Source organism: Streptomyces sp. NPDC012888 (assembly GCF_042900645.1).
Classification (GTDB): Bacteria; Actinomycetota; Actinomycetes; order Streptomycetales; family Streptomycetaceae; genus Streptomyces.
On sequence record NZ_JBIBBM010000018.1, the window covers coordinates 1 to 55,966 of the forward strand.

At 75.0% G+C, this 55,966-nt stretch carries 50 protein-coding genes and 1 pseudogene (1 of these 51 cut by a window edge); 30 read left to right on the plus strand and 21 right to left on the minus strand.

The features are described from left to right. Positions 1–315: 315 nt before the first annotated feature. Positions 316–1,056 (minus strand): SDR family NAD(P)-dependent oxidoreductase, encoded by a 741-nt coding sequence (locus tag ACFY61_RS26890; RefSeq protein WP_389475966.1) that lies wholly within the window; start codon positions 1,054–1,056, stop codon positions 316–318. A gap of 204 nt (positions 1,057–1,260) precedes the next feature. On the opposite strand from ACFY61_RS26890, the gene ACFY61_RS26895 reads away from it, so the two are divergent. Further along, positions 1,261–2,328, plus strand: coding sequence for an RNA ligase (ATP) (locus ACFY61_RS26895; RefSeq protein WP_389475968.1), 1,068 nt, complete (start codon positions 1,261–1,263; stop codon positions 2,326–2,328). Positions 2,329–2,388: 60 nt separating this feature from the next. On the opposite strand, the gene ACFY61_RS26900 is transcribed toward ACFY61_RS26895, so the two are convergent. The 5 genes from ACFY61_RS26900 to ACFY61_RS26920 form a co-directional block, all read right to left on the minus strand. Further along, positions 2,389–3,666 carry a radical SAM protein gene (locus tag ACFY61_RS26900; RefSeq protein ID WP_389476313.1) on the minus strand — a complete coding sequence of 426 codons (1,278 nt, stop codon included), beginning with the start codon at positions 3,664–3,666 and terminating at the stop codon, positions 2,389–2,391. Between the two features lie 122 nt (positions 3,667–3,788). Then, complete coding sequence (locus ACFY61_RS26905) at positions 3,789–4,601, minus strand: hypothetical protein (RefSeq protein WP_389475970.1); 813 nt, start codon at positions 4,599–4,601, stop codon at positions 3,789–3,791. Between the two features lie 88 nt (positions 4,602–4,689). Further along, positions 4,690–5,256 (minus strand): GNAT family N-acetyltransferase, encoded by a 567-nt coding sequence (locus ACFY61_RS26910; RefSeq protein WP_389475972.1) that lies wholly within the window; start codon positions 5,254–5,256, stop codon positions 4,690–4,692. Between the two features lie 669 nt (positions 5,257–5,925). After that, the gene (locus ACFY61_RS26915) at positions 5,926–8,775 is read right to left on the minus strand and encodes a poly(A) polymerase (protein WP_389475973.1); all 2,850 of its coding nucleotides are present in this window, start codon (positions 8,773–8,775) and stop codon (positions 5,926–5,928) included. Continuing rightward, complete coding sequence (locus tag ACFY61_RS26920; RefSeq protein ID WP_389475975.1) at positions 8,775–10,577, minus strand: RNA ligase family protein; 1,803 nt, start codon at positions 10,575–10,577, stop codon at positions 8,775–8,777. Before ACFY61_RS26920 ends, ACFY61_RS26915 begins: the two co-directional genes overlap by 1 nt. Positions 10,578–10,689: 112 nt before the next feature. On the opposite strand from ACFY61_RS26920, the gene ACFY61_RS26925 reads away from it, so the two are divergent. From ACFY61_RS26925 to galK, 3 genes are all read left to right on the plus strand, one after another. Further along, positions 10,690–10,893: a DUF2191 domain-containing protein gene (locus tag ACFY61_RS26925; protein WP_389475977.1), complete on the plus strand. Its 204-nt coding sequence runs from the start codon at positions 10,690–10,692 to the stop codon at positions 10,891–10,893. 70 nt (positions 10,894–10,963) lie between these two features. Continuing rightward, positions 10,964–11,995, plus strand: coding sequence for a galactose-1-phosphate uridylyltransferase (gene galT, locus ACFY61_RS26930; RefSeq protein WP_389475979.1), 1,032 nt, complete (start codon positions 10,964–10,966; stop codon positions 11,993–11,995). After that, positions 11,992–13,164, plus strand: coding sequence for a galactokinase (gene galK, locus ACFY61_RS26935; protein WP_389475981.1), 1,173 nt, complete (start codon positions 11,992–11,994; stop codon positions 13,162–13,164). The genes galT and galK overlap by 4 nt, the downstream gene beginning before the upstream one ends. A gap of 65 nt (positions 13,165–13,229) precedes the next feature. Here the strand turns inward: galK and ACFY61_RS26940 are convergent, their stop codons facing one another. Beyond that, positions 13,230–13,628 carry a VOC family protein gene (locus ACFY61_RS26940; protein WP_389475983.1) on the minus strand — a complete coding sequence of 133 codons (399 nt, stop codon included), beginning with the start codon at positions 13,626–13,628 and terminating at the stop codon, positions 13,230–13,232. Further along, positions 13,625–14,140: a cupin domain-containing protein gene (locus ACFY61_RS26945; RefSeq protein WP_389475985.1), complete on the minus strand. Its 516-nt coding sequence runs from the start codon at positions 14,138–14,140 to the stop codon at positions 13,625–13,627. Before ACFY61_RS26945 ends, ACFY61_RS26940 begins: the two co-directional genes overlap by 4 nt. Before the next feature lie 135 nt (positions 14,141–14,275). Between ACFY61_RS26945 and ACFY61_RS26950 the strand changes: the two genes are divergently transcribed. The 3 genes from ACFY61_RS26950 (at position 14,276) to ACFY61_RS26960 (ending at position 16,455) form a co-directional block, all read left to right on the plus strand. Then, on the plus strand, positions 14,276–15,106 hold the full coding sequence (locus ACFY61_RS26950; RefSeq protein WP_389475987.1) for a class I SAM-dependent methyltransferase: 831 nt from the start codon (positions 14,276–14,278) through the stop codon (positions 15,104–15,106). Between the two features lie 115 nt (positions 15,107–15,221). Continuing rightward, positions 15,222–15,923 (plus strand): ADP-ribosyltransferase, encoded by a 702-nt coding sequence (locus ACFY61_RS26955; protein WP_389475989.1) that lies wholly within the window; start codon positions 15,222–15,224, stop codon positions 15,921–15,923. A gap of 295 nt (positions 15,924–16,218) precedes the next feature. Next, entirely contained in the window at positions 16,219–16,455 is a 237-nt protein-coding gene (locus ACFY61_RS26960; protein WP_389475991.1) for an acyl-CoA carboxylase subunit epsilon, read from the plus strand. Between the two features lie 19 nt (positions 16,456–16,474). Here ACFY61_RS26960 and ACFY61_RS26965 read toward each other — a convergent pair whose 3' ends face one another. Further along, positions 16,475–18,139, minus strand: coding sequence for an FAD-dependent oxidoreductase (locus ACFY61_RS26965; RefSeq protein ID WP_389475993.1), 1,665 nt, complete (start codon positions 18,137–18,139; stop codon positions 16,475–16,477). Positions 18,140–18,445: 306 nt separating this feature from the next. Here ACFY61_RS26965 and ACFY61_RS26970 point away from each other — a divergent pair, with 306 nt between their 5' ends. The 7 genes from ACFY61_RS26970 (at position 18,446) to ACFY61_RS27000 (ending at position 23,716) form a co-directional block, all read left to right on the plus strand. Beyond that, positions 18,446–19,582, plus strand: coding sequence for a SchA/CurD-like domain-containing protein (locus ACFY61_RS26970; protein WP_389475995.1), 1,137 nt, complete (start codon positions 18,446–18,448; stop codon positions 19,580–19,582). A gap of 83 nt (positions 19,583–19,665) precedes the next feature. Next, positions 19,666–20,112, plus strand: coding sequence for a cupin domain-containing protein (locus tag ACFY61_RS26975; RefSeq protein WP_389475997.1), 447 nt, complete (start codon positions 19,666–19,668; stop codon positions 20,110–20,112). Next, on the plus strand, positions 20,109–21,419 hold the full coding sequence (locus ACFY61_RS26980) for a beta-ketoacyl-[acyl-carrier-protein] synthase family protein (RefSeq protein WP_389475999.1): 1,311 nt from the start codon (positions 20,109–20,111) through the stop codon (positions 21,417–21,419). Before ACFY61_RS26975 ends, ACFY61_RS26980 begins: the two co-directional genes overlap by 4 nt. Next, positions 21,416–22,660: a ketosynthase chain-length factor gene (locus ACFY61_RS26985; protein WP_389476001.1), complete on the plus strand. Its 1,245-nt coding sequence runs from the start codon at positions 21,416–21,418 to the stop codon at positions 22,658–22,660. Before ACFY61_RS26980 ends, ACFY61_RS26985 begins: the two co-directional genes overlap by 4 nt. Before the next feature lie 10 nt (positions 22,661–22,670). After that, the gene (locus tag ACFY61_RS26990; protein ID WP_389476003.1) at positions 22,671–22,928 is read left to right on the plus strand and encodes an acyl carrier protein; all 258 of its coding nucleotides are present in this window, start codon (positions 22,671–22,673) and stop codon (positions 22,926–22,928) included. Between the two features lies 1 nt (position 22,929). Beyond that, positions 22,930–23,376, plus strand: coding sequence for an SRPBCC family protein (locus ACFY61_RS26995; protein ID WP_389476005.1), 447 nt, complete (start codon positions 22,930–22,932; stop codon positions 23,374–23,376). A gap of 13 nt (positions 23,377–23,389) precedes the next feature. Further along, positions 23,390–23,716 (plus strand): TcmI family type II polyketide cyclase, encoded by a 327-nt coding sequence (locus ACFY61_RS27000; protein WP_389476007.1) that lies wholly within the window; start codon positions 23,390–23,392, stop codon positions 23,714–23,716. On the opposite strand, the gene ACFY61_RS27005 is transcribed toward ACFY61_RS27000, so the two are convergent. Further along, positions 23,705–24,607, minus strand: a complete 903-nt coding sequence (locus tag ACFY61_RS27005; protein WP_389476315.1) for a LysR family transcriptional regulator ArgP — start codon at positions 24,605–24,607, stop codon at positions 23,705–23,707. The genes ACFY61_RS27000 and ACFY61_RS27005 overlap by 12 nt on opposite strands. 78 nt (positions 24,608–24,685) lie before the next feature. Here ACFY61_RS27005 and ACFY61_RS27010 point away from each other — a divergent pair, with 78 nt between their 5' ends. Both ACFY61_RS27010 and ACFY61_RS27015 read left to right on the plus strand, forming a co-directional pair. Beyond that, the gene (locus tag ACFY61_RS27010) at positions 24,686–25,309 is read left to right on the plus strand and encodes a LysE/ArgO family amino acid transporter (RefSeq protein ID WP_389476009.1); all 624 of its coding nucleotides are present in this window, start codon (positions 24,686–24,688) and stop codon (positions 25,307–25,309) included. A 33-nt stretch (positions 25,310–25,342) separates the two neighbouring features. Further along, a complete protein-coding gene (locus ACFY61_RS27015; protein WP_389476317.1) occupies positions 25,343–26,266 on the plus strand; it encodes an NADP-dependent oxidoreductase in 924 nt (307 codons plus the stop codon). A 413-nt stretch (positions 26,267–26,679) separates the two neighbouring features. Here ACFY61_RS27015 and ACFY61_RS27020 read toward each other — a convergent pair whose 3' ends face one another. Then, positions 26,680–29,451, minus strand: coding sequence for a SpoIIE family protein phosphatase (locus ACFY61_RS27020; protein WP_389476011.1), 2,772 nt, complete (start codon positions 29,449–29,451; stop codon positions 26,680–26,682). Continuing rightward, complete coding sequence (locus tag ACFY61_RS27025) at positions 29,370–31,403, minus strand: SpoIIE family protein phosphatase (RefSeq protein WP_389476012.1); 2,034 nt, start codon at positions 31,401–31,403, stop codon at positions 29,370–29,372. Before ACFY61_RS27025 ends, ACFY61_RS27020 begins: the two co-directional genes overlap by 82 nt. A gap of 143 nt (positions 31,404–31,546) precedes the next feature. Between ACFY61_RS27025 and ACFY61_RS27030 the strand changes: the two genes are divergently transcribed. Further along, on the plus strand, positions 31,547–33,589 hold the full coding sequence (locus tag ACFY61_RS27030) for a SpoIIE family protein phosphatase (protein ID WP_389476014.1): 2,043 nt from the start codon (positions 31,547–31,549) through the stop codon (positions 33,587–33,589). 138 nt (positions 33,590–33,727) lie between these two features. Continuing rightward, a complete protein-coding gene (locus ACFY61_RS27035) occupies positions 33,728–34,390 on the plus strand; it encodes a DUF4360 domain-containing protein (protein WP_389476016.1) in 663 nt (220 codons plus the stop codon). A gap of 99 nt (positions 34,391–34,489) precedes the next feature. On the opposite strand, the gene ACFY61_RS27040 is transcribed toward ACFY61_RS27035, so the two are convergent. Continuing rightward, on the minus strand, positions 34,490–34,900 hold the full coding sequence (locus ACFY61_RS27040) for a rodlin (protein ID WP_389476018.1): 411 nt from the start codon (positions 34,898–34,900) through the stop codon (positions 34,490–34,492). A gap of 304 nt (positions 34,901–35,204) precedes the next feature. Here ACFY61_RS27040 and ACFY61_RS27045 point away from each other — a divergent pair, with 304 nt between their 5' ends. Then, on the plus strand, positions 35,205–38,408 hold the full coding sequence (locus ACFY61_RS27045; protein WP_389476020.1) for a TIM-barrel domain-containing protein: 3,204 nt from the start codon (positions 35,205–35,207) through the stop codon (positions 38,406–38,408). A gap of 86 nt (positions 38,409–38,494) precedes the next feature. On the opposite strand, the gene ACFY61_RS27050 is transcribed toward ACFY61_RS27045, so the two are convergent. Both ACFY61_RS27050 and ACFY61_RS27055 read right to left on the minus strand, forming a co-directional pair. Continuing rightward, on the minus strand, positions 38,495–39,478 hold the full coding sequence (locus tag ACFY61_RS27050; protein ID WP_389476022.1) for a nucleoside hydrolase: 984 nt from the start codon (positions 39,476–39,478) through the stop codon (positions 38,495–38,497). Positions 39,479–39,635: 157 nt separating this feature from the next. Beyond that, positions 39,636–41,030: an NADP-dependent succinic semialdehyde dehydrogenase gene (locus ACFY61_RS27055; RefSeq protein WP_389476024.1), complete on the minus strand. Its 1,395-nt coding sequence runs from the start codon at positions 41,028–41,030 to the stop codon at positions 39,636–39,638. Between the two features lie 130 nt (positions 41,031–41,160). Between ACFY61_RS27055 and ACFY61_RS27060 the strand changes: the two genes are divergently transcribed. From ACFY61_RS27060 to ACFY61_RS27080, 5 genes are all read left to right on the plus strand, one after another. Beyond that, entirely contained in the window at positions 41,161–42,897 is a 1,737-nt protein-coding gene (locus ACFY61_RS27060; protein ID WP_389476026.1) for a serine/threonine-protein kinase, read from the plus strand. Positions 42,898–42,982: 85 nt separating this feature from the next. Beyond that, entirely contained in the window at positions 42,983–43,156 is a 174-nt protein-coding gene (locus ACFY61_RS27065) for a CsbD family protein (RefSeq protein WP_389476028.1), read from the plus strand. 13 nt (positions 43,157–43,169) lie between these two features. Then, on the plus strand, positions 43,170–43,853 hold the full coding sequence (locus ACFY61_RS27070) for an HAD family hydrolase (RefSeq protein ID WP_389476030.1): 684 nt from the start codon (positions 43,170–43,172) through the stop codon (positions 43,851–43,853). 9 nt (positions 43,854–43,862) lie between these two features. Beyond that, on the plus strand, positions 43,863–44,438 hold the full coding sequence (locus tag ACFY61_RS27075; RefSeq protein WP_389476032.1) for a putative glycolipid-binding domain-containing protein: 576 nt from the start codon (positions 43,863–43,865) through the stop codon (positions 44,436–44,438). Positions 44,439–44,484: 46 nt separating this feature from the next. Then, a complete protein-coding gene (locus ACFY61_RS27080; RefSeq protein ID WP_389476034.1) occupies positions 44,485–44,889 on the plus strand; it encodes a MarR family transcriptional regulator in 405 nt (134 codons plus the stop codon). Here the strand turns inward: ACFY61_RS27080 and ACFY61_RS27085 are convergent. After that, positions 44,886–45,740 carry a polysaccharide deacetylase family protein gene (locus ACFY61_RS27085; RefSeq protein ID WP_389476036.1) on the minus strand — a complete coding sequence of 285 codons (855 nt, stop codon included), beginning with the start codon at positions 45,738–45,740 and terminating at the stop codon, positions 44,886–44,888. The genes ACFY61_RS27080 and ACFY61_RS27085 overlap by 4 nt on opposite strands. Before the next feature lie 100 nt (positions 45,741–45,840). Between ACFY61_RS27085 and ACFY61_RS27090 the strand changes: the two are divergent. Beyond that, positions 45,841–47,594: pseudogene (locus ACFY61_RS27090) on the plus strand (FAD-dependent monooxygenase). Between the two features lie 86 nt (positions 47,595–47,680). On the opposite strand, the gene ACFY61_RS27095 reads toward ACFY61_RS27090, so the two are convergent. Further along, positions 47,681–48,862, minus strand: coding sequence for a S8 family peptidase (locus ACFY61_RS27095; protein ID WP_389476038.1), 1,182 nt, complete (start codon positions 48,860–48,862; stop codon positions 47,681–47,683). Between the two features lie 223 nt (positions 48,863–49,085). Between ACFY61_RS27095 and ACFY61_RS27100 the strand changes: the two genes are divergently transcribed. Beyond that, positions 49,086–51,146, plus strand: a complete 2,061-nt coding sequence (locus ACFY61_RS27100) for a prolyl oligopeptidase family protein (protein WP_389476040.1) — start codon at positions 49,086–49,088, stop codon at positions 51,144–51,146. Here ACFY61_RS27100 and ACFY61_RS27105 read toward each other — a convergent pair. After that, complete coding sequence (locus ACFY61_RS27105; RefSeq protein WP_389476042.1) at positions 51,140–51,658, minus strand: nucleoside deaminase; 519 nt, start codon at positions 51,656–51,658, stop codon at positions 51,140–51,142. The genes ACFY61_RS27100 and ACFY61_RS27105 overlap by 7 nt on opposite strands. Before the next feature lie 239 nt (positions 51,659–51,897). Beyond that, on the minus strand, positions 51,898–52,125 hold the full coding sequence (locus ACFY61_RS27110) for a hypothetical protein (RefSeq protein ID WP_389476044.1): 228 nt from the start codon (positions 52,123–52,125) through the stop codon (positions 51,898–51,900). A 235-nt stretch (positions 52,126–52,360) separates the two neighbouring features. Here ACFY61_RS27110 and ACFY61_RS27115 point away from each other — a divergent pair, with 235 nt between their 5' ends. The 3 genes from ACFY61_RS27115 to ACFY61_RS27125 all read left to right on the plus strand — a co-directional run bounded on the left by ACFY61_RS27115 (position 52,361) and on the right by ACFY61_RS27125 (position 53,856). Beyond that, positions 52,361–52,834, plus strand: coding sequence for a diadenosine tetraphosphate hydrolase (locus ACFY61_RS27115; protein ID WP_389476046.1), 474 nt, complete (start codon positions 52,361–52,363; stop codon positions 52,832–52,834). A 67-nt stretch (positions 52,835–52,901) separates the two neighbouring features. Next, entirely contained in the window at positions 52,902–53,300 is a 399-nt protein-coding gene (locus ACFY61_RS27120) for a DUF1992 domain-containing protein (protein ID WP_389476048.1), read from the plus strand. Between the two features lie 43 nt (positions 53,301–53,343). Continuing rightward, positions 53,344–53,856, plus strand: coding sequence for a DUF664 domain-containing protein (locus tag ACFY61_RS27125; protein WP_389476050.1), 513 nt, complete (start codon positions 53,344–53,346; stop codon positions 53,854–53,856). A 41-nt stretch (positions 53,857–53,897) separates the two neighbouring features. On the opposite strand, the gene ACFY61_RS27130 is transcribed toward ACFY61_RS27125, so the two are convergent. Continuing rightward, a complete protein-coding gene (locus ACFY61_RS27130; protein ID WP_389476052.1) occupies positions 53,898–54,458 on the minus strand; it encodes a hypothetical protein in 561 nt (186 codons plus the stop codon). An 82-nt stretch (positions 54,459–54,540) separates the two neighbouring features. Next, positions 54,541–55,038, minus strand: coding sequence for a hypothetical protein (locus ACFY61_RS27135; protein ID WP_389476054.1), 498 nt, complete (start codon positions 55,036–55,038; stop codon positions 54,541–54,543). A gap of 146 nt (positions 55,039–55,184) precedes the next feature. Between ACFY61_RS27135 and ACFY61_RS27140 the strand changes: the two genes are divergently transcribed. Further along, a protein-coding gene (locus tag ACFY61_RS27140; RefSeq protein ID WP_389476056.1) for a hypothetical protein crosses the window boundary here: on the plus strand, positions 55,185–55,966 show its 5' portion. Its footprint extends 211 nt past the window's final position; the window shows 782 of its 993 coding nt (coding positions 1–782); it begins with the start codon at positions 55,185–55,187; its stop codon lies off the right edge, out of view.

Below are 55,966 nucleotides of genomic sequence, written 5' to 3' on the forward strand. Positions count from 1 at the left end.
CGACGAAGGAGCGCCCTTGACAGGGCGGACGGCCCCGGAAGGACGATGGGACGGACGGGCAACCACCCCGACGCCTCACCAGCGCCGCCCGAGTGGGCCCACCCACCCCTACCCCCGCCCCGCATTCACGCCCAGGTCCGGTGGGCCCACCCGCCCCCCCCCCCGTCCGGCGTCCAACGCCCCCGCCCCCGTCCGGCGTCCAACGCCCCCGCCCCCGTCCGGCGTCCAACGCCCCCACCCCCGCCCCGCGTCCAACGCCCCCGCCCCGGCGGGCCCACCCGCCCCGCCCAAGCTGGCCGACCCACCCCCCTCGTCCTACCGCCCCCCGGACACCCGCAGCACCGTGCCCGTCGTGTACGAGGCGTCGGGGGAGAGGAGCCAGGCCACGGCGGCGGCGATTTCGGTGGGGAGGCCGGGGCGGCGGAGGGGGATCGTGGCGGCTGCCTTCGCCGGGCGGTCGGCGTCGCCCATCGCGGCGTGCATGTCCGTCTCGATGACGCCGGGGGCCACCGCGTTGACCCGGATGCCTGACGGGCCGAGTTCCTTGGCGAGGCCCACGGTCAGGGCGTCGGTCGCCGCCTTGGTCGCCGCGTAGTGCACGTACTCGTCCGGGCTGCCCAGGGTGGCCGCCGCCGAGGACAGGTTGACGATCGCGCCGCCGCCCGCGGAGGTCATCTCGCGGGCCGCCCGACGGCAGCACAGCAGGTAGCCGAGCAGGTTGACCTCCACCACCCGCCGCAGGTCCTCGGTCTTCGCGTCGGCCAGGATCCCCAGCGGGCCCGTCACACCGGCGTTGTTCACCAGGCCGGTCACCGGCCCGAGTTCGGTCGCCGCCACGTCGAACAGCCGCTCCACGTCGGCCTCCACCGAGGTGTCGGCCCGGACCGTGACGCAGCGCGCACCGGCCGCCCGTACCGCCGCCGCGGTGGACTCGGCCGCCGCGCCGTCCCGGACGTACCCGACGACGAGGTCGTGACCGTCGGCGGCCAGCCGTGCGCAGGTGGCCGCGCCGATACCGCGGCTGCCGCCGGTGACGATGGTGACGGGACGTGACATCGGTGCGCTCCCCAGGTCGGTGGACAAGCCCAGGGGAGTGTAGATGGCATCTGCACCTAACGGCTACAGGGGGACGGCCACCACCGTCGAGGCCGTCGCCGGGCCGCGCCAGTCCGCGCCAGTCCGCTCGGTTCGCGCAACGCGGCACATAGCAGAGGGGAAAACCGCTCGCCCACCGAAAATGAACCGGCAAAGGTGAGGTCCATGTCGACCTTGAAAGTCACCGCGGAAGTCCTGACCGTCCACGAGCACCCCAACGCCGACGCCCTCGAGCTGGCCCAGGTCGGCCTCTACCGGGCCGTCGTCGCCAAGGGCCGCCACCGCACCGGCGACGTGGCCCTCTACATCCCCGAACAGGCCGTCCTGCCCGCGGCGTTGATAGAGGAGCTCGGCCTGACCGGCCGCCTCGCCGGCGGCGAGGCCAACCGCGTCAAGGCGGTCCGGCTGCGCGGTCAGCTCTCCCAGGGCCTGGTGTGCGTCCCGCGCGCCGTCGACGGCGTCGACCTGGAGCGCGCGGCGGCCGAGGGCACGGACTTCGCGGCTCTGCTCGGCATCACCAAGTGGGTGCCGCCGGTCCCGACCAGCATGAGCGGAGACGTCGAGTCCGCCCCCGACCTCCTGCCCTGGGTCGACGTCGAGAACCTCCAGCGCCACCCCGACGTCTTCGAGCCCGGCGAGCCGGTGGTGCTCACCGAGAAGCTGCACGGCACCGCCTGCCTGCTCACCTACCTGGCGGAGGACGGACGGGTACTGGTCTCCTCCAAGGGCTTCGGCGCGAAGGGGCTGGCCCTCAAGGAGGACGAGCGCAACCTGTACTGGCGGGCCGTCCGCGCCCACGGTGTGCCCGAGGCCGCCGCCCGGCTCGCCGAGCGGCTCGGCGCGACCCGCGTCGGCGTCTTCGGCGAGGTCTACGGGGCGGGCGTCCAGGACCTGGCGTACGGGTCCGACGCCCGCACCACCGGGCCGGGTTACGCCGTGTTCGACGTCAGCGCCGAGATCGACGGCCGGGTCCGCTGGCTGGACCCCGTGGAGCTCCTGGACGGCGTCCTCCCGCTCGTGCCGCGCCTGTACGAGGGCCCGTACGACGAGGCCGTCGTCCTGGAGCTGGCCTCCGGGCGCGAGACCGTCTCCGGCCGGGCCCTGCACATCCGCGAGGGCGTGGTGGTCCGGGCCGCCGCCGAGCGGTACAGCCCGGTGACCGGCGGCCGGGCCATCGCGAAGGCGGTCAGCCTGGCCTACCTCACCCGCAAGGGCGGCACCGAGTACGAGTGAGCGCCGCGCGGCCGCCGCGCCGCGCCCGCCGCGCCCGCCCGGTCAGGGCAGGCCACGGGCTCACTCGTCGTTGGCGGGCAGGCTGTCCATGAAGGAGCTCACCGAGAACACGGCCCGGCCAGCGCCGGCCGGGCCGTACCCGGGCGGCGAGCTGAGGCCGAACTCCTCCATCGTCGCCCGGTACTCCTGGAGCAGCCGGATGTGGTACTCCAGCGGGGCGCCGTGCGGGTTGGCCTTGCCGAGCGGGGTGGTGGGCTCCGGGCACCAGGTGGTGAACCGCGGCGTGATGCCGTGCGACATGAAGTACCGCAGGCCCTCCACCGTCGAGTCGATCGCCTCGTCCACGGTCGTGAAACCGAACGGCTCGGCCATCTCCACGCCCGCCACGAAGTTGGGGATCACGTTGCGCGCGCCGAACACCTCGGCGGACTCCAGGATCCGGCGGTGCCACTCGTCCCGGCCGATGTACTGCTCCTTGCCGGGGCAGTACAGCTCGAACAGGCGGCGGTCCCACACCTCGTAGTTGGGGTGGTAGATGCGCACGCCGTAGTCGTAGAACCGCTGTACGTCCTCGCGGGGCAGCGCCTGGGCGACCACCTTGCCGGTCCACCGGCCCGGGAACCGCTCCTCGATGGCCTTGGCGTACTGCCCGTAGAAGTCGGCCTCGTCCTTGCCGCCGACCTGCGACGTGATCGCGCCGCCGGTGAGGGTGTACGCCTTCGACGCCTTCGCCGTGTCGTACTTGTCGATGATCTCCAGGGCCTCCAGGATCTCGTCGAGCTGCTTGACCCCGGTGTACGGCCGGCCGGCCGCCTTGTGCTGGCGCCAGTTGTGGTTGATGTCGCAGTACTGGCACTCCTGCTTGGCGCCGAAGTACTGGCACACCCGGAACACGGTGAGGTAGATCAGGTAGCCCCACTGGATGGTGGGCGCCACCTCCATCACGGACTTCCCGTTGGACAGCTTGTGCCGGTAGTACTCGGGCATCGGCGGCAGTCCGACGTCGGCGATCCGCACCCCGTCCAGCCACAGGCCCAGCAGACCGTCCGCGTCGGCGGCGACCCGGTAGGGCGAGGCGGGGTTCACACGGACCGAGACCACGGTCCGGCGCAGCTCGTACGGGCCGCCGGTGAGGACGATCTCCTCCGGCGGGCGGCGCAGGGCGGCCGCACCGAGCTCGGGCAGGGTCCGGTGGTCGAAGGAGAAGATGAAGTACGACTTGGGCTTGACCTCGCCCGACTCGTTGTCGCTGAGCGCGGACTCGTCGAACGCGATGCCCCCGCGCAGCAGGTCCTCCTTGATCACCGCCTCGCGGGGAACCTGCGGGAACCGGGCCATCAGGGATTCGATGGTGTCGGTCCGGCGCGGGCTGTCGGCGTCGGTGGTCTGCTCAGGTGCGAAGTGTCCGGTCACCCGTCCACAAATACCAGCACGCCCCGCGGGACCTGCCCGGAGGGTCCTCATTCGTCCCAGGGCAGCCGGACGGCCTCGATCTCCGCGTCGCCGACGAGGGCCCGCACCAGGGTCGGCGGCCCGGCCACCTTGGTGCCCCACAGGTCCCAGTCGGTGTACGTGACCCAGGACCGGTCGGCCGGCCAGAGGTTCGAGGCGGTGGCCTCCATGCCCGGGACGTCGTACAGGGCGGGCGCGTCGCCGAGCCGGCCGGTGATCACGTGGTGGTCGTGGATGTCGCCCCACTCCTGGGTCACGAACGGGCAGAAGTAGGCGAAGCAGCGGGTGTCCGGCCCCTGCGGGCTGTGCTCCAGCAGGATCTTGACCAGTCGGTTCCAGGTCTCCCGGTCGAGGGAGCCCTCCGTCGGCGGCCGGATGCCGACGGGCCAGCTGCCGTCGCCGAGCCTGCCGTCGGGGGCACTGCGGAACGAGGGCAGCGCGCCCTCGGCCACCACCGGGTCCCCGGTGCGTTCGGCGAGCTCGGCCCAGCGCAGGCGCCGCCAGCCCGGGCCGGGGTGCTCGGCCCGGCCGAGGGTGCCGCCGGTCGCCACGCCGACCTCGTGCACGCGGAAGTCGACGCCGCGCACCCCGCGCGGCACCTCGACGTCACCGGCGGCGATGTCGGCGCGCAGCAGTTCGTCGTGCGAGACGACGCCGGGGCCGAGCTCGCTCTCGTACATGGCGTTCAGCACCCATGCCGCGTCGGGGCGGCGGGGGACGGGGAAACCGAGGACCCCGTCGTCCTGGCACAGCTCGGCGAGCCAGTCGGCCTCGGCGGAGGCGGCGCGCTGCCAGGGGTGGCCGGTACCGGTGTCGAACATGTGCCCATCCTCGCACCGGGCCCACCGCCATCCCTGCCGTCCCTGCCGTCCCCGGCGCCCCCGGGGCCCCAGACACCCCTAGACCCCATCAGCCGGCCCAGTCGGCCTGGTGGCCGCGCGACAGCCGCCAGATCACGTCGATACCGGTCTCCGCCGGCGCCGGGGGCTCCTCCGGGTCGACCCGCGGCCCGCGGTACACCTCGGTGAAGCCGAGGCGCCGGGCGACGGCACCGCTGGCCGGGTTGGCCTCGTCGTGGTGGATCTCGACGCGGTCGACGCCGGGCATCCGCCGGCCCGCGCCGACGAGGGCGGCGGCGGCCGCGGTGGCGAGACCGCGCCCCGTCCAGGCGGGGTGCAGCCAGTAGCCGATCTCCGCCCCGCCCGGACCGATGCGGCGCATCAGAGCGCAACTGCCGACGGCGGCGCCGTCCGAGGTGATGGCGTAGTGGTAGCCCTCGCCGGAGGCCCACTCCTCCTCGCAGCGGGCGAGGTACCGCTCGGCCTGGGCGCGGTCGTGCGTCGCGGCGAACGGCATCCAGGGCAGCAGGTGATCACGGGAGTCGGTGATCAGCCGGTCGAGGACGTCGATGTCCTGCGGGCGCCAGCGGCGCAGTACGGCAGGCTTCGAGCGGAGTGTTTCGGCGGGGTGCTCCATGATCGGATCCTCGCCCAGCCGGACCCCGCCCGGCAACGCCATTAGCCCCCCAACGGCCCCGCGCCTCAATCGCCGGCGAGGCTGGAGGTGCCGGGCGGAGCCCGCCGGCCGGGCGGGGCTTGTGAAGCCCGAGCGGCGTTTGAGCGGGTCCGGCCGGGGCTCGGCCCGGGCTTCGGGGCTTCGCCCCGCGCCCCGCGCCTCAATCGCCGGCGAGGCTGGAGGTGCCGGGCGGGGCCTGCGGGCCGGGCGGGGCTTGTGAAGCCCGAGCGGCGTTTGAGCGGGTCCGGCCGGGGGCTCGGCCCGGGCTTCGGGGCTTCGCCCCGCGCCCCGCGCCTCAATCGCCGGCGAGGCTGGAGGTGCCGGGCGGGGCCTGCCGGCCGGGCGGGGCTTGTGAAGCCCGAGCGGCGTTTGAGCGGGTCCGGCCGGGGGCTCGGCCCGGGCTTCGGGGCTCCGCCCCGCGCCCCGCGCCTCAAGCGCCGGCGGGGCTGGGAGTTGCCGGGCGGGGCCCGCCGGCCGGGCGGGGCTTGTGAAGCCCGAGCGGCGTTTGAGCGGGCCCGGCGGGGGCTCCGCCCGGGCTCCGGGGCTCCGCCCCGGCTCTTCGGCGGCCGGTACCGGCGGGGCGGGGGAAGGCCCCCGCGGGGGACGAGGGGCCGGGGGCCGACCGGGGGCTTACGTGAGGGTGGGGACGGTGCCCGGGTCCGGGAGGGTGGTCTCGACCCCGCGCAGGTCGGCCGCCCACGACTCCACCAGCGCCAGCAGTGCCGCCCGGGGCGGCGGCGTGCGGCCCAGGCCGACCGCGAAGTGCGCGGACGTACGGCCGGTACGGAACGGCCGGGGCCAGGCGTGCGCGTCGGGGGAGCCGGACACCTCCAGCGCCCCGAGCAGCGCCCGCATCCGACCCCGCATCCGGCCCAGCGCCTCCTCGAACTCCGCCTCCCCGGCACCCCGGACGGTCACCACCACCCAGGCCGCGTGCCGTCGGTGCAGCGGCGGTGCCGTGACCGGCCCGTCGGGGGCGCCGGCCTCGAGCGCCTCCCAGGCCTGGTAGAGCTCCTGGACCAGCAGGTCCCGGAACCCGGCCGTGACCTGCCCGGTGCAGCTGCGGACCGGCGCGGCCGGGGTCAGCACGACGACCGGGTCCGCGCCGGGCCCCGTCTCCGCCGCGCCCGTCAGGGACACCGGCTCGCGCCAGTCCCAGGCCGCCCAGGTCGCGAAGAACTCCCGCCACAGCCGCTCCGGTTCCTCCGGAGCGGCGGAGGCCAGCACCACCCGGGCCGCGAGTACCGCCCAGGCCACCCCCGGCAGACCGCCGTGCGGAGCCGAGTCCAGGCCGCGGGCCCGGGCCCACGCCTTGACCCGCCGCGCCAGCCCTTCGAACGCCGGCGCGCGCCCGCCCAGCGCCGCCCGGACCGCCGCCGCGTCGCCGACCGCGCCGAGCGCGACCGCCGCCGCCTCGCCGAGCTCGGCCCGCCGGGCCACCGCGTCGGCCGGGGCGAGCGGGCCGGATCCCACCAGCACCAGGTCCACCGCCAGCCCGTCCACCGCGAACCGAAGCCCCGGCACCCTGGCCCCCCGGACCTCCCGGAGCCGCGCCGCCTCCGGCAGCGCCGCGGCGACACGCTCCCGGACCGCCGCCGGCTCCGCCCCGCCGGGCAGCACGGCGACCAGGTCCAGGTCGGCGCCCGGCAGCGCACAGCCCATCCGGCGCGATCCGACCACCTCCACCACGCCCTCGGCGAGCGCCGCGGCCACCCGGTCCGCCACCGCCTCCGCGAAGCCCGGCCCGCCCGGCTCCGGCCGGGGTGCGGCCGCCGGTTCCGGCCGCCAGCGGACCTCCCCGGAGCCCAGCGCCACCGTGGCCCGCACCTCCATCGGTTCCGTGCCGCGCCGCGACAGCAGCACCAGCTCGCCCGCGGTGGTGCCCGGCAGCCCGGCCAGGGCCGCGGCGCACTCCGCCGTCAGCCGCTGCGGGTCGGCCGTGCGGCCCAGGCTCAGGTGCGGCGTGAACCCCGGGGCCCGGCCGCGGCAGCGCGGGAAGCGTGCGCGCAGCGCCCCGTACAGCCGCTGCCAGGGTTCCTCCCCGGCCCCGGTCGGGTCCAGCCAGACGGTGGCGTCCTCGCGGTGCCCGAAGTCGTGGACCCCCGCGAACCGGACGGGGAACGGCCGCAGCCCCGCGGCGACCTCGGCCACCAGCGCGGCCGCCCGTTCGAAGTCCGTCTCCGGCACGAACCCGAAGAGCAGGTTGACGTGCGGCGGCCAGCGGTCCACCTGCGGGTCGTGGGCGCGCCGCAGCCGCTGGACGGCCGGCCACAGTTCCGCGGGCGGCAGCCAGGCCAGCGCCGTCCGCGGCGTCGGCGGCAGGTCCAGCACGGCCGCCGCGTCGCCGGCCGGCCCGAACGCCACGTCCGTGCTCACGCCGTAGTGGTCCGACACGAACAGCCCGTCCGCCTCCGGTACGTCGCCCAGCAGGCCGGCACCCGTCACCCGCCCGGAACCGCGCAGCAGCACCCGGTCCAGCCGGGCCGCCCGCCCGGTCAGCGAGGCCACGGCGGCCAGCGGGTTGGCCCCGGGGTCGAAGGTCGGCGTGCGGTCGGCAGGGCCGCGCGCCTCCGACCACGCGTCCCGCAGTCCCAGGGCCGCGGCCGGCCCTTCCGCGCCGTCCCGGCCGTCGTTGAAGTCGCCGAGCAGGAACAGTTCGCCGTCGAGCCCGGCCAACGCCTCGGCGAGAAGGGCCAGTTCCTCCTCGCGCCGGTCGGCGCCGCGCTCGGAGTGGTCACTCGTCAGATGGGTGGCGGCCACCGTCACCGGTCCGGCGCCCGTGTCCACCACCACGGCGGTGACGGCCTTGTGCGGTCCGAGCGCGTGCACGCCCGCCTCCCGCACCGGCAGCCGGCTGAGCAGCAGTAGCCCGCTGTCGTCCACGTCCCGCCCGCCGGGGTCGGTGCCCAGGGTGTACCCGGCCCGCACCCAGTCCGCGGCCAGCAGCAGCTCCAGCAGCGCCGGCTCCACCTCCTGCAGGGCGATCACGTCCGCGTCGGCGGCGGCCAGCGCGTCCAGCAGCCGCGGTCGCCGCCGCGCGGTGTCGATCAGTTCGCCGTCGTACCGGTCCCACAGCGTGTTCCAGGTCAGCAGCCGCAGCGCCGCCGGGGTGCCCCCGCCGGGAGCGGGCGGGGTGGGCGCGACGGGCGCGGCGGGTCCGGCCGCGCTCCACCGGGCGCCGTCCCAGAGGTACGGCGTGCGGGCGGTGAAGAACGGGGCGCGCAGCCGCCGTGGCTCCCGTACCCGTCCGGCCCCGGACCGGCCGACCCGGTCCAGGCCCGCCGCCCGGTCCCAGACCAGCTCCCCGTCCGCCTCGACGAACAGGACGCGGTGCCAGGGGATGTCGCCCCCGGGCACGAACGAGGTCAGCGGGATCCGCTTCGGCGGAGCCCCGCGCTGCGCCAGGCCCAGCACGAACCGCGCCGGATCGAACCGCGGATCCCAGCGCACCTGGTGGTAGACGTCCTCACTGGTACGCATCAGTCCCTCACGCCCCACATCCCGTGTTCGTCCAGGCCACCGGCCCGGTCCCCGACGGCGCCGTCCGGCCCGGCGTACCACGTCCGGTGCGCCCGGCCCGGGTACGGCGGCGCGTACCGGCGCAGCTGCCGCTCCAGTACCGGGGCCGGCACCGGATGGGCCCGGCCGGCGTTCCGCCGTACGAGTTCATCCTCGCCCACCACCGTCACGACCTGCGTGACCAGCGCGTTCCGGCGCCGGGCCGCGGCCAGTACGGGCTCGCGCTGCCGTTCGGTCAGGGAGGTGGCGTCCCAGACGACGGTGCCGCCGGCGGCCAGGGCGGCGTCCAGCCGGTGCAGGCCCTGCCTGAGGACCTCGGCGTTGGCGGACTGGTCGGCGCGGTCGCCCCGCTCGCTCCGCAGCGCGTCCAGCGAGACGCACACCGCGTCCCGCAGGCCCCCGGCGAAGCGGCTCTTGCCGCTGCCCGAGGGCCCCACCAGCTGCACCAGGCGCGGGAAGGCCCCGTCCCGCCACCGCCAGGTCGCCGCCACGGCCTCCTCGGCGGTGCCGATCCGGCCCTCCGCGTACGCCTCCCGGGCCTGGGCCCAGCAGCGGTCGGCGGCGTCCCCGGCCACCCCGTCGGCCGCCAGTGCCGCGCGCAGCCCGGCACGGAGCGGGCCGAGCGGGTCCTCGCCGAGCAGCCCGGAGTCCTCGGCGACCAGCGCGGACCAGTCGGTCCGCTCCCGGGCCGCGCCGGAGCGGCCGGCCGGGACGGAAGCGGCCACGGCGTGCAGCACCCCGAGGTCGGCGGCCGCCGCCATCCGCAGCAGCCCGGCCCGGCGCTCGGCATCGGGGAACGGGGCGTGCAGCCGCGGGTACAGCCCGACCAGGTCGGCGATCCGGCGGGCCGCTCCCAGCCCCAGCGGACCGGCCAGGCGGGGCGCGAGCGTGCCCCGGTGCCGGTCGTGCAGCAGGGCGGCCAGGACCCCGGCCAGCCGGGCGTCGCCGGTCCGCCCGAGCAGGTCGAGCCGCCCGGCGGCCTCCCGTACGGCCTCCCGTACGGCCTCCTCCGCCTCCGCCGGCACGTCCCCGGCCACCGGGGGTGCCCCGGCCACCGGGGCTTCCGCGGGCGGCAGGCCCACCGCCGCCAGCAGGCCCGCCGGGTCGGGAGCCGCGCCGGAGCGGACCGCCCACAGCGCGGCGGCCGGACCCAGGCCGTTCTCCACCACGGCGGAGTGCATCCAGTGCGTTCCGGTCGTGACGTGCCCGGCCCGCACCCACTTGGCCACCCGCGACCCGAAATCGGCCCCGGAGAAGCCCTCCGCCGTCCGCACGACGTAGCCCTCCTGCCGGGTGGTGTCCAGCCGCAGCCGCCGCAGCGCCCGTTCGTCGAAGGTCCCGCGCCACAGCACGCGCGGCGCCGGCACGCCCAGCCGGCGCAGGAAGCGGACGGTCCCGTCCCAGTCCAGGCAGCGGTCGCCGGCGTCCCAGACCGAGAACCCGTAGAACCAGCTGTCCAGGCCGGTGTAGGCCAGCGAGTGGCGGGCGTACAGGTTCTCCCCGCACACCCGCCAGCCCTCCGGGATGCCGGCGGCGACACGCCCCTGGAGCGCCTTCACCCAGGCCCGGGAGGGGTGGTGGCCGGAGTCGAGGGAGCGCGCGTGCAGGCCGTCCCGGTACAGGGTGGTGTTCTCCCCGTCGAGCTTCTCGGTGACGACCACCTCCCGGCCGGCCAGCCCGGCGAGGCCCCCGGCCCGGACGTCGTCCGGGGTCGCTCCCGGCGACCACGGGAGGTGCGGGGTCCGGGGATAGTGCGTACGCATGGTCGGCCACTCTAGGAACCGGAACGGTGACGATCTACCGATTAACCGCCGCGACGGCCCTATGCTCACCGGAACCGCCCGACCCGACCCGACCGATCGCCCGGGGGAGCCCATGGCCAAGGTGAACGTCAGCCTCGACGCCGAGCTGGTGGTGGAAGTGATGGTGCTCGCCGGCGTCGGCAACCCCCAGGACGCGGTGGAGGCCGTGGTCCGCGACTACATCGCCCGCGCCCACCGCACCGAGGCCCGCGTCGAACTCAGGGAGCACGGCCGCCTCCCGGCCGACCCCCGTCCCCGCACCCCCGACCAGGGCTGAGGCCCGCTCCGCTGACCCCGCTCCCGGCCCGGCCGCCGGCACGCCGGCGCCGGGTACCTACCCTGGGCGGGTGCAGAAGAGCATCGCGCAACTCGCCGACGGCCGTGAGCTGGTCTACTACGACACGGACGGCAGCCCCGCACGCGAGGACGCCCCGGACCTCCGCCCGCTCGACCCCCTCACCGCCCGGCCGGAGCTCCGCCGCGACCCGGCCACCGGGGACTGGGTCACCATCGCCGCCCACCGCCAGGTGCGCACCTACCACCCGCCCGCCGACGCGTGCCCGCTCTGTCCCTCCCGTGACGGCCGGCTCAGCGAGATCCCCGCCCCCGACTACCAGGTCGCGGTGTTCGAGAACCGCTTCCCCTCCCTCGCCGCCGGGGCAGGCCGCTGCGAGGTGGTGTGCTTCACCCCCGAGCACTCCGGCGGCTTCGCCGACATCGGCCCGGAACGCGCCCGGCTGGTCCTCGACGCCTGGACCGACCGGACGGCCGAACTGCACGCCCGGCCGGGCGTCCGCCAGGTCTACTGCTTCGAGAACCGGGGCGCCGAGATCGGCGTGACCCTCGCCCACCCGCACGGCCAGATCTACGCCTTCACCGAAGTGCCCCCGCGCACCGCCAAGATGCTCGCCTCCGCCGCGGCGCACCGGGCCGCCACCGGCCGCAACCTCTTCGACGACCTCCTCGACGGGGCCCGCGCCGCCGCGGACCGGGTCGTGCTGCGCGGCGACCACTGGACCGCGTTCGTGCCGTACGCCGCCCGCTGGCCGTACGAGGTGCACCTGTACCCGCACCGGCGGGTGCCCGACCTCACCCGCCTCACCGAGGCCGAGCGCGCCGAGTTCCCCGGCCTCTACCTCGACCTGCTGCGCCGCTTCGACCGCCTGTTCGGCCGGCCGGAACCCACCCCGTACATCTCCGCCTGGCACCAGGCGCCGCTCGAGGCGGGGGAGGAACTCGCCCTGCACCTGGAGCTGTTCACCGTCCGCCGGACCGCCGACAAGCTCAAGTACCTGGCCGGGGTGGAATCCGGCATGGAAGCCTTCGTCAACGACGTGGCGCCGGAGACGGCGGCCCTGCGCCTGAGGGAGGCGGCATGACGCGAACCGGCCCGGCCGCGGCGGCCGCCAGGACCGCGGACGCCTTCGCCCGGCTCCACGGAGCCCGCCCCGACGGGGTCTGGTCCGCCCCCGGCAGGGTCAACCTCATCGGCGAACACACCGACTACAACGACGGGTTCGCGCTCCCCATGGCCCTGCCCCAGGCCACCCGGGTCGCCGCCCGCCGTCGTGACGACGGCCTGCTGCGCCTGTACAGCGCCCAGTCCGGAGAGGACCGGACCACCGAACTCCGGGTGACCGACCTGGTCCCCGGCGCGGTGCCCGGCTGGGCCCGCTACCCGGCCGGCACGGTCTGGGCGCTCGCCGGGGCCGGCCACCAGGTCGGCGGCGCCGACCTGTACGTCGACAGCGATGTCCCCGCCGGGGCCGGGCTGTCCTCCTCCGCCGCCCTGGAATGCGCGGTGGCCGTCGCCTACGACGACCTGTACGGCCTCGGCCTGCCCGGGCCGGAACTCGCCCGCACCGCCCAGCGGGCGGAGAACGCCTTCGCCGGGGTGCCCTGCGGGGTCATGGACCAGATGGCCTCCGTCTGCTGCACGGAAGGCGCGGCCCTGCACCTGGACAGCCGCAGCCTGGAGCACCGTCAGGTGCCCTTCGGCCTCGACCCGCACGGCCTGGTCCTGCTGGTCGTCGACACCCGGGTCCGGCACGACCTCGCCGACGGCGCGTACGCCGCCCTGCGCGCCGGGTGCGAGCGGGCCGCCGGACTGCTCGGGCTGCCCGCGCTGCGCGACCTGGCACCGGGGGAGCTCGGCGCGGCACTGGACCGGCTCCCCGCCGAACTGGCCCCGCTGGTGCGCCACGTGGTCACGGAGAACGCCCGGGTCACCGAGGCGGTCCGGCTGCTCGCGGCCGGTGACACCCCGGCGCTGGGCCCCCTGCTGACCGCCGGCCACGCCTCGCTCCGCGAGGACTACCGGGTCTCCTGCGCCGAGACCGACCTGGCCGTGGACACCGCCGTCGCGGCGGGCGCGCTCGGCGCCCGGATGACCGGGGGCGGCTTCGGAGGTTCGGTCATCGCCCTCGTCCCGGCCGCCCGCGCCGACGGGGTCAGGGGGGCCGTCACCGAGGCGTTCCGCCGGGCCGGCCACCGTGCCCCGGCGGTGCTGCGGGCCGTCCCCTCGGCCGGCGCGGCCCGTATCGCCTGAGCGGCCGGCCGGCCGGCCGGACGGACGGACGAACGGCCGAGCGGCCTCGCCTGCCGGGCAGGCCCTCAGCCCCAGGAGCGGGAGCAGAGGACGAGCCGGTAGCCGTCCGGGTCGGCGACGGTGACGCCGTGCTCGTCCCAGTACGGGTTGTGCGCGGGCACCCGGGTGCCGCCGTGCGCCGTCAGCCGGTCGACCAGGGCCTCGTCCACCGGTTCGCCGAGGTAGACCACGAACAGGTCGTCCACGGTCGGTGTCGGCTCCAGCGGCCGGTCCGGGTCGTGGGTGAGCTCGAAGTGCCAGTCCGCGCCGGCCGGCCCGACCATCAGCAGGTCGTGCTCGCCCGGGACGCGCTCGGTGGTCCGCCACAGCACGTCCAGTCCGAGCCCGGTGACGTAGAAGCGTTCGGCGGCCGCCAGGTCCCGGGACGGGCGGGCCACGCGGACGCGGGTCCGGGCGCCGATCACCGGCCGGCCTCCAGCGCGGCCCGCCACACGGGGCTGTCGACGTAGTGGTTGTCGTACCGCTCGGCGGACTCGGCGATCTCCTTCGGGTCGGCCTCGCCGCGCATCACGCGGCCCAGCAGCCGCAGGTAGTCGAAGCGGCCCATGCCCGGGGTGAACACGAACAGCACGTCCGCCCCGTGGCCCGGCGCCGCGGCGAAAGCGTGCGGCGTGTGCGGCGGCACGGCGAGGAAGTCACCCGCGCGCAGCACGCTGATCTCGTCCCCCACCAGCACCCTGAGCTCGCCGTCGATGACGTGGAACAGTTCGGTGGCCCTGGTGTGGAAGTGGGCCGGTGCCCCCACCGCACCCTCGGCGAAGGTGGACCGGTAGCTGGTGAAGCCGTCCGTGTCGGCCAGCAGGGTCATCACGCTGCTGGGGTCGGCGCAGGTCTCCGCCTCCGCGCCACGGGTCAGCAGGACGGGGTGGGGGAGGGGCGCCGGCCCGGCGCCCCGGGCGGTGTTCGACTCATTCATGATCACGATACTAGGTGTGAAGTGGCCTCCCCTCCAGGCCATTCGAGGCCCGTGATCCTGGGCCAATCCGCACCCGTCGGGCACACGGCCTACGAAGACGCGCGGCCCCGCGGCCGGTGCGTCATGCTCGGGAGCATGACCGAGCCGAGCGACGCGCCCGACGCAGACCGCGCCCTGAAGACCAAGCACCGCAAGATGTGGGCCCTGGGGGACTATCCGTCGGTGGCCGCACAGATCATCCCCGAACTGGGGGCCGTGCTGACCCGTGCCTGCGGGGTGACCCAAGGCGACCGGGTCCTCGACGTCGCCGCCGGCACCGGCAACGCGGCCATCCCGGCGGCCAAGGCGGGCGGCGACGTGGTCGCCTCCGACCTGACGCCCGAACTGCTGGACGCGGGGCGGCAACTCGCGCACGAGCAGGGCGTGGAGATCGAGTGGCGCGAGGCGGACGCCGAGGCCCTGCCCTTCGGCGACGCCGAGTTCGACACCGTCATGTCCTGCGTGGGCGTCATGTTCGCCCCTCACCACGGGGCCGCCGCCGGCGAACTGGTCCGGGTCTGCCGCCCCGGCGGCACCATCGGCCTGATCAACTGGACCCCGCAGGGTTTCATCGGCCAGATGTTCGCCACGATGAAGCCGTACGCGCCGCCGCCGCCGCCCGGCGCCCAGCCCCCGCCGCTGTGGGGCGACGAGGCCCACGTACGGGAGCTGTTCGGCGACCGGGTCACCGGGGTCGAGGCGCGGACCCGGACGGTGCGGGTGGACCGTTTCGCCCGGCCCGAGGAGTTCCGGGAGTACTTCAAGGCCTGCTACGGGCCCACCATCGCGGTGTACGCGAGCATCGCCGACGACCCGGCGAAGGTCTCCTCACTCGACCAGGAACTCGCGGACCTCGCCGCCCGGCACACCCGGGACGGCGCCATGGAGTGGGAGTACCTGCTGCTGACCGCCCGCCGGGCCGGCTGATGAAACGTAACTCCCGCTGATCCGGAGCCGTTTCACGGCACCGGACCGTCACGACACGCTCACCGACGGGTGAGGTTCCCGTCCGGCGTGGCGCGCGGACGCCAGGGTGACCACCATGATCACCACTGTGCTCCGGCGCCACGCCTTCGTCATCGCCGCCACCCTCGCCGCCGCCCTCCTCCCGCCCGCCTCGGCCCACTCCGCCGCCCCGCACCCAGCGTCCACGCACACCGCCGCGTCCACGCACACCGCCGCGTCCGCCCCCGCCCGCGCATCCGCCCCCGCGCACGCCCCGTTCGCCGCGGCCGCCGCCGCCAACTCCTGCCCCCGCGTGGACGACCACCTGTACGCCGCCGCGGACCGCCGCGCCGACCTGGCCCGGATCACCCCGGCCCCGTCCTGGCGCATCGACTGCAAGCAGCTCTACCGCGCCGACGGCCGCCCGCCCGCTGTCGTCTTCGAGGAGGGGTTCCACCCCCGCGACACCGTCGGCGGCCAGTACGACCTGGAGCAGTACGTCCTGGTCAACCAGCCCTCCCCGTACGTCTCCACCACCTACGACCACGACCTGTACAAGACCTGGTGGAAGTCGGGCTACAACTACTACATCGACGCGCCCGGCGGCATCGACGTCAACCGGACCATCGGCGACACCCACAAGTGGGCCTCCCAGGTCGAGGTCGCGTTCCCCGGCGGCATCGCCAGCCGCTTCATCGTCGGCGTCTGCCCCGTCGACAAGGCCACCAAGACCGAGATCATGAACGAGTGCCAGGACAACCCGAACTACGTCCCCTGGCGCAACTCCCTCCCCGCCTGAGCACCGACCGGGGCGTCCGCCCGGCCCCCGTCACCCGGCCGGGCGAACGCCCCCGCTCCTCCCGCACGGCCCGCCCGCCCGTACGGGGCGCGGCCACCGCCCCGCACCGGCGCCCCCGGCGTGTCGCCCCGCCGCGACACGCCGGGGGCCCGGTCGTAGCGTCGTACCCGTCCGGCCCCCGCGAAGCCGCAGTCCGCGGCCGCGGCGCCGGGCTCGACCACGCCCCGCCGGCCCCGGCGCCCCGCGCCGCCCCGCACGGCCCGGGCGTGCACTCCGTACGACGAGGAGCGAGCCGATGTCGGACCACACCCGCGAAGGCGACACCACCACCCTGCTGCGCATAGTGCGGGGGCACGCCAGCCCCGAGGAACTGGCCGCGATAACCGCCGTTCTGACCGCCTGCGCCGCCCGCAACGCCTCCCTGACCGCCGCCCGTCCCACCCCGGACGGCACCGCGCCCGGCCGCCGTACCGTACGGCGGCCGGGCGCTTCGCACAACGCCTGCTGGGCCGGCTGCTGGACCTGCCGCTGAAACCGGCCCGGAAGGCCCGTCAGTGACGCCGCAGCAGCCGCTTCAGGACCTGCTCCAGCTCCGCCTCCGGATCCGCCGCCGAGCCCTCGGACCGCCAGGCCACGAACCCGTCCGGCCGCACCAGCACCGCACCGTCGGCCCGCACCCCGTGCGCCCCGGCCCAGTCCACGCCGTCCTCGGTGCGCAGCGACGCGTCCGGACCGTCGCCCAGCACGTGCGCGTCCAGCTTCACGGACAGCCGCCCGGCCACCCGCCCGGCGGCGTCCCGCCACGGCGTACCCGCGCCGCTGAGCAGCGCGAACGACCGCTCGTACAGGTCCAGCGAGGAGATCCGCCGGCCGTCGCGGTGCAGCCACAGGTGCGGTGCCCGCGAGCCCGGCTCGCCGTTCAGCCGCAGCCCGTCCGGGATGATCTCCCGGTCCGGGTCGCCGCCCAGCACCGCGCCGTGCGGGTAGCAGTACGCCATCGCGGTCGGCAGCATGCCGCTGCCCTTCCCGCCGGGCTTCCCGGCCGGCGGGCCGGCCGTCATCGACGGCGACGGCGAGTACCCCGGGTGGCTGTGCTCCACCGACCGGGCCGAGGCCCGCTCACTGGTCGCCCGGGCCACCGGCAGCCGCTCCTCCTGGTAGCTGTCCAGCAGTCCCGGACCGGCCTGCCCGGACAGCACCGCCGCCAGCTTCCACGCCAGGTTGTGCGCGTCCTGGATGCCCGTGTTGGAGCCGAACGCGCCCGTGGGGGACATCTCGTGCGCCGCGTCGCCCACCAGGAACACCCGGCCCACCGAGTACCGGTCGGCGACCCGCTCGGCGGCGTGCCAGGCGGCCTTGCCGCCGATCTCCACGTCCAGGTCCGGCACGCCGATGGCGCGCCGGATGTGCGCCACGCACCGCTCGTCCGTGAAGTCCTCCATCGTCTCGCCCTGGTCGGGGTGCCAGGGGGCGTGGAACACCCAGTTCGTCTCGTTGTCCACGGGCAGCAGCGCCCCGTCCGCCCCCGGGGCGACCAGGTAGCAGACGATGAACCGCAGGTCGCCGAGGACCTCCGGCAGCCGGCGCGAGCGGAACGTGATGCTCACGTTGTGGAACAGGTCGCCGTTGCCGGTCTGCGTGATGCCCAGTTGTTCCCGCACCGGGCTGCGCGGGCCGTCCGCCGCGACCAGGTACTGCGACCGGACCCGGATGTGCTCACCGCTGTCCCGGTCCTTCACCACCGCGCTGATGCCGTGCTCGTCCTGGTCGAAGGAGATCAGCTCGGTGGAGAACCGCACGTCGGCGCCGTCCGCGCGGCTCCGCGAGGCCAGCACCGGCTCGATGTTGTTCTGGCTGCACAGGCACCACCGGGTCGGGCTGATCCGGGCCAGCGCACCCCCCGGGTCGGTGTTCTCCACCAGCCACCGGTGGTCCCCGGCGGGCCCCTCGGCCAGCGAACGGGTCTGGATGATGCCCTTGTTCTCCTCCAGCACGGCCGCCGCCCGCCGGATGTCCGGCTCCGCCCCGGCCACCCGGAACAGCTCCATCGTCCGGGCGTTGATGCCGCGGCCACGCGGATGGGGCGAGACCCCCGCGTGCTTCTCGACCAGCAGATGACGGACGCCGTGCCGGCTGAGGAACACCGACGCCGACAGGCCCACCAGGGACCCGCCCACGACCAGTACCGGCACCTCTACGTCGTATTTCTCTTCCATGGCCTGCTCGGCTCCTTCCGGCGAGGGTGACGGATCCTTCTATGCCCGCTGACCGGCGGCTGTGCGCGGTCGTTCACCCGCTTGATCTGTACGTGTCGCGTTCCGCCGGGCCTGCGGCAACGATCTGTTAAGGACGCGCAGCACCGCCCGCGGACACGACGGGCAGGCCTGCCGCCGTATCCGCGGGTACCCGCCCGGGCCCCGACGGACCCGGACCCGGTCCCGGCCGCCGAGCCGGGCCCCGCGACACATCAGACCGGCGCGCGCGCCCAGCGCGGCCGCACCGCCACCAAGGAGCGTGTGAACATGACGACCACCCTGCCGGAACGCGTCTCGCAGTCGGCCTTCGACGGATCCCGGCTCCGGGTCGTCATGCTGGTCGATCTGCACGACGGGGCCCAGCACCGCTTCCTGGAGGCCTACGAGCGGATCCGCCACCATGTTGCCGCCACCCCCGGGCATCTCAGCGACCAGCTGTGCCAGTCGTTCGAGAATCCCTCCCAATGGCTCATCACCAGCGAGTGGGAGAGCGCCCCCCAGTTCCTCGACTGGGTCAACAGCGAGCAGCACATCGAGCAGATCCGGCCGCTGAGCGCCTGCATCCGCACCACCTCCTCGATGCGGTTCAACGTGCTGCGGGAGACCGGCGAGAAGGTGACCGGCGGTGCCGTCCAGCAGGCCCCCAGGCTCGGTGACGACCTGGTCAGGCACGCGCTGACCTTCACCGTGCGCCCCGGCAGCGAGGAGGCCGTCGCCAAGCTCCTCGCCGACTACGACCCGCCGTCCGCGAAGGTGGACGACACCACCCGCCTGTGCCGCACCACGCTCTTCATGCACGGCAACCGCGTCGTACGGACCGTCGAGGTCAAGGGCGACCTCACCAAGGCCCTGAGGTACGTGGCCCGGCAGCCGGAGGTCCGGGCCGTCGAGGAGGCCATCAACCCGTACCTCGAAGTCGACCGCGACCTCGACGACCCGGAGTCGGCGCGGGTGTTCTTCACCCGGGCGGCCCTGCCGGCCGTCCACGTCATGGCCACCGACCCGGCCGCCGCGCACGACCCCGGAGGCACCGGCCGGCACGCCGTGCACTACCGGGCCAAGCCGGGCATGGGCACCGCCCTCGCCCGCTACCTCGCCCGCCAGGACGAGGCCACCGCCGCCATGGGCGGCAGCCCCGTGGTCCGCAGCACCATCTTCCAGCGCGACGACCTCGTCGTCCGCCTCGTCGACGTGCACGGCCCGCCGGACGCGGCCCCCGGCCCGGTACTCGGCCTGCACGGACCGCACGAGGCGGCCGTACTCGACCGGCTGCTCGACCCCGACGCCCGCGACGCCCGCGACGGCTCCGCCGCGCCGGCCCACCCCGGCCCCGAGCGTCCCGCCGACCTCCTCGCCCGCTCCCTGATGCGCCTGGTCACCGACCGGCACGCGCAGGACAGCTGACCCCGCAGCAGACCCCCGACCCGGCCCCGGCCCGGCCACTCCGGGCCCCGGCCCAGCCCGCCCCCGCCAGGAGGAACGCAGTCATGACCACGCACGCCCCACGCATCGTGGACCTCAGCGAGACTCAGCCCAACCGCAGGCGGGGCGGTGATCTGCGCGCCGTGCTCACCCCCACCTCATGCGGCGCGACCAGCGGGTTCATGGGCCTCGCCCTGATCCAGCCCGGCGAGTGGATCGCCGAGCACTACCACCCGTACTCCGAGGAGTTCGTCTTCCTGGTCGCCGGCCGAGTCGAGGTCGACCTGGACGGCGTCACCCACGAGATGCGGCCCGACCAGGGCCTGCTCGTCCCGATCAACGTCCGCCACCGGTTCCGCAACGCCGGTTCCGAGGAGGTCCGCATGGTCTTCCACCTGGGCCCGCTGGCCCCCCGGCCCGAACTGGGCCACGTCGACACCGAGGTGAACCCGGCCGGAGCCGGACACCAGGCCCCGGCCCACGCACCGGCCCCTACCGAGGCAGTGTCGTGACCCGGCGGGTGGCCGTCACCGGCATCGGCGTGGTCGCCCCCGGTGGGATCGGCGCCCCGGCCTTCTGGGACCTGCTGTCCCACGGCCGTACGGCGACGCGCGGCATCACCCTGTTCGACCCCGCCGGGTTCCGGTCCCGCATCGCCGCCGAGGTCGACTTCGACCCCGCCGCGCACGGCCTGGACGCCGACACCGTCGCCCGCTGCGACCGCTACATCCAGTTCGCCCTGGTCGCGGCCCGCGAAGCGCTCCGCGACAGCGGACTCGACCCCGCCGCCACCGACCCGTGGCGCACCGGGGTCTCCCTGGGCACCGCGGTCGGCGGCACCACCCGCCTGGAGTCGGACTACACCCTGGTCAGCGGCAAGGGCGCCTGGTGGGACGTCGACCACCACCCGGCCCGCCCCGACCTGCACCGGGCGTTCACCCCGGCCACCCTGGCCGCCACCGTCGCCGAGGACGTCGGCGCCCGGGGGCCGGTCCAGACCGTCTCCACCGGCTGCACCTCCGGACTCGACGCCATCGGGTACGCCTGCCACTCCATCGAGGAGGGGCTGATGGACGTGTGCGTCGCCGGGGCGTCCGACTCGCCGATCTCCCCGATCACCGTCGCCTGCTTCGACGCCATCAAGGCGACCTCCGCGAACAACGACGACCCGGCGCACGCCTCCCGGCCCTTCGACGCCCGCCGCGACGGCTTCGTCCTCGGCGAGGGCAGCGCCGTCCTCGTGCTGGAGGAACTGGAACACGCCCGCGCCCGAGGCGCCACCATCCACTGCGTCATCGGCGGCTACGCCACCTTCGGCAACGCCCACCACATGACCGGGCTCACCAAGGAGGGCATCGAGATGGCACGCGCCATCACCGTCGCCCTCGCCCACGCCCGGCTCGACCCCACCGCTGTCGACTACGTCAACGCGCACGGCTCCGGCACCAAGCAGAACGACCGGCACGAGACCGCCGCCGTCAAACGCGTCCTGCGCGAACACGCCTACAAGACCCCCATGAGCTCCATCAAGTCCATGGTGGGCCACTCCCTCGGGGCCATCGGAGCCATCGAACTGGTGGCCTGCGTCCTGGCGCTCCAGCACCAGGTCGTCCCGCCCACCGCCAACTACGAGAACCCCGACGAGGAGTGCGACCTCGACTACGTCCCGGTCACCGCCCGGGAGCGGCAGCTGCGCACCGTCCTGTCGGTGGGCAGCGGCTTCGGCGGCTTCCAGTCCGCGGTCGTCATGTCCAAGCTGCCCGGAACGCCGCCCGGAACGTCCCCCGGAACCGCCCGGACGAAGGTGAGGACGGCATGAGCCCCGCACCCGAACGCACCGCCGTCATCACCGGCATCGGCGTCGTCGCCCCCAACGGCGTGGGCTCGACCGCCTTCTGGAAGGCCACCCAGGCCGGCCAGAGCGTCCTCGACCGGATCACCCGCAAGGGCTGCGAACACCTGCCCCTGCGGATCGCCGGCGAGGTACGTGACTTCGACCCGCACGGCCTGATCGAGGAGCGCTACCTCGTCCAGACCGACCGGTTCACCCACTTCTCGCTGGCCGCCGCCGACATGGCCCTGGAACAGGGCCTGCTCGGCCGCGCCGACTACGAGGACGACTCCTTCTCCGTCGGCGTGATCACCGCGGCCGGCTCCGGCGGCGGCGAGTTCGGCCAGCGGGAACTCCAGCAGCTCTGGGGCCAGGGACCGAAGTACGTCGGCCCTTACCAGTCCATCGCCTGGTTCTACGCCGCCACCAGCGGCCAGATCTCCATCCGGGGCGGCTTCCGCGGCCCCTGCCAGGTGGTGGCCAGCGACGAGGCGGGCGGGCTCGACGCCTTCGCGCAGGCCGCCCGGACCGTCCGGCGCGGCACCCCCACCGTCCTGGTCGGCTCCGCCGAAGCGCCGCTCGCGCCCTACTCGATGGTCTGCCAGCTCGGCTACCCGGAGCTGAGCACCCACCAGGACCCCACCCGCGCCTACCGCCCCTTCACCGCCGCCGCCTGCGGGTTCTCACCCGCAGAGGGCGGAGCCGTGATGCTCGTGGAGGACCGCGAGCGGGCCGCCGCCCGGGGCGCCCCCATCCGCGCCGAAGTCGCCGGGCACGCAGCCACCTTCACCGGCGCCGGCCGGTGGGACCGGTCCCGGGAAGGGCTCGCCCACGCCATCGGCGGAGCCCTGAGGCAGGCCGGCTGCGCACCCGAGGAGGTCGACGTGGTCTTCGCCGACGCCCTCGGCGTCCCCGAGGCCGACACCGCCGAAGCCCTCGCCCTCACCGACGCGCTGGGCGCCCGCCACGGCCGGACCGTACCGGTCACCGCCCCCAAGACCGGCACCGGCCGCGCCTACTGCGGCAGCGCCGCCCTCGACGTCGCCGCCGCCGTCCTGACCCTGGAGCACGGCGTGGTGCCGCCCACCCCCAACGTCTTCGACGTCTGCCACGACCTGAACGTGGTCACCGGCAGCGCCGCCGCCACCCGGCCGCGCACCGCCCTGGTGCTCAGCCGCGGCCTGATGGGCTCCAACTCGGCCCTCGTCCTGCGCACCCCCACTCGATAAGGAGCACGCCATGTCCGAACACCTCACCGTCGAAGAGCTCAGCGCCCTGATGAAGCGCAGCGCCGGCGTGACCGTCGCCCCGGAGGTACTCGCCGCCCGCCCGGACGCCGAGTTCGCCGACTACGGCCTGGACTCCCTCGGCCTGCTCGGCATCGTCGCGGAGCTGGAGAAGCGCCACGGCCACCCCCTCCCGATCGAGGTGGAGCACTGCAAGACCCCCGGCGCCTTCCTCGACCTGGTCAACGACTGCCTGATGACGGGAGCCTGACATGCCCGGCCACACCGACAACGAGATCAGCATCGCCGCCCCCGTCGACCTGGTCTGGAAGGTCACCAACGACCTGCCCAACTGGCCCCGGCTGTTCAGCGAGTACGCCTCCATCGAGATCCTCGCCGAGGAGGGCGACACCACCCGCTTCCGGCTGGCCATGCACCCCGACGAGAACGGGGTCGTGTGGAGCTGGGTCTCCGAGCGTACGGTCAACCGCGAGGACCTGGAGGTCCGCGCCCGCCGCGTGGAGACCGGCCCGTTCGAGTACATGAACATCCACTGGGAGTACGCCGAGGTCCCCGGCGGCACCCGGATGCGCTGGCGCCAGGACTTCGCGATGAAGCCCGGGGCCCCGCTCGACGACGCCGGCATGACCGACCGCATCAACCACAACTCCCGGATCCAGCTGGAACTCATCCGGGACAAGATCGAAGCGCGCGTCTGAGGAGGCCGCCCCGATGCACCAAGCCCTGATCGTCGCCCGGATGGCGCCCGGCTCGGCCGACGACATCGCCCGTGTCTTCGCCGAGTCCGACGCCGGCGAACTCCCGCACATGGTCGGCGTCACCCGGCGCAGCCTGTTCCAGTTCGGCGACGTCTACCTGCACCTCTTCGAGACCCCGCACCCGCCGGGCCCCGAAGTGGCCAAGGCCGCCAAACACCCGCTGTTCCAGGACATCAGCCAACAGCTGTCGGCCTACGTCAGCCCCTACGACCCGGCCACCTGGCGCAGCCCGCAGGACGCCATGGCCCGACAGTTCTACAGCTGGCGGTCAGGGGGCTGACCGCAGCGCCACGGCGGCCTCCGCCGCCACCGCCCCCGCCACCGCGGACAACGCGGGGGAGTGCAGTTTCCACTGCTGCCAGTAGAGGGCCACGTCCAGCGGACGGTCCGGCGCCAGCGCGGTCAGCGCGCCGGACCGCAGCCCCGGCAGCGCCTGCGGCTCCGGGAGCAGGCCCCAGCCCAGACCGGCGGTCACCGCGTCCCGGAACCCCTCCGAGGCCGGCACCCGGTGCCGTACCGGCCCGGCGCCCGACCGCCCGCCCGTCAGACCCCGTACGAAGGCGTCCTGCAGGTCGTCACTGCGGTCGAAGACGATCACCGGCGCCGGCGGCAGGTCCCGCTCCGGCGACCCGCCCAGGTGGCGCTCCACGAACGCGGGACTCGCCACCGCCAGATAGCGCGCCAGCCCCAGCCGCCGCACCGAACACCCCGCCACCGGATCGGGCGAGGAGGTCACCGCGGCCATCACCTGCCCCTCCCGGAGCAGCTCCGTGGTACGGCTCTCGTCCTCCCGGTACAGCTCGAAGCAGACCGGCGGATCCTGCGGGACCCGGCCCAGGGCCGGCAGGAACCAGGTGGCCAGCGAGTCCGCGTTCACCGCGATCGGCAGCCGCGCCGGCCCCTCGCCGTCGCCGATGCCCAGCTCGGAGCGGGCGTCCCGCTCCAGCCGCGCCAGCTGCCGTGCGAACCGCACGACCACCTGCCCCGACTCCGTGGGCCGCACCGGCTTGGTGCGCATCAGCAGCACCCGCCCGGTCCGCTGCTCCAGCGCCTTCACCCGCTGGCTGACCGCCGACGGCGTCACGTGCAGTACGGCCGCGGCCGCGTCGAAGGTGCCCTCGTCCACCACGGCGAGCAGCGTGCGTACCTGGTCCAGCGGCAGTTCGTCCAACACGCGCTAAAGACTAGCTAATGTTGCGTAAGAATCATTAGCTGTACGCATGATCGCCCGGTGCCTAGGGTCAGGCCCATGACCAGCGCAACCCTCACCGCGGCCCTCGCCGGATTCGGCACCGGACTCTCCCTCATCGTCGCCATCGGCGCCCAGAACGCCTTCGTCCTCCGGCAGGGCGTACGCCGCCACGCCGTCCTCGCCGTGGTCGCCATCTGCGCCGTGTCCGACGCCGCGCTGATCGCCCTCGGCGTCGCGGGGGTCGGCGCCGTGGTCACCGCCTGGCCCGCCGCCGTCACCGCCGTCGGCGTCATCGGCGGCCTCTTCCTCATCTGCTACGGCGTCCTCGCCGCCCGCCGCGTCCTGCGCCCCGACCCCGAGGCCGCCCTCACCACCGAGGGCAAGGGGGCGGGCAGCGCCCGCGCCGCAGCCCTCACCTGCCTGGCCATGACCTGGCTCAACCCGCACGTCTACCTCGACACCGTGCTGCTCCTCGGCACCCTCGCCACCGACCGCGGGGACCTCCGCTGGGCGTTCGGCACAGGGGCCGCCGCCGCCAGCCTCACCTGGTTCACCACCCTGGGCTACGGCGCCCGCCTGCTCAGCGGCTTCTTCGGCACCCCCCGCGCCTGGCGGGTCCTGGACGGCCTGGTCGCCACGACCATGCTCACCATGGGAGGAATCCTGCTCGCGGGCGCCTGAGCGGCGTGCTGGGATGAACCCATGGACGAGGACATGCGGGCGATGGTGTACGACGGCTACGGCGGCTCCGAGGTGCTCGCGGAGAGGCGGCTGCCCCGCCCCAAGTACGGGCCCGGCGAGCTCCTGGTCAAGGTCCGGTGCGCCGCCGTCAACCCGGTCGACTGGAAGATCATGGCCGGCGGCCTCGACGGGCTCATGGACACGGTCTTCCCCGTGGTCCCCGGCTGGGACGTGGCCGGTACGGTGGCGGGCGTGGGCATCGACACCCCCGAGTTCCAGGTCGGCGACGAGGTCATCGGCTACGCGCGCAAGGACTGGGTGCACGGCGGCACGTTCGCCGAGTACGTCACCGTCCCGGTCCGCGCCCTGGCCCGCAAGCCGGCTTCCCTCGACTGGGACGCGGCCGCCGGCCTCCCGCTCGCCGGCCTGACCGCGTACCAGCTGCTCACCCGGCTCGGCACCACCGCCGAGGACACGGTGCTGGTGCACGGCGCGGCCGGCGGGGTGGGCTCGCTCGGCGTGCAGATCGCCCGGGCACTCGGCGCCCGGGTCATCGGCACGGCCTCGCCGCGCAACCACGAGCGGCTGGCGGCGCTCGGAGCGGAGCCCGTCGCGTACGGGGACGGGCTGGCCGACCGTGTCCGGGCACTCGCCCCCGACGGGGTCACCGTCGTCGCCGACTTCGTCGGCGGGGTCCTCGACACCACGCGGGCAGTTCTCCGGGAAGGCGGCCGGCACGCCTCGATCGCCGACCCCGGCGTCCTGGGCGCCGGCGGCCACTGGATGTGGGTCCGCCCCTCCGGCCCGGACCTCGAAGCGCTGGGCCGCCTGGCGGACGAGGGCCTCCTGACGGTGCCGGTGGCGGAGACGTTCCCGCTGGCGCGGCTCCCCGAAGCGTTCGACCTCAGCCGGTCGGGCCACACGGCCGGCAAGATCATCATCCACGTCGCCACGTGACCCCGCCGCCGGAGCCGGCGCGTGGGCCCCGGGCGGCGTGTGCAGCCCGAGCGGCGTTTGAGCGGGCTCGGCGGGGCTCCGCCCGGGCTCGTGGGGCGCTGCCCCACACCCCGCGCCTCAAACGCCGGCGAGGCTGAAGGCGCCGGGCACAGCACGAAGCCGGGGCCGCACTCCCAGCCCGAGCGGCGCTTGAGCGGGCTCGGCGGGGCTCCGCCTGGGCACGTGGGGCGCTGCCCCACCCCCCGCGCCTCAAACGCCGGCGAGGCTGAAGGCGCCGGGCCACAGCGCGAAGCCGGGGCCGCACTTCCAGCCCGAGCGGCGTTTGAGCGGGTCCGGCGGGGCTCCGCCCGGGCACGTGGGGCTCCGCCCCACACCCGCGCCTCGAACGCCGGCGAGGCTGAAGCGCGGCGTGGTCACCACGCGAGGTCTTCCAGGTCCGCCAGGCCCGGGACGACCGGGGCGATGCCGGACCCGCCGCCGCTCAACGGGAGCTCCGCCCAGATCACCTTGCCGCGCCCCGTGTACCGCGTGCCCCACCGCTCCGCCAGCTGGGCCACCAGGAACAGGCCCCGCCCGCCCTCGTCCGTGGTCGCCGCGTACCGCAGGTGCGGCGCCGTGCTGCTGCTGTCCGACACCTCGCAGGTCAGCGTCCGGTCGCGGAGCAGCCGCACCCGGACCGGCTCCGCCCCGTACCGGATCGCGTTCGTGATCAGCTCGCTCAGGATCAACTCCGCCGTGAACGCGATCTCCTCCAGCCCCCACGCACTCAGCTGCGCCGACGCCGCGTTGCGGATCCGCGACACCGCCGCCGGGTCCGGCGGCACGTCCCACTCCGCGACCTGGTCCACCGCCAGCACCCGCGTCCCCGCCACCAGCAGCGCCACGTCGTCACTCGGCGCCGGGAACAGCATTTCCCCCAGCACGTCCGAGCAGGTCTCCTCCGGGCTCCGGCCGGGCCGCCCCAGCGCGGACCGCAGCAGCGCCAGCCCCGCCTCCAGGTCGCGGTCGCGGTCCTCCACCAGCCCGTCGGTGAACAGCACCAGCCGGCTCCCCGCCGGCAGCTCCAGCAGCGCCGACTCGTACGGCATGCCGCCCAGCCCGAGCGGCAGCCCCGCCGGCACCTCCGGGAACTCCACCCGCCCGTCCGGGTGCGCCAGCGCCGGCCCCGGATGCCCGGCCCGGGCCACCGCACACCGGCCCGACGCCGGGTCGTAGATCGCGTACAGGCAGGTCGCACCCGTGATGCCGTTGCCGTCACCCGCCTCCGCCCGGTCCATGTCGATCCGCGCGACCAGCTCGTCGAGGTGCCCCAGCAGCTCCTCCGGCGGCAGGTCCAGCGTCGAGAAGTTGTGCACCGCGGTCCGCAGCCGCCCCATCGTCGCGGCCGCGTGCAGCCCGTGCCCGACCACGTCGCCCACCACCAGCGCCACCCGCGCGCCCGGCAGCGGGATCACGTCGAACCAGTCGCCGCCCACCCCCGCCTTCGCCGGCAGGTACCGGTACGCGACCTCCACCGCGTTCTGCTCCGGCAGCACCCGCGGGAGCAGGCTGCGCTGCAACGTCACCGCCATCGTGTGCTCCCGGGTGAACCGGCGGGCGTTGTCGATCGACACCGCCGCCCGCGTCGCCAGCTCCTCCGCGAAGGACAGGTCCTCCTCGCCGAACGCCTCCGGCGTGTCCGCCCGCCAGAAGTTCGCCATGCCCAGCACCACCCCGCGGGCCTGGAGGGGCACGCTGATCAGCGAGTGGATCCCGTACGCGAGGGTCTGCCTCGCCCCCTCCGGATCCTGCGTGCGCCAGCCCGGCGCCGTCGTCAGATCGGCCTCCAGCACCGCCCGCCCCGCCGCCAGCGCCGCCGCCATCGGGGTGGAGGGCACCACGAACCGGATCAGGTCGCCCACCGGCTGCAACGGCGGATCCGCCCGCACCCCGGTCAGCGCCGTCCGCCGCATCTCCGTGTGCACCCCGGTCGGCTCCTCGCCCCGCAGTACCGGATCCAGCAGTTCCACCGTCACGAAGTCCGCGAACCGCGGCACCGCCACCTCCGACAGCTCCTCCGCCGTCCGCACCACGTCCAGCGTCGTACCGATCCGCACGCCCGCGTCGTACAGCAGCCGCAGCCGGCTCCGCGCCACCTCCGACCGCCCCGACAGCGCCGCCAGCTCGGTGGAGTCCCGCAGGGTGACCACGGAGCCGGTGGACTGCCCGTCGTACGCCTCCGTCGGGCGGACGTTCACCGCCAGCAGCCGGTCGCCCGCCAGGTGCAGCTCGTCCGTCGCCTCCCGGCCCGAGGCCAGCAGCTCCCCGAGCCCCTCCGCCAGCCCCAGCTCCGCCACCGGCCGCTGCTCCGATTCCGCCGGCAGGTCCAGCAGGCGCCGCGCCTCGTCGTTGGCCAGCAGGAGCCGCCCGTCCGCGCTCAGGATCAGCACGCCCTCGCGCACCGCGTGCAGCACCGCCTCGTGGTGCTCGTTGATCCGGCTCAGCTCGCCCGGCTCCAGCCCACGGGTCTGGCGCCGCAGCCGCCCGCTGATCAGCGCCGCACCACCGGTGCCGACCAGCAGCGCACCCGCCGCCGCGCCCAGCAGCAGCGGCAGCTGGTCCTCCACCACGTCGCCGACCTTCTGGATCTCGATTCCCGTGCCGACCAGCCCGACGATCCTGCCCTCCTCGTCACGGACCGGAACCACCGCCCGGACCGCGTCGCTCGGCTCGCCCCGGAACACCTCCGTGAAGGACTGCCCGGCCACCGCCCGCGACAGGTCACCGCTGGCCCGCTGCCCGATCAGCTCCGGCCGCGAGTCCGTGTACCGCAACCCGTCCACGGTCATCACCGCGATGAAGTCCAGACCGGCCGCCCGCCGGGCCGCCTCCGCCCGCGGCTGGAGTAGCGCCGTCGGGTTCGGCGCCAGCAGCGCCAGAGCCGTGCCGGGGGCCCGCGCGAACGCCTCGGCGGCGGCCAGCGACCGGTGCCGGGCGTCCTGCCTGCTGTCGTGCCGGGCCTGCAGCACCACCGCCAGCACGGCGGCCGACACCAGCAGCAGCACCAGCACCGCCACCAGCCCGAACACCTGTCCCGCGACGGTCCGCCACCGCCCGTGCCGCTTCACGGCCGCCTCCGGGCCACCAGCAGCGCCACGTCGTCGGACTCCTCCGGTCCGCGCAGCTCGTCCAGCAGCAGGTCGCATACCTCCTCCAGCGGGCGCGCCGCGTCGTCCAGCAGCCCCGCCAGCACCTCCAGCCGCTCGTCGATCGGCTCGTGACGGGTCTCGACCAGCCCGTCCGTGTACAGCACCAGCACGTCGCCCGGCCCGATCCGCACCGGCCGCGTCTCGAACGGGATCCCGCCCACCCCCAGCGGTGCGCCCGTCGGCAGCGCCACCAGCTCGGCGCGCCCCGCGCCGGCCCGCAGCAGCGCGGGCGGCAGGTGCCCGGCGTTGGCGATCAGGCACCGCCCCCGCTGCGGGTCGTACACCGCGTACAGGCAGGTCGCGATGTAGTGCTCCAGCCCGTCGGTGATCCGGTCCAGGTGCCGCAGCACCTGGTCGGGCGCCAGGTCCAGATCGGCGAAGGCGCACGTCGCCGTACGCAGCCGCCCCATCGTCGCGGCCGCGTCGATCCCGCTGCCCATCACGTCGCCCACCACCAGCGCCGTCTTGTCCCCGGCCAGCGGGATGACGTCGTACCAGTCGCCGCCGACCTCGCTGGAGCCGTGCGCCGGCCGGTAGCGGGAGGCGATCTCCAGCCCGGGCGGATGCGCCGGCAACCCCGGGAGCAGGCTGCGCTGGAGGGTCACGGCCGAGTTGCGCACGCTCTGGTACAGACGGGCGTTGTCGATGCTGACCGCCGCCCGCGCCGCGAGCTCCGTGGCCAGCAGGACGTCGTCCTCGTCGAAGGGCAGCCGATTGCGCGCCCGCTTCAGGTCGAGCGCGCCGAGCACCTCGCCCCGCGCGATCAGCGGCACGGCGAGGTACGAGTGCACCCCGGCCCGGTCCAGCTGGGCCGCGGCCTCGGCGCTGCGGGCGATCCGGTCCAGGTCCTCCCGGCCGACCCGCTCGACGAGGACCGGCCGCGCCGTGCGTACGCACCGGGTCACCAGCCGGTCCGCCCCGTACATCGCCGGCTGGCCGGTGGGGTCGGCGGCGTCCAGCGCCTCGGTGGGGTACGCCGCCTCCACGGCCAGCGCCCGGAACAGCTGCGGCCCGCTGTCGGGCGCACCCGGGCGGCGCAGCGCCAGCACGGAGTCCAGCACGTCCACCGCCGCGACGTCGGCGAGCTCCGGTACCACCAGTTCGGCCAGCTCCCGGGCGGTGCGGTCCACCTCCAGGGTGGTGCCGACCCGCGCCGAGGCGTCGGCGATCAGCGCCAGCCGCCGCCGAGCCCGGTCCGCCTCCGTCGCGGCGAGGTGCCGTTCGGTGACGTCGACCACCGAGATCCCGACGCCCAGTACCCGGCCCTGCGGGCTCTCCAGCCGGTAGTAGGACACCGACCAGGCGTGTTCCTCGCCGGGTGCCGCGGGCGTGATGCCCACCGAGTACCGGTCCACCAGCGGCACCCCGTCGGCCAGCACCCGTTTCAGGTCCCGTTCCAGGGCGTCCACGTCGAGGAAGGGCAGGATGTCGCGGATCCTCCGTCCCAGGTGCTCCTCGGCGGGGATGCCGTTGATCCGCTCCAGCGCCGGGTTGACCAGGACGTACCTCAGGTCGGTGTCGAGCAGCGCGAGCCCGATGGGGGACTGGGAGACCAGGCGCTCGGACAGCGCGAGTTCGGTCTCCACCCGCTGCACGGTGGCGTGGTCGGCGGCGATGCCCAGGGCGAAGGGGTCGCCGAAGCTGTCCGTGAGGCGCATGTTGCGGAACTCCACCTGCCGGACGCTGCCGTCCTTGTGGCGGATGGGGAAGGTGCCCGTCCAGCTGTCGCCCCGCCGGAGCACCTCGGCGAACAGCCGGACCACGAGGTCCAGGTGCTGCTCGTGCACCAGCAGGCGGCCGGCGAAGCGCCCCAGCGCCTCCCCGGCCGTCCATCCGAACAGCTCCTCGGCCTGGGGGCTCCAGAACCGGATCCGCCCCTCGGCGTCGAGCACCACGGCCGCCACGCCGAGGATGTCCAGCAGCCCTCTCGGCTCCGCCGTATCGCTCACCCCTCCATGCTGCCCCCCAGCCCCGTCCGCCGCGCTGGCAGCGCCGCCGGGACACCTGTCCGATAGGGTGTTTTGAGTGCAAATGTACCCTTCGGGGTGAGGTCGTTGCCTTGGATACACACCAGGGGGCAGATCGGGCACCGGTGCAGCCCCAGCGGGCCGTCGGGTACGCCGGAGTGCTCCGTGAACTGCTGCCGATCGCCCTGTGGCGGGAGGACGCCGAAGGCCGGGTCGTCGAGTGGTCCCTCGCGGCCCAGGACCTGCTCGGCCACCTGCCGTCCGAGGTCATCGGCCGGCCCGCCGCGGCCGTGCTGGTCCCCGAGGGCAACCGGGAGCTGGCCGAGGAGCTGACCCGGCGGGTCCAGGCCGGCGAGACCGTCGTCGGTACCCTCTCGGTCCGCCACCGCGACGGCCACCCCGTGACGATGGAGATGTGGATCGTCCCGGCCACCGATCCGCGCGGCCGCCGCGGCACCCTGCTGATCGCCGTGGAGACCACCGAGGTCCTGCGCATGCGGGACTCCCTCGCCGCCCTGGAGACCCTCTTCACCCAGTCGCCGATCGGCCTCGCCACCCTCGGCACCGACCTGCGCTTCCTCCGCGTCAACGAGGCCCTGGCCCGGATGAACGGCGTCTCCGCCGCGGACCACCTCGGCAGGCGGCTCACCGAGGTGGTGCCCGGGGTCAACGCCGCCGCCCTGGAGGCGATGATGCTCCAGGTCCTCACCAGCGGCACCGCCGTCCTCGACGCCCGCCGCACCGGCCGCACCCCCGCCGACCCCGGCCGCGACCGCACCTGGTCCTGCTCCTACGCCCCCCTGGTCGACAACTCCGGCCGCAAGCTCGGCATCATCGCCTCGATCATCGACATCACCGAGGGCGAGCAGGCCGTCGTCGAGGCCGAACGCGCCCGCCGGCGTCTCGCCCTGCTCGCCGAGGCCGGGGCCCGCGTCGGCACCACCCTGGACCTGCACCAGACCGCCCGCGAGATCGTCGACGTACTCGTGCCCGGCCTCGCCGACTCCGCCGACGTGCAGATGCTGGAGGAGGTCCTGGCGCCGGACGAGGCCGGAGTGTCCCGCCAGGGGTTGGTCCGCCGCCTCGCCGCGGCCTTCCCCGACCCGGCGGCCCCGACCGCGAAGCTCGCCCCCGGAATGACCTTCCAGGTGCCGCTGGGCACCGTGTACGAACGGGTCATCGCCGAGGGCCGCGCCATGAGCCTGACCTACTCCGACATCCCGGCCCTGATCACCGACCCGCGCGCGGAGAGCCTGCGCAGCTACCTGGGCACCCGCATCGGATCGGCCCGGCTGATCCCCCTGGTGGCCCGCGGCACGGTCCTGGGCGCGGTGGTCGTCACCCGGCTCGTCACCCGGGAGCCCTTCGACGAGCAGGACTTCCTGCTGCTGGACGAGCTGGTGGGGCGCGCCGCCCTCAACATCGACAACGCCCGGATGTACACCGCCCAGCGGGAGGCCGCCCTCACCCTCCAGCGCAGCCTCACCAACAGCCCGCTGCCGGACGTGCCGGGCCTGGACCTGACCGGCCGCTACCTGCCGGCCAGCGACCACGACGTCGGCGGCGACTGGTTCGACGCCATCAGCCTCCCCGGCGGCCGCACCGGCCTGGTCATCGGGGACGTCATGGGGCACGGCATCCACGCGGCCGCGGTGATGGGGCAGCTCCGCACCGCCGTGCGCACCCTGGCCCGGCACGACGTGCCGCCCGCCCGGATGCTCGGCTCGCTGGACGCGATCGTCGCCGAGATCGGCGAGGACGAGATGGCCACCTGCGTGTACGCCGTCCACGACCCGGCGACGGGGGGCTGCGAGATCGCCCGGGCCGGTCACCCGCCGCCGGCGGTGGTCACCCCGGACGGCAAGGTCGGTTTCCTGGAGGGGCCGCCCGGCACGCCCCTCGGGGCGGGCGGCAGGTCCTTCCGGGCCGAGCACGTCCCGCTGCCCCCGGGGAGCCTGCTCGCCCTCTACACCGACGGGCTCATCGAAGCCCGTGGCAGCGACCTCGACCGCGGCATGCTCCGGCTGGCGGCGGCCCTGGCGGAGGTGGACCGCCCGCTCGACGAGATCTGCCGGGCGGTCCTGGAGCGCCTGCCGCCGTCCCGTGGCCAGGACGACGTGGCCCTGCTGCTGGCCCGGCCGCTCGACCGCCCGGCGCGAAGGGTCTGACGGAACCGGGTCCGGGGCGGGGGGCCGTGCGAGTGGTCGGTGGGCGACCTGCGGCGTGGGTCCCGGCCGCCCGGCCGCCCGTCGGCTGCACTGATCTGCGCTGTTCCCCTCCGTACGGGCTACCGAAAGGGATCTCACGTGTTCAGATCGGTGTTCACCGGCGGCGCGGCCGTCGCGCTCCTCGCCGCCGCCCTGGCTCCCACGGCGGGCACCGCCGCCGCCAGCGGGACCGACAACCCGGCTGGCCAGGTCACCATCGACCTGGCGACCGTCAACGGTTCCGGCTGCCGCCCCGGCAGCACGAGCGTGGACGTCGCGCCCGACAACTCGGCCTTCACCGTCACCTACAGCGAGTACCTGGCCCAGGTCGGCAAGGACGCCAAGCCGACCGAGTTCCGCAAGAACTGCCAGCTGGGCCTGCGCGTGAACGTGCCCCAGGGCTTCACCTACGCCATCGCGAAGGTGGACTACCGCGGTTTCGCCAGCCTCAAGGACCAGGCCTCCGGCACGCAGCGGGCCGGCTACTACTTCCAGGGCATGTCCGGCACCGACCGCCGCAGCCACACCTTCCACGGCCCGCTCGAAGGCAACTGGCAGGTCACCGACACCACTCCGGTGCAGTCCCTGGCCTACGCCCCCTGCGGGGAGAAGCGGAGCTTCAACATCAACACCGAGCTGCTGGTCGACGCCGGTGACTCGGACGTCACGAGCACCAACAGCTTCATGACCATGGACTCCACCGACGGCAGTTTCAGCACCGTCTACCACTTCTCCTGGAAGGAGTGCACGGTCCGCCGTTGACCCACCCCGGCGGTCCGCAGACCGCCGCGGCGGGGGATCCGGGGCCTCCTGGGCACTCGCGCAGGCGGCAGGGGGCCCCGGACCGGAAGGGGGTGGTGATCAGCTGCCCGCGGACAGGTTGCCCGACAGCACCGGGATGTTGCTGAGGATGTGCGAGAGCGGCTCGTCACCCTTGGCCTGGGTGGAGTTCTCGGTGCACTGCTGGTTCATCGGGTTGGACAGGACGTTGATGTCCTGGACACCGACGTTGACGAGGGCGATCAGCGACTGGGCGTTGACCTTGGCAGGCAGGCCGATGCAGGGCTTGTTCAGGGTGCCCTGGACCAGGCTGAGCTGGGGGCTCATGGCGCCCTCGGTCTTCTGGTTGCCGTAGATCTGCTGGGCGCCGTTGCCGTTCAGCGTGTTGATCCCGTTGTCGTTGCCGATGGCCATGGCCGGGGCGGCGACAGCGGCTCCGGCACCCACGACGGCGGCGGTGGCGGCGGCGGTGGCCATGATCTTCTTGAGCATCATCAATCCTCTTGGTTCGCACGAGTGCCCGTGGCCGGGCCCCCTGATCAACTGGGCCGGGCCGTCCTGGTTGCGCACTGTCACCCGAACGGCCCCGGGCGGGGCGCCGTGATGACGGGAAACGGCCGCACTCCGTGCTCGGAGTTGCTTGGACTCGGCCAGTTCCGAGCAACTCCCTTCAGGAAGGGCTCCAGGCGCGCTATGTTGCCATGCGCATGCCACGAGCACGGGCGCGCCGCGACCACCGCGCCGCTCGGGCGCCGTGCCGCAACCACCGTGTCGGGAACGCACAAGGAGCCGCCCCATGAGACGTGGTCACGCAACCCTCCGCCCCGCCCGCCTCCGCCCCGCCCTCTACCGCCGGGCCCGCACGCGGTACGCCGTCCTCGTGGCCGTGGCCGCCGCCCTCGCCACGGCACTCTCCCTCACCGCGCCCGCTCCGCCCGTCGCCGCCGCCCCCGCCGCGACCGCCGGGTCCGTCACCGGGATCAGCCGTACCGGCAACACCTTCACCCTCACCACGACCACCAGGGCCAAGGTCCGCCTGGTCTTCGCCCGCGCGGACGTCTTCCGGATCTGGACGTCCCCCGACGGCACCTTCGCCGACGACCCGGCCGGTTCCGACCTCGCGGTCACCACCGACTTCGGCGGCGTGACCGCCACCCACACCGACGCCGGCACCCACCACCGCATCGCCACGGACGCCGTGTCCGTCCGGATCCGGAAGTCGCCCCTGACCTTCGCCGTCTACCGCGCCGACGACGCCACCCCGCTGTGGCAGGAGTCCCAGCCCACCTCCTGGAGCGGCGGCCGGACCACCCAGTACCTCGCCCGCGGTGCCGACGAGCAGTTCTACGGCACCGGGCTCCGCCTGGGGGAGTGGGCGCTGCGCGGCCGGACCGTGCCCGTCGCCGTGGACAACCGGTGGCGCGAGAACGACAACGCCAGCCCGGCCCCGTTCTACATGTCCACCAACGGCTACGGGGTGATGCGCAACACCTGGGCCCCCGGCTCGTACGGGTTCCACGCCCCCACCACCCTCACGCACGACGAATCCCGGTTCGACGCCTGGTACTTCGCCGGGGACTCGCCGAAGGGCGTCCTCGACGCCTACACCGACGTGACCGGCAAGCCGTTCCTGGCCCCGCTCTGGGGCTTCGAACTCGGCAACGCCGACTGCTGGAACGCCTCCAACCCCGACTACCAGGGCGACCACGGCCGGCCCGGGCACCAGACCACCCCTGACGTGGTCGGGTACGCCGCCGACGCCCGCGCCGCCGACATGCCCTCGGGCTGGTTCCTGCCCAACGACGGCTACGGCTGCGGCTACACCGCTCCCCTGAAGTCCACCGTGGACGCCCTCGCCGCCAAGGGGTTCAAGACCGGCCTGTGGACCTCCACCGGCCTCTCCGGCATCGCCGACGAGGTCGGCGTGCAGGGCAGCCGCGGCGTCAAGACCGACGTGGCCTGGATCGGCAGCGGCTACGAGTACGCGTTCGACGGAGTGCGGCAGGCCGTCGAGGGCATCGAGCGGAACTCCGACGCCCGCCGCTTCGTCTGGACGGTGGACGGCTGGGCCGGTACCCAGCGCAACGCCGTCGTCTGGACCGGTGACACCCACGGCACCTGGGACGACATGCGCTGGCACGTGCCCGCCATCGCCGGCGCCGGGCTCTCCGGCCTCAACTACGCCGCCGGCGACGTCGACGGCATCTTCGGCGGCAGCCCGAAGACGTACGTGCGCGACCTCCAGTGGAAGGCCCTCACCCCGGTCTTCATGACCATGTCCGGCTGGGGTGCGACCAACCCCTCCGCCGGCTACCAGGACAAGCAGCCCTGGCGGTTCGCCGAGCCGTACCGGTCCATCAACCGCAAGTACCTCAAACTCAAGATGCGGCTGATGCCGTACCTGTACACGATGAGCCGCGAAGCCCACCGGACGGGCGTCCCCTCCACCCGCGCCCTGGTCCTGGAGTACCCCGGGGACCCGGTGGCCCGCGGCAACCTCACCAGCGGGCAGTTCATGGCCGGCGACTCGCTGCTGGTCGCCCCCGTGGTCTCCGACACCACCGTCCGCGACGGCATCTACCTCCCGGCCGGCACCTGGACGGACTACTGGACCGGCAAGACGTACGCCGGACCCGGGTGGCTCAACGGCTACCACGCCCCGCTGGACACCCTCCCGCTGTTCACCCGGGGCGGCGGCATCGTGCCCATGTGGCCGCAGATGAACCACACCGGCGAGAAGCCCGTCACCACCCTCACCTACGACATCCACCCACGCGGGAACTCCACCTTCACCCTCTACGAGGACGACGGCATCACCCGCGCCCACCGGACCGGCGCCTACGCCGAACAGCGGGTCGACGTCACCGCCCCGGCCGCCGGGACCGGCGACGTCACCGTCTCCGTCGGCGCCTCCACCGGCGAGTACGCGGGCAAACCCGCCGCCCGCGACTACGAGTTCAGCCTCCGCGTGGCCGCCGCACCCGCCGGCGTGACCTCCGCCGGCGCGCCCCTGCCCGCCCACGGCTCCAAGGCCGCCTACGAGGCCGCCGCCACCGGCTGGTACTTCGACCCCGCCGACCGCTCCGGCGTCCTGTGGGTCAAGGCCGGCCGTCAGTCCGGCGCGTTCACCCTGAAGGCCGCCGGCACCACCCTGCCCGAGGCCGCCGCCCTGCCCGGCTCCGCGGCCATCCCGCGGACGGGCTGGAGCGTCGTCCACGCCGACAGCCAGGAGACCGCCGCCGAGAACGGCGCCGCCGCGCGCGCCGTCGACGGTGACCCGGCCACCTTCTGGCACACGGCCTGGTCCGCCGCGCCCGCCCCGCTCCCGCACGAGATCCACATCGACCTCGGCGCCCGCTGGACCGTGGACGGGGTCGGCTACCTGCCACGGCAGGACGGCGGGGTCAACGGCCGGATCGGCGACTACGAGGTGTACGTCTCCGACACCACCACGGACTGGGGCGCCCCCGTCGCCACCGGCACCCTGCCCGACACCGCGTCCGCCAAACAGCTCCCGCTCGCGGCCAAGACCGGCCGCTACCTGCGGCTGAAGGCCCTCACCGAGGCCGGCGGACGCGGCCCGTGGACGAGCGCCGCGGAGATCACCGCCACTGGCCGGGCCGCCCCCGCGCCCACCGACGCCGCCCTGGTCAACACCGCGTCCCGCTCCTGCGCGGACCTGCCGCACAGCGCCACCGACCCAGGCACCCAGCCCACCCTGTACACCTGCCACGGCGGGCCCAACCAGCGGTGGACGCTCCGCCCCGACGGGCTCCTCACCGGCCTGGCCGGGGTCTGCCTGGACGGCTCCGGCAGCACCGTCACCGTACGGCCCTGCACCGGCGGCCCCGCGCAGATCTGGCAGCAGGGCCCGCAGAACAGCCTGCGCAACGAGGGCCGGTGCCTGGCCCCCGTGGGCGCACAGACCGCTGACGGAACCCGGCTGACCCGGGCCGTCTGCACCGGGGCCACCACCCAGCAGTGGTCCTTCACCCCCTGACGGGCGGCTGCCCGACGGACACCGCCCGGCCGCCGGGCGGGCGGTGTCCGTACCCTCAGGTGTCCGTACCCTCGGTGTCCGTGCCCTCAGGCTTCCCGGGCCCCCGGGTCCCCCGCGTCCTCCGCCGTACGGGCCGGGCCGCCCAGGGCCGCGACCGCCGCGACCAGCCGGTCCCAGAACGCCTCCACCTCCAGGCCGACCGCGACCTTCGCGTTCACCGGCCGGTCCAGGTAGCGGTGCGGGTCCACCACCGTGGCCCCGCGCGTGAACTCCCCCCGCAGCTCCACCGCCACGCTCGCGTCCACGCAGTGCACCAGCTGCGGGTCGATCACCCGGGCCACCGCCACCGGATCGTGCACCGGCGGGTGCGGGAACCCCCACAGCCGCCGGTACGTACCGGCGAAGTACGTCAGCAGCTCGACGCAGATCCGCCCCAGCTCGGTGCCCAGCCCCTCCAGCCGGGCCAGCACCTCCGGCGTGGCCAGCGCCTGGTGGGTCACGTTCAGCCCGCACATGGTCACCGGCACTCCGCTGCGGAACACGATGTCCGCGGCCTCCGGGTCGACGTGCACGTTGAACTCCGCGGCGGGCGTCCGGTTCCCCCGCTCCGTGGAGCCGCCCATCAGCACGATCTCGCGGATCCGGCCGGCCACTTCGGGATACCTGGTCAGCAGCAGCGCGATGTTGGTCAGCGGCGCGGTCGGCACCAGGGTCACCGGTTCCGGGTGCTCGCGCAGGATCCGGTGGATCAGCTCCACCGCGTGCTCCGGCACCACGTCCACGCGCGGCTCCGGGAACCCCGGCCCGTCCATCCCGGACGCCCCGTGCACGTCCTCCGCCACCCGCAGCGGCTCCACCAGCGGCTTCGCGCAGCCCGCCGCGATCGGCACCCCGGTGATCCCCGCCACCGTGCACACCCGGCGCGCGTTCAGCGTGGTCTTCCGCAGCGTCTGGTTGCCCGCGACCGTGGTGATCGCCAGCAGGTCGACCGCCGGGTCCCCGGCCGCAAGCAGGATGGCCAGGGCGTCGTCGTGCCCGGGATCGCAGTCGATGATGATCGGCACGGGCACGGCGGGTCTCCCTCGGCGGTCGGTCGTCGGACGGCACCGCGCCCGGAGCGCCCCGCGCGGGCGGCCCGGAAACGGATCTCCGTATCCCGGACTATCCTGCCGACGCGACCCGCGGCAAGGGTGCCGGACGCGCCACCGGGAACCGGCCCGGCCCCGCCTAGTCGGCCGCCCGCCACACCGTGGTGATGTTGCAGAACTCGCGGATGCCGTGCCCGGACAGCTCCCGCCCGTACCCCGAACGCTTGACGCCGCCGAAGGGCAGCGCCGGATGCGAGGCGGTCATCCCGTTGACGAAGATCCCGCCCGCCTCCAGATCGCGGACGAAGCGGTCCACGTCCTCCTCGCGGCGCGTCCACACGTTGGAACTCAGCCCGAACGGCGTGTGGTTGGCCCGCTCCACCGCCTCGTCGAGGTCCGCCACCCGGTAGAGCGTGGCCACCGGACCGAACGTCTCCTCCTGGTCCACCCGCATCGCGCCGGTCACCTCGGAGAGCACCGTCGGCTCGTAGAACCAGCCCTCTTCGCGCCCGGGCGGCCGCCGGCCGCCGCACAGCACGGAAGCGCCGTGCCGGACCGCGTCGTCGACCAGTTCCTCCAGGTCGGCCCGGCCCCGCTCGGTGGCCAGCGGCCCCACGTCGGTGGCCTCCTGCATCGGGTCGCCCACGGTCAGCGCCGCCATGCCCGCCGTGAAGCGCTCGGCGAACTCGTCGTACACGTCCGCGTGGACGATGAACCGTTTCGCCGCGATGCAGGACTGCCCGTTGTTCTGCACCCGCGCCTGCACCGCCGTCCGCACCGCCCGCGCCACGTCCGCCGAGGGCATCACCACGAACGGGTCGCTGCCGCCCAGCTCCAGCACCGTCTTCTTGACCTCGTCACCGGCCACCGAGGCCACCGCCCGCCCGGCCGGCTCGCTGCCCGTCAGCGTCGCCGCGGCCACCCGGGGGTCGCGCAGCACGCCCTCCACCGCGCCGGACTCGATCAGCAGGGTCTGGAAGCAGCCGCGCGGGAACCCGGCGCGGTGGAACAGCTCGCCGAGGTAGAGCGCGGTCTGCGGGACGTTCGACGCGTGCTTCAGCAGCCCCGTGTTCCCCGCCATCAGGGCCGGCGCGGCGAACCGCACGACCTGCCACAGCGGGAAGTTCCACGGCATGACCGCCAGCACCACCCCGAGCGGCCGGTACCGGGCCCGGACCACCGACGCCCCCGCGTCGCGCACGTCGGCCTCGGCCGGCTGCTCGTCCGTCAGCAGCCCCTCCGCGTGCGCGGCGTACCAGCGCATCGCCTTCACGCACTTGGCCGCCTCGGCCCGGGCCGCCGCCAGAGGCTTGCCCATCTCGGTCGTCATGGTCCGGGCCACGTCGTCCGCGTCCTCCTCCAGCAGCGCGGCCGCCCGCAGCAGCAGGTCCGAGCGCCGGGCGAAGGACGTGGTGCGGTAGTCGGCGAACGCCGCCGAGGCCTCCGCGAGGCACTGCTCGACGCCCTCGGCGCCGAGCGGATCGAACGTGCGCTCCGTACGGCCGGTGGTCGGGTTCACGGTGGCGATGGGCATCTCGGCGTACCTCCTCGGCGCGGGCGGCCACCTCGACCCTGCCCGTTCCGCCACCGGCCCGCAACGGGAGGGGGCCGCCCCGGCGGACCCGTGTGCGGAGTCCGCCACCGACGGCTCTACGATGCCGCCCATGAACACCAGTGAGGACGGCAGAACGGTCGTCGACGGGCGCTTCGAGCTGATCGCCAGGCTCGGCAGCGGAGGCATGGGAACCGTCTGGAGGGCCCGGGACACCGCCCTGCAACGCGAGGTCGCCCTCAAGGAGGTCCGTCCCGCCGACCCGGCCGCCGCCGAGGCCGATCCCGCGCTCGCCCGCCACCTGCGCGACCGCGCCGTGCGCGAGGCCCAGGCGCTGGCCCGACTGGCCCACCCCAACGTGGTCTCCATCCACCACATCGTCGAACCGGCCGACGGTTCGCACCCCTGGATCGTGATGGAACTCGTCCAGGGCGGCTCCCTGCACGACCGCATCGCCAGCGGCCCGCTCCCGGTCGGCGAGGTCGTCCGCATCGGCCTGGACGTGCTCGCCGCGCTGCGCGCCGCCCACGCCGCCGGGGTCCACCACCGCGACGTCAAGCCCGCCAACATCCTGCTCCGCCCCGACGGCAGCGCCGTCCTCACCGACTTCGGCATCGCCGCCCTGCGCGAGTCCACCAGCCTCACCGCCACCGGCGACCTGATCGGCTCACCCGAGTACATCGCCCCCGAGCGGGTCCGCGGCCAGGAGGGCGACCCCGCCTCCGACCTGTGGTCCCTCGGCATGACCCTGTACGTCGCGGCCGAGGGCGCGCACCCGCTGCGCCGCGACACCGCGCTCGCCACGATCGTCGCCCTCCTGGACGAGCCGATCCCGTACCCGGCCCGGGCGGGGGCGCTCGCGCCCGTGCTGACGGAGCTGCTGGTGCGCGACGTCCGGGCGCGGCCCGACGCCGCCCAGCTGGAGCGCAGGCTGCGCGAGCTGGTGTCCGGCTCGCCGTCCGTACCGGCGGGCTACGGCCCGGCGACCCCGTTCGGCCCGCCCGCGAACCCGTACGGCGGCACGCCCACCCCGCCGCCGCACGCCCACGCGGCACCGCCGTACCAGGCGCAGGCGCACGCCGCGCAGGCCTTCGCGCCGCCCGGCGCCGGGACCACCGCCCTGTCGGGCGCCGGAGTGCCGCCGCGCCCGGGCCGCCGCCGGCCGCTGCTCGCCGTGCTGCTGACCGCCGTCCTGGTGGCCGGTACCGCCGCGGCGGTGCAGAACTGGCTCCCGGACGGCGACGACGGCGGCAGCGGCGGGCAGAGCCAGGGGAAGGCCCCGCAGGACCAGACCCAGGGCCAAGGCCAGGACCAGGCCCGGCAGCCGACCGGCGGCGCGTCCCCCTCCACCGGCGGTTCCGCCGCCACGCCGGCCCCGTCCACCCCCGACGCCACCCAGCAGGGCAGCCTGCACACCCCGGCGGGCGCCCGCGCCATGGTGGCCGCCCTGCGCGAGGCCACCGGGCGCGGTGACACCACGCGGCTGACCGTCTACCCCACGTACGCCGCGGCCGACGTGCCGGTCAAGGACCACCCGACCGGCTACCAGAGCTGGAGCTACCGGGAGGGGGCCGCGACCAAGGGCATCATCAAGGGCGCCATCCAGTCCGGCACCGTGCCCGTGCAGCTGGACAAGGTGAACTGGGACGCGGTGCCCGGCCTCCTGAAGCAGGCCGACTCACGGCTCGCAGTCAAGAACCCCACCAGCCGCTACCTGATCGTGGCCCCCGACCCGATCGACCGCTCCGCGGCGCGGCTGATGGTGTACGTCTCCAACGAGTACGGCGAGTCCGGCTACCTGCAGTGCGACCTCACCGGGCGGGTGCTGCGGGCCCAGCCGCACTCCTGAGCGCGCCGGCGCCCGAGGTGTAATCCGCTCCCCACGGGGCACCCGCGCCGGTGACGTACCGACCGACGCGGAAGGGTGGACCGCCATGGGCAAGGCCAAGGCGAAGGCCGAGCAGATCAAGGGCAAGCTCAAGGAGGCCGCCGGCCACGCGATGGGCGACCGCCGGATGAAGGCCGAGGGCAAGGCCGAGCAGCTGCGCGGCAAGACCCGCGAGGAGCTGGACCGGGCCACCGATGACCTCAAGAAGGACACCCGCTGACCCGGGGCCCGCGATGAACCGCGCCGCCTTGTTCGACGTGGACGGCACCCTGGCGGACACCAACCACCTGCACGTCACCGCATGGTGGGAGGCGCTCCGCCAGGCCGGGCACACGGTGCCCATGCACGCCGTCCACCGCGCCATCGGCCTGCCCGGCGAGGACCTGCTGGAGCACCTGCTCGGCGAGGACCGCGACCGGGCCGGCGACGGCCGGATCAGCACCGGCCACGACACCCTGTACGCCACCTGGTTCGACCGGCTGCCGGCCCTGCCCGGCGCCGGCGACCTGCTGCGCGAACTCGCCTCCGCCGGATGGCGGGTGGTCCTGGTGACCTCCGCCAAGGAGCGCGAACTCGACGCGCTGCGCGCCGCCATCGACGCGGACGAGGCCATCACCGAGACGGCCACCTCCGACGACGTGGAGCAGGGCAAGCCGGCCCCCGACCCGATCCTCCACGCGCTGGACCTCGTCGGCGTGCCCGCCGGCGACGCGGTGTTCGTCGGCGACTCCGTCTGGGACATGCGGGCCGCGCGGCACGCCGGCGTGACGTCCGTGGGCCTGCTCTGCGGCGGCATCCCGCGGGCCGACCTGGAGGAGGCCGGGGCCGCCGCCGTCTACGACGGCCCGGCGGACCTCCTCGCACACCTGGCCGAGAGCCCCTTCGGCACCCGGGCGGCACCTCCCGCCACCGCCTAGGCTCGGCCCATGAGCACCGCACCCCTCGTCCGGACCTGGGAGGTCCTCCCCAGTCGCGGCTACTCCACCGCCTGGGCCGAGCTCACCCCCGACAACCTCGCCGCGCGCGGCCGCGCCTTCGGCCTGCTGCCCGAGCCGTACTGGCTGGCGTACGAGCTGGAGACGGCCCCCGGGTTCGTCACCACCCGGCTGCGGGTCACCGTCGAGTCCGCCGCCCGCACCGGCTCGCTGGACCTGCGGCACGACGGCGACGGCCACTGGACCGTCAACGGCGCCTCCCGCCCCGACCTGGACGGCGCCCTCGACTGCGACCTCGGCCTGTGCCCGCTCACCAACACCATGCCGGTGCTGCGGCACGCCCTGCACCGCGAACCGGGGTCCGGCCCGCGGGACTTCCTGATGGCCTGGGTCTCCGTCCCCGACCTGGCGGTCAGCCCCAACCACCAGACGTACACCCACCTGGCCCGCGCCGAACACGGGGCCCGCGTCCGCTACGAGTCCGGGACCTTCCGCAGCGACATCGAGTTCGACGACGCCGGCCTGGTCCTCGACTACCCCGAACTGGCAACGGCCCTGACGCGCTGACGGTGGGCCGAACCCGAACCCGGGCCGGGTGCCTGGAGTCCGGTGCGTGCGGCGGCTCGCCAACAAGTGCCGCGTCGCCGTCGACCGCGCGGTGGCCCCGCTGGGCCTCACCCACGCGCAGTACTCGCTGGTGGCTTCGCTGTACGGCATGCAACGCGCCGGAGAGCGCCCCAGTCAGCGCCGGCTCGCCGACCACACCGGCCTGGAGGCCCTGTACGTCTCCAAGCTCGCCCGCGCGTCGGAGGCGGCCGGCCTGGTCGACGGCGACCGGCTGCGCCCCACGGACGCCGGGCGCGAGCTGATCGCGGTCACCGCCGCCGAGACCGCTCCGCTCACCGGCCGGATCCGGGGCGGCATACCCGCCGCGGACCTGGCCGCCGCCGGTCGCGCACTCGCCCTGTCACCGAGCGCGCGGAAGCGGAGCTCGCCGCACAGGCCGGCTGACGGCTAGGCGGCCGGCGTGCCGGGCGTCAGGAGCGTGCGGAGGTCGACCAGCTCGTAGCCGCGGGCGCGGTACGCGTCGATGATGCGCGGCAGGGCCTCGGCGTCCAGTACGGGCTCCTGACCCCGGGGCGCGCCCACGTGCATCTGCAGGATCGCCCCCGGCCGCAGCGCGGCCAGCGCCCGGTCCACGGCCCGGTCCACCGTCATGCCGCCCGCCGCACCGAGGTAGCCGTTGGTGTCGGTGGTGAACTCGATGTCGGCGAAGCCCAGCTCGTTGACCTCGGTGATGTGCCGCGCGCTGGTCTCCCCGTACGGGAAACGGAAGAACGGCAGCGGCACCGCCCCGGAGGCGGCCCGGAGGGCCCGGTCCGCGTCCAGCACCTCCGCCCGCCGGCCGGCGGCCGTCAGGTCGGCGAAGTAGGGATGGCTGTAGGAGTGGTTCCCCAGGCCGTGCCCGGCCGCCGCGATGCGGCGGGCGGCGGCCGGGTGGCGGTCGGCGAAGTCCCCGGTCAGGAAGAACGCGGCCGGGGCCGAGCGCCGGGCCAGGACGTCCAGCACCGTGTCCAGCCCCTCCTCGTTCCACGCCGCGTTGAACGTCAGCGCCACCACCCGCCGGTCGGTCCGCATGGTCCGGTTCTCCGAACCGAACAGCGCCCGCAGGCCCTCCCCCTCCCGGACCGCCGCCGGGGGTCCCGCGACCGCGGGCGGCCCGGCCGCCGCGGGGGCGGCCGGGCCGCCCGCACCGAGCAGGGCGGCGGTCGCCAGCAGTGCCGCGGCCGTGGCCCGCGCCCACGTCGTCCTCGTCCTCGTCTGCGCATGCGTCTGCGCCTGCGCCCGTGTCTTCGTCGTGCGTCTCACTCCCGGGCCATCGGCAGCGCCCGGCCGCCGCTTGACCCGCCCCCACCCGGACGGCCCCGCCCCAGGCACCCGGTCGCGGCCCGCCGCCCCGCGCACGACCATGGGACGAGAGCCCGCCCCGGGAGGACCCTTGGCACCCACCGCGACTCCCCACCCCGCCGACGCCGACGCCTCCGCCACCGACGTCCTGGTCGTGGGCGCCGGCCCGGTCGGACTCACCGCGGCCGCCGAACTCCGCCGCCGCGACGTCCGGTGCCGCCTGGTGGACCGGCTCCCGGCCCGCCTCCCGTACGCCAAGGCCGTCGGCGTACAGCCCCGCACCCTCGAGATCTGGGACCGCATGGGCCTGGCCCGGACGGCGATGGAGTCCGCGGTCCCGCTCCTCGGCCAGTCCACGTCGACGGCCGGGAAATCGCCCGGATGGCCCTGTCGCTGCCGCCCGAAGTCCCCTACGGCTTCGCCGCCCTGCCCCAGTACGAGACCGAGCGCATCCTGGAGGAGTACGTCGCCGGCCTCGGCACCCCCGTCGAACGCGGCACCGAGCTGCTCTCGTTCGACCAGGACGCGGACGGCGTCACCGCCCGGCTCCGCACCGCCGCCGGCACCGACCAGGAGGTACGGGCCCGTTACCTGATCGGGTGCGACGGCGCGCACAGCACCGTCCGCAAGGCCCTGGGACTGGGCTTCGAGGGCGGCGCCTTCCCCGAGGAGTACATGCTCGCCGACGTCGAAGCCGACTGGGACCTGCCGTACGGCTGGGGCGTGCGCTCCACCCACCACGCCGCCGACGGCTCCACCGACGACGTGCTCGTCGCCATCCCGCTGCCCGGCCGCGGGCGCTACCGCATGTCCATGCGGGTGCCGCCCGAACTGTCCACACTGGGGCGCGGACCGCAGAGCGGCGGCGGTGCGGGCGGCGACGCGGGGGCGCACGGCCTGGAGGGCGGCCGCGCCCCCGAGCTGCCGCACATCCAGGCCGTCGTCGACCGGCTGGCGCCACGCCCGGCGACGGTCTCGCGGATGCGCTGGTCCTCGGTGTTCCGGATCAGCCACCGGCTGGTCGACCGCTACGGAGCGGGCCGCGTCTTCGTCGCCGGCGACGCCGCCCACATCCACCCGCCGACCGGCGCCCAGGGCATGAACACCGGCATCCAGGACGCCTGCAACCTGGCCTGGAAGATCGCCGCCGCGCTCCGCGAGGGGCCCGGCCCGGCGACGGCGCTGCTGGCCAGCTACGACGCCGAACGCCGTCCGGTGGGGGAGGAGGTCGTCGGCCGTACGGTCCGGCACGCCACCCAGGGCTACGAGGCCGACCCGGCGGACCCGCGGACCATCGTGCTCCGCGAGGCCCAACTGCTGGTGGGCTACCGCGACGGCCCGCTGTCCGGTCGGCCGTACGGCCCGCCGGACGCCCCCCAGCCCGGCGACCGGGCCCCCGACTGCGCCGGCCTCACCTCGCCCGTCGCCGCCTACCCGCTGCGGCTGCTGGACGTACTGCGCGGCCGGACCGGCCACGTCCTGCTGCTGTACGCCGACGGGGCCGACGAGGCGGCCCGCGCCGCGGCGGCGGCCGCAGCGTGGGCCGGGACCGGGAACGGCCGCGCCGACGCCGTCGCGGTCCTCGCCGGGCACGCCACCGGTCCCGCTGAGGGCGGGCCGGCGCCCGCTCCGACGGCAGACGGGTCCGCGCCGCTGCCCGTGTACCGCGACGCCGCGGGCGAGTTCGCCCGCCTCTACGGTACGGACGGCCCGACCGGGTTCCTCGTCCGCCCGGACGGACACCTGGCGGCCCGGTTCCCGCTGGACGGGGTGGAGGCCGCGCTGGCCGCCTACGCGGCACGCGGCGGCCGGTGACGGCCGGGCCCGGGCCCCTTCACCGCCGTCCGTTCACGCCCCGGTTCACGGCCGTCCGTTCACGCCCCGTCCACGGCCGCCCGCGCTCACAGCCCGTCGGTCTGGAGCAGGCGGCTGGGGGAGCTCTTCGAGACGACCAGCGCGTCGGTGACCGAGTGCTCGACCAGCCAGGCCGTCACCTCCGCCGGCGTGGCGGCGGGGTTCGCGGTGCGGTACAGCGCCGCCACGCCCGCGACGTGCGGGGCGGCCATCGAGGTGCCGTCCAGGGAGATGTTGCCGCCGCCGAGCCGGGCCGAGTTGATGGCCCGCCCCGGCGCGTAGAGGTCCAGGCACGGCCCGAAGTTCGAGAACTCGGTCTCCTGGTCGCGGGCGTTGGTCGCGCCGACCGTCACCACGTCGGCCGCGCCGGCGGGGGAGACGTCGCAGGCGTCGACGGCGTCGTTGCCGGCGGCGATGACGGGCAGGACGTTGCGGGCCGCGAGCTGGGTCGCGGCGTTGTTGACGGCGGTGCTCCGCGGCCCGCCGAGGGAACCGTTCAGTACGGCCGGCTGCTGGGCGTTGTCGGCCACCCAGTCCATGCCGGCGATGATCCCCGAGTAGGCGCCCCGCCCGTCGCAGCCGAGCACCCGCACGCTGACCAGGTCGGCCTGCCGGGCGACCCCGTACGTGCTGCCCCCGGCGGTCCCGGCGACGTGAGTGCCGTGACCGTTGCAGTCCGCCCCGGACTGCCCGTCGCCGATCGCGTCGAAGCCGAAGGAGGCCCGGCCGTCGAACTCCGGGTGATCGTAGTCGATCCCCGTGTCGAGGACGTAGACGCTCGCCCCGGCGCCGGTGCCGCTGACCTGGAAGTCGTGGTCCAGGGGCAGGTAGGGCTGGTCGATGCGGTCCAGGCCCCAACTGGCGGCCACCGCACGCCCGCTGCCCCGCGCCACCGGCGCGGCCGTCACCTGGGCGTCCTCCTCGACCGCGGCGACCCCGGGCAGTTTGCGCACCGCCTCCAGCTGCGCGGGGGTCAGCTTCGCCGCGTAACCCGAGAAGAGGGAGCGGTAGGTGAACAGAGGCTTCACCCCGGGGGTGGCCTTCTGCGCGAACGAGGACGCGTCCTGGCCCGTCTTGAGGGTGACGATGTACTGGCCGGGGATGGCCCGCGCGGACCGGGTCAGCGGCGCGGGCGTGGCGTCCCCGGACGGGGCCGCCGCCGACGGGGCGGCCGACAGGGGCACGGCGAGCAGCAGGGCGGCGGAAGCGGCGAGCGAGGACACACGCATGGACGGGCACTCCGATCGGGGCACGGCGGGACCGCCCCGGCCCGGCGACCGCGGACGGCGAGATCCCCGTCAACCAAGCACACCGGGCCGGTCCGGAACCGCTCCTGCGGGCCGTGACATGCCGACCACCCCCGACCGAACGCGCCCGCACGCCCGTCCGGGTGACCCGGCGGCCCCGGCGGGAGCATGGCGCCGTCCCCGCCGGATCGGCACAATCGGTGCGGTGAACGCGGTGAACGATGACGATCCGTACCTCTGGCTGGAGGAGACCGAGGGCGCGGCCGCCCTGGCCTGGGTGGCCGAACGCAACGCGGAGACCGTCCGCGTCCTCACCGCCGACCCCGGATTCCACGAGCTGCTGGGGGAGTTGCGGGAGGTCATGGACGACCGCCGGCGGATCCCCTACCCCGTCCGCCGGGGCCCGCTGCTCTACGACTTCCGGCAGGACGACGTACACGTGCGCGGCCTGTGGCGGCGCACCACGCCGGCGGAGTACCGCGAGGAGGAACCGGACTGGGAGCCGCTGCTCGACGTCGACGCCCTCGCCGCCGCCGAGGGCGTGGGCTGGGCCTGGGCCGGTGCCCAGGTCCTGTTCCCCGACTACGAACGGGCCCTGGTGATGCTCTCCCGCGAGGGGGCGGACGCCGTCACCGTACGGGAATTCGACCTGGCCGCCAAGGAGTTCGTGGAGGACGGGTTCACCGTCCCCGAAGCGAAGACCTCCATCGCCTGGATCGACCGCGACCACGTGTTCGTCGCCACGGGCACGGGCCCGGACGAGACGACGGCCGCCGGCTACCCGCGCACGGTCCGCCGCTGGCGGCGCGGCACCCCGCTCGCGGAGGCGGAGACCGTCTTCACGGCCGGTGCCCGGGACACGCTGGTCTGCGCCTGGTACGACCCCACCCCCGGCTGGGAACGCGAGTACGTCAGCCTGGTCCGGGACACCTGGCACGGCGAACTCCACCTGTCGGACGGCGACGACGGAGCCCTGCGCAGGCTGGACGTACCCGACGACGCCGACGCCCACGTCCACCGCCGGTGGCTGACCGTCACCCCCCGCTCGCCGTGGCTCGGGCACCCGGCGGGCACCCTGCTCGCCTTCGACCTCGCGGACTTCCTGGCCGGCGGCCGCGAACCGGCCGCCGTGGCCTTCGCGCCGGACGCGCGGACCGCGCTCACCGGGTACACGTGGACCCGGAACCACCTGGTCGTGGAGACCCTCACCGACGTCTCCACCCGCATCGAGGTCCTCACCCCCGGCCCGGACGGCGGCGCCTGGACCCGGCGCCCGCTCGCCGACGTACCGCCGCTGTCCACGGCATGCGTCACCGGCACCGACCCGTACACCGACGACGCGTACTTCCTCGACGTCTCCGGCCACCTCCAGCCGTCCACCCTCCACCACGGCGAGATCGGCGCCGCCCGCGCCGCCGAACCGGTCAAGCGCGCCCCCGCCCACTTCGACACCACCGGCCTCACCGTCCGGCAGCGGTTCGCCACCTCCCCGGACGGCACCCGCGTCCCCTACTTCGTCGTCGGCCCGGACCGGGAGACCCCCGGCCCCGTCCTGATGTACGGCTACGGCGGCTTCGAGTACTCCCTGACCCCCGGCTACTCCGGCGTCACCGGCCGCGCCTGGCTGGCCCGCGGCGGCACGTACGTCGTCGCCAACGTCCGGGGCGGCGGCGAGTACGGGCCGGCCTGGCACCAGGCGGCGCTCGGCGCCGGCCGGGCCCGCGCCTTCGACGACTTCGCCGCCGTCGCCCGCGACCTCATCGCCCGCGGCACCACCACCCCCGCGCAACTGGGCATCGAGGGATCCAGCAACGGCGGCCTGCTCACCACGGCCGCGCTCACCCGCCACCCCGAACTGTTCGGAGCCGTCGTGGCCGAAGTACCCCTCACGGACCTGCTCCGCTACGACCGGCTGCTCGCCGGCGCCTCGTGGACGGGGGAGTACGGAGACCCGCGGGACGAGGCCGACCGCCGCCACCTGGCGGCGCTGTCCCCCTACCACCGGCTCCGCGCCGACCGCACCTACCCGCCGCTGCTGCTGCTGACCTCGACCCGGGACGACCGGGTCCACCCGGCGCACGCCCGGAAGATGGCCGCCCGCATGCGGGAGATGGGGCACCGGGTGCTGTTCCACGAGAACACCGAGGGCGGCCACGCCGGCGCCACCACCACCGAACAGGCGGCCTGGAACGAGGCCCTGATCAGCACCTTCCTCTGGCAGACCCTGGGCCGGCCCGGCGAGCGGGCCGGCCGGGCCCGTCAGTAGTCGACGCGGTCCGCCCGGGCCAGCCAGGCGTCGAACGGCTGCCTGCGGCCGGGCAGCTCCAGCTGCTCGACCGGCATCGGCCACATCGACGCGGGCCGCTTCTCGAACAGGTCGTAGAACCTGCGGTCGTCGAACCCGGCCACCGCCGCGTCGTTCCGGTCGGCGGCGTACACGATCCGGCCGACGCGCGCCCACAGCGCGGAGGAGAGGCACATCGGACACGGCTCGCACGACGAGACCAGGACACAGCCGTCGAGCGAGAACGTCCCCAGCTCCCGGCAGGCCGCCCGCATCGCGCTCACCTCGGCGTGCGCGGTCGGGTCCAGGGTCGCGGTGACCCGGTTGTTGCCGACCGCGACGACCTCGCCGTCCTTGGCGACGAGGGCCCCGAACGGGCCGCCGCCGTCGGCCACGCTGGCCGTGGCCACCCGGATCGCCTCCTCCAGCCAGGCGCGCTCCGGCTCCCGGACGTCCACGGCCTCCGCCGTAGGCAACGAAATCTGATCAGTCATCAAAGACCCCCGTCTTGTGGTCGGCCGGCAGCAGCGTGCCCGGCGGACGCGCTGGATACACGCCAACCCCCGCCACTGCGTCGCGACTTGTGTGAGGAGTACACAGCCGCGTGGCCGAAACCGGTGAGGGGTCGAACATATGAAGAGGGGGGCGGACCCGCGACGGCTCTTCATAGTTTCACACAAGGAGTGGCCGGTTTCGTGACCGTGGCTTCTGATCAGCGAGCGGGGTGACGCCCTCAGGCGGGGGCCTGTTCCCGGGCCGGCCCGGAGCCGCCCTGCACCACGGAACGGAAGGCCGTCATACAGTCGACGCAGTAGTGCTCCACGACCCCGTCCGAACAGACGGCGGACTCCGGCAGCTCCGGCTGCCGTCCGCACAACGTGCCGGCAGCGGCCTCCTTGGCGAGGACGTGCCACAGCAGACCGCTGCGGTCGGGCGTCCATTCGGCGCACATCTGGTACATGGGCGTGCCCTTTCTCCTGAAGGGAGGCGGCCGGTGAAGGCCCCGCACTCCATGAGAGGGCCATTCGGCCGGAGGGGCCAACCGGCGTAGGCCGAGTGAAGGAAACCACCCGGGAACGGGTTTGAGCCGGCGGCGAGGCGGAACGTCCCCCACGGACGCCACTGAGCTGCCCGAACCGTCCTCCCGCTGCGCCGTCCGGGTGAGGCCGGTGATCGTTTCCGCGTACGATCACGCCATGGACGACGACTGGCGTGACGACCGGATCGGCAGCGCCCTCAAGGGCCGGAACCCCGCGGTGATGCGGCGGCTGCGCGCCGGCTTCGCGGTGATCGGGGACGTGCAGTTCCTGCCCGGGTACTCCGTGCTCCTGACCGACGACCCCGCGGCGCAGCGCCTCTCCGACCTGCCGCGGGACCGCCGTACCGCCTTCCTGGCCGACATGGACCGGCTCGGCGAGGCGGTGGAACGGGCCTGCCGGCAGGCCGATCCGGCCTTCCGGCGGGTGAACCTGGAGATCCTCGGCAACACCGACGGCTTCCTGCACGCCCACGTGTGGCCGCGGTTCGACTGGGAGCCCGCCGACCTGGTGCGCCTCCCGGTCTGGCTGTACCCCCGCGACCACTGGACCGACCCGCGGCACGCCCTCGGCCCGCGCCACGACGCCCTGCGGGACGCGATCGGCGGGGAACTGGACCGGCTCGCCGGCTGACCGGCCCCCGGCGGCGCGCCTTCCGCGGGCCGTGCCGTACGGACCGGCCCCGCCGTAGGCTGGACGCATGACCGAGCGCAAACCGCCGGGCGTCGGCTTCGAGTCGTTCGTGGACCGGCAGATCCGTGAGGCCCAGGAGCGGGGGGACTTCGCGGAGCTGGCCGGCTTCGGCAAGCCCCTCGCCGACGACACCGCGCCCTACGACGAGCTGTGGTGGATCCGCGGCAAGCTGCACCGCGAGGGCGTCGCCGTGCTGCCGCCCGCGCTGGCGCTGCGCAAGGAGGCCGAGGACGCGGTCCGGGCGGTGGCCGGGGCGCGCACCGAGGCCCGGGTGCGGGAGATCCTCGCCGGGGTCAACGAGAAGATCGCCGCGGCACTCCGGCGGCCGCCTCCGGGCCCCCCGCTGGCGCTGAAGCCGTTCGACGTGGACGCCATGGTCGCCGAGTGGCGCGGGACCCACGGCTGAGGCCCACTGGGACGAGGACGCCGCCGGGACCGAGGAGACGCGCATGAACCCCGCCGACCTGCTGATCGATGCCTTCGGCCGGGTGCGGGAGGTCGTGCACGAGGCCGTCGCAGGACTGCCCGCGGCCCGGCTGGCGGCCCGCGTCGACCCTGGGGCCAACTCGATCGCCTGGCTGGTCTGGCACCTCACCCGCATCCAGGACGACCACGTCGCCGACGTCGCCGGCCGCGAACAGGCCTGGACCGAACAGGGCTGGGCGGCCCGCTTCGGGCTCCCCTTCGCCGAGGGCGCGACCGGGTACGGCCACACGGACGACGAGGTCGCCGCCGTCCGGGCGCCGGCCGAACTCCTGCTCGGCTACCACGACGCCGTCCACGCCCGGAGCGTGGAGTTCCTCGAGGGGGTGACCGGGGAGGACCTCGACCGGGTCGTCGACGAGGCCTGGTCCCCGCCGGTCACCCTCGGCGTGCGCCTGGTCAGCGTGATCGCCGACGACCTGCAGCACGCGGGCCAGGCGGCGTTCGTCCGCGGAACGCTGGACCGCCGCCCCGACTAGGGCGGCCCCGGGCGGCCCGGCCGCGCGCGCCCGGCCCGGGTCTACACGGGGCAGGGGCGGTACACCAGGCTCAGTTCGCGGTCGACGGCGTGACTGGTCCGCATCGACGCGGCGGTGACCTTCTCCCAGGAGCCGTACTTGACGTACAGCTGGTCCGCGGTCGGGCCCAGCGGGTTCCCGTACTTCTCCGTGTTCCGCTGCTCCAGGACGCGCACCTCCTCCCGGGTCATGCCCGCCCGGGTGATCTCCTTGGCCTGGTTGCGCATGTCGACGAGCTCCCTGGCGATCTCCTCTTCGGTCGCGCCGGCCCGCCGCATGTCGGCCTCCGTGCGGTGCATGTCCTCCAGCAGCCCGTGGTACCGCATCCGGGTCCGCTGGGCCTCGACCTTCTGGTCCATCGGCATGACGCGGATCCGGCACACCACGGGGTCGGTACTGGGGCAGGCCTCGTCGGCGGGACGCGGCCGTTCGAGCGGGGCGGTGATCAGCGAGCCGCAGGACTCGAAGGCGTCGGCGGCGGCGGGGCCGGCGGTGGTGAGCAGGGCGACGGCGGCCACGAGGGGGACGAGTCCACGGCGCAGCGGCGGAAGGAGAGCGGGCATGCCCGCAAACCTGGCGGACCCGCCCGTGGGCCCGCACGCTGACACACCGGTGACCGCTCCCGATCCCCCGATGGTGGAACGGTCAGTCGTCGGCGAGCTGGAGGGCCATCGCGTAGTGCTCGCCGTCCGTCCCCGCGATCAGGCTGTCGAACAGCGGGGTGAGGCCGTTGACCGCGCCGCACGCCACGTCGTGGTTGGTCCACCAGCTGCCGTCCGGGCCGAGCAGGTCCACCGCCCGGGCCGCCGCGCGGAGGGCGACGTCCGCGGGCAGGTGGCGGTGGTCCGGCCAGACGAGGTCGACCGCGGCCACGCCGGCCAGGAACGCGGCGGCCTCGTGCGTCTCCACCGGTTCCAGGGCGGCGGTGAGCCGGGGGACGGCCGGCGGCACGTAGCCGGGCAGGAAGCGGCTCCAGGCCCCGTCCGCGGCGGCCGTGGCGAGCAGGGTGCGGATCCCGGCCGCCAGGTCCGGCAGGTCCGGCTCCGGTGCGGCGAAACGGCCGGCCGCCACGTACACCCGTGTGGGTGTGGACAGCTCCGCCATGCACACCTCCAGCTCGGCCAGGACCCCCGTCGACTTCACGAAAGGATTCTGCATCACCACCGGTGACCGATCTTCACTCGTCCAGGTGAGGAAGGGACGTTTCCGCGATCGCTCCCCGCATTTCCGAACGGGCCTCGGGCATTCCGATGGGTGTTCCCGCCCGACGAACCCGAGAGTGAGCAGCGGTGCCCCGAACCGGCCCGAACGAAGCAGGCCCGAAGGACGCGGCCCCGGAGACGGGGCGGGCGGCCGGCCCGTCGCCGCGACGGGCCCGGGGCAGGGCCCCGCTCGCGGCCGGATTCGCCCTGCTGCCGGCCGTCCTCCTCGCCGCCGCGGGCTGCGCGGCCGACGCGGCGCCCGCCCGCCCCGCCGCCCCGCTCCTCCCGCTCGCCGCGGCGGAGGAACGCGTCCTCGCCCGGGCCGAGCAGGTCCTGATCGCGCGCTGCCTGCACCGCCGCGGCTTCGCCTACGTCGCGCACGTGCCCCAGGACGCAGCACCGGCGCGCAGGTTCCCGTACGTCATCGACGACCCCGCCTGGGCGCGCGCGCACGGCTTCGGCACGGACCGGCAGCGCCGGATCGCCGCGCTCAAGGCCGCCGACCCCAACGAACGCTACTTCCGCGGGCTGCCGCCCCGGCGGCGGCAGGCCGCGCTGGCCGCCCTGCACGGGCCGCGCCCCGTGGGGCTTTCGGCGCGCGTCCCCGGCGGCGGGGTGGCCACGGCCAGTGACGAGGGCTGCACCGCCGAGGCACAGCGCGGCCTGTACGGGGACCTGCCGGGCTGGTTCACCGCCAAGCTCACCGTCGCCAACCTGACGCCCCTCTACGTGCCGAGGGTGCGCGAGGACCCCCGCTACCGGCGGGCCGAGGCGGCCTGGGGGCGGTGCATGGCCGCCCGCGGGCACCGCCACGCGACCCCCGACGAACTGCGCCGGGCCCTCCCGCGCCTGGTGCACGGCCTTCCCGC

Excerpts from the sequence above, each read along its gene's own strand:
- ACFY61_RS26960 (WP_389475991.1), top strand. The coding sequence starts at position 16,219 with ATGTCGGACCACACCCGCGAAGGCGACACCACCACCCTGCTGCGCATA.
- ACFY61_RS27130 (WP_389476052.1), bottom strand. The coding sequence starts at position 54,458 with ATGCCCGCTCTCCTTCCGCCGCTGCGCCGTGGACTCGTCCCCCTCGTG.
- ACFY61_RS27060 (WP_389476026.1), top strand. The coding sequence starts at position 41,161 with ATGAACACCAGTGAGGACGGCAGAACGGTCGTCGACGGGCGCTTCGAG.
- ACFY61_RS26965 (WP_389475993.1), bottom strand. The coding sequence starts at position 18,139 with ATGGAAGAGAAATACGACGTAGAGGTGCCGGTACTGGTCGTGGGCGGG.
- ACFY61_RS26895 (WP_389475968.1), top strand. The coding sequence starts at position 1,261 with ATGTCGACCTTGAAAGTCACCGCGGAAGTCCTGACCGTCCACGAGCAC.
- galK (WP_389475981.1), top strand. The coding sequence starts at position 11,992 with ATGACGCGAACCGGCCCGGCCGCGGCGGCCGCCAGGACCGCGGACGCC.
- ACFY61_RS27075 (WP_389476032.1), top strand. The coding sequence starts at position 43,863 with ATGAGCACCGCACCCCTCGTCCGGACCTGGGAGGTCCTCCCCAGTCGC.
- ACFY61_RS27120 (WP_389476048.1), top strand. The coding sequence starts at position 52,902 with ATGACCGAGCGCAAACCGCCGGGCGTCGGCTTCGAGTCGTTCGTGGAC.
- ACFY61_RS27070 (WP_389476030.1), top strand. The coding sequence starts at position 43,170 with ATGAACCGCGCCGCCTTGTTCGACGTGGACGGCACCCTGGCGGACACC.
- ACFY61_RS26950 (WP_389475987.1), top strand. The coding sequence starts at position 14,276 with ATGACCGAGCCGAGCGACGCGCCCGACGCAGACCGCGCCCTGAAGACC.
- ACFY61_RS26905 (WP_389475970.1), bottom strand. The coding sequence starts at position 4,601 with ATGTTCGACACCGGTACCGGCCACCCCTGGCAGCGCGCCGCCTCCGCC.
- ACFY61_RS26955 (WP_389475989.1), top strand. The coding sequence starts at position 15,222 with ATGATCACCACTGTGCTCCGGCGCCACGCCTTCGTCATCGCCGCCACC.
- ACFY61_RS27065 (WP_389476028.1), top strand. The coding sequence starts at position 42,983 with ATGGGCAAGGCCAAGGCGAAGGCCGAGCAGATCAAGGGCAAGCTCAAG.
- ACFY61_RS27000 (WP_389476007.1), top strand. The coding sequence starts at position 23,390 with ATGCACCAAGCCCTGATCGTCGCCCGGATGGCGCCCGGCTCGGCCGAC.
- ACFY61_RS26920 (WP_389475975.1), bottom strand. The coding sequence starts at position 10,577 with ATGCGTACGCACTATCCCCGGACCCCGCACCTCCCGTGGTCGCCGGGA.
- ACFY61_RS26900 (WP_389476313.1), bottom strand. The coding sequence starts at position 3,666 with ATGGCCCGGTTCCCGCAGGTTCCCCGCGAGGCGGTGATCAAGGAGGAC.
- ACFY61_RS26890 (WP_389475966.1), bottom strand. The coding sequence starts at position 1,056 with ATGTCACGTCCCGTCACCATCGTCACCGGCGGCAGCCGCGGTATCGGC.
- ACFY61_RS26985 (WP_389476001.1), top strand. The coding sequence starts at position 21,416 with ATGAGCCCCGCACCCGAACGCACCGCCGTCATCACCGGCATCGGCGTC.
- ACFY61_RS26975 (WP_389475997.1), top strand. The coding sequence starts at position 19,666 with ATGACCACGCACGCCCCACGCATCGTGGACCTCAGCGAGACTCAGCCC.
- ACFY61_RS27015 (WP_389476317.1), top strand. The coding sequence starts at position 25,343 with ATGCGGGCGATGGTGTACGACGGCTACGGCGGCTCCGAGGTGCTCGCG.
- ACFY61_RS27110 (WP_389476044.1), bottom strand. The coding sequence starts at position 52,125 with ATGTACCAGATGTGCGCCGAATGGACGCCCGACCGCAGCGGTCTGCTG.
- ACFY61_RS27040 (WP_389476018.1), bottom strand. The coding sequence starts at position 34,900 with ATGCTCAAGAAGATCATGGCCACCGCCGCCGCCACCGCCGCCGTCGTG.
- ACFY61_RS26910 (WP_389475972.1), bottom strand. The coding sequence starts at position 5,256 with ATGGAGCACCCCGCCGAAACACTCCGCTCGAAGCCTGCCGTACTGCGC.
- ACFY61_RS27105 (WP_389476042.1), bottom strand. The coding sequence starts at position 51,658 with ATGACTGATCAGATTTCGTTGCCTACGGCGGAGGCCGTGGACGTCCGG.
- ACFY61_RS26945 (WP_389475985.1), bottom strand. The coding sequence starts at position 14,140 with ATGAATGAGTCGAACACCGCCCGGGGCGCCGGGCCGGCGCCCCTCCCC.
- ACFY61_RS27045 (WP_389476020.1), top strand. The coding sequence starts at position 35,205 with ATGAGACGTGGTCACGCAACCCTCCGCCCCGCCCGCCTCCGCCCCGCC.
- ACFY61_RS26970 (WP_389475995.1), top strand. The coding sequence starts at position 18,446 with ATGACGACCACCCTGCCGGAACGCGTCTCGCAGTCGGCCTTCGACGGA.
- ACFY61_RS26915 (WP_389475973.1), bottom strand. The coding sequence starts at position 8,775 with ATGCGTACCAGTGAGGACGTCTACCACCAGGTGCGCTGGGATCCGCGG.
- ACFY61_RS26925 (WP_389475977.1), top strand. The coding sequence starts at position 10,690 with ATGGCCAAGGTGAACGTCAGCCTCGACGCCGAGCTGGTGGTGGAAGTG.
- ACFY61_RS26995 (WP_389476005.1), top strand. The coding sequence starts at position 22,930 with ATGCCCGGCCACACCGACAACGAGATCAGCATCGCCGCCCCCGTCGAC.
- ACFY61_RS26990 (WP_389476003.1), top strand. The coding sequence starts at position 22,671 with ATGTCCGAACACCTCACCGTCGAAGAGCTCAGCGCCCTGATGAAGCGC.
- ACFY61_RS27125 (WP_389476050.1), top strand. The coding sequence starts at position 53,344 with ATGAACCCCGCCGACCTGCTGATCGATGCCTTCGGCCGGGTGCGGGAG.
- ACFY61_RS27020 (WP_389476011.1), bottom strand. The coding sequence starts at position 29,451 with ATGCGACCTGCTGCTGGACGAGCTGCGCGGACCGGAGGAGTCCGACGA.
- ACFY61_RS27115 (WP_389476046.1), top strand. The coding sequence starts at position 52,361 with ATGGACGACGACTGGCGTGACGACCGGATCGGCAGCGCCCTCAAGGGC.
- ACFY61_RS27010 (WP_389476009.1), top strand. The coding sequence starts at position 24,686 with ATGACCAGCGCAACCCTCACCGCGGCCCTCGCCGGATTCGGCACCGGA.
- ACFY61_RS27095 (WP_389476038.1), bottom strand. The coding sequence starts at position 48,862 with ATGCGTGTGTCCTCGCTCGCCGCTTCCGCCGCCCTGCTGCTCGCCGTG.
- ACFY61_RS27055 (WP_389476024.1), bottom strand. The coding sequence starts at position 41,030 with ATGCCCATCGCCACCGTGAACCCGACCACCGGCCGTACGGAGCGCACG.